This is a genomic window from Streptomyces sp. NPDC007863 (assembly GCF_040633895.1).
Classification (GTDB): Bacteria; Actinomycetota; Actinomycetes; order Streptomycetales; family Streptomycetaceae; genus Streptomyces.
Genome location: NZ_JBEYEI010000006.1, coordinates 115,344 through 172,140, shown reverse-complemented (window position 1 = coordinate 172,140; position 56,797 = coordinate 115,344). Strand labels below are relative to the sequence as shown.

The following is a 56,797-nucleotide window of genomic DNA, read 5'->3' as shown; positions in this document are numbered from 1 at the left end:
CGTCCTGGACTTCGAGCAGCCGATCGACCACAAGCGCCCCTGGGCCGGCACGTTCAAGCAGCGGATCTCGGTCCTCCACAAGGGCACCGACCGCCCCACCGTCTTCCGCACCAGCGGCTACGGCCTGAGCACCACCCCGGGCCGGGCCGAGCCGACCCGGATCGTCGACGGCAACCAGGTCTCCATGGAGTACCGCTTCTTCACGCCGTCCCGCCCGCAGCCCGCCGACTGGTCCAAGCTCGACATCTGGCAGGCCGCCTCCGACCAGCACCGCATCTTCACCGCGCTGAAGAAGGTCTACGGCGAGAAGTGGCTCTCCACCGGCGCCTCCAAGGGCGGCATGACCGCCACCTACTACGAGCGCTTCTACCCGCGCGACATGGACGGCGTCGTCGCCTACGTGGCCCCCAACGACGTGGTGAACAAGGAGGACTCGGCCTACGACCGGTTCTTCGCGAACGTCGGCACCGAGGAGTGCCGCGACCGGCTGAACTCCATGCAGCGCGAAGCCCTGCTCCGGCGCGGCCCGCTCCAGGAGAAGTTCAAGGCGTGGGCCGAGGCCGAGGGCGTCACCTTCAACACGCTCGGCTCGGTCGACAAGGCGTGGGAGGCGACCGTCCTCGACTTCGTCTGGGGCTTCTGGCAGTACTACGGCGAGGACGTCTGCGCCACGATCCCGGACGCGAAGACCGCGAGCGACGACACCGTCTACGAGACGATCGACGCCTACGCCGGCTGGTCCGCCTACACCGACCAGGGCCTGGAGTACTACACGCCGTACTACTACCAGGCGGCCACCGAGCTCGGCTCGCCGTCCATCCGGCAGCCGCACCTCGACGGGCTCAGCCGCTACGGCTACCAGCCCGCCTCGAACTTCGTGCCCCGCGAGATCCCCATGACGTTCAAGCCGTGGGTGATGCGCGACGTCGACGACTGGGTCCGCAAGAACGCGAACCGGATGCTCTTCGTCTACGGCGAGCACGACCCGTGGGGCGCCGAGCCCTTCCGCCTCGGCAAGGGCGCCCGCGACAGCTACGTCTACTACGCGCCCGGCGCCAACCACGGCGCCAACGTCGCCGGACTCGCCGACGCCGAGCGGGAGAAGGCCACCGCCCGTATCCTGGCCTGGGCCGGCGTCGACGCCCCGGCCGTCGAGGCGGCCCGTCCGCTCGCGGCCTTCGACGCCCGCCTGGACCGCCCGGTGGACGAGGACGCGATGCCGGGCCACGGCCTGCGGCCGTAGCCCGCGACGAGGGGTGCGCCCGGTGGGCGCACCCCTCGTGCCGTCAGGGGTGCCGTCAGGCATGCCGTCAGGCGTGCCGTCAGGCGTAGGAGAGCCCGAACCCCACCGGGTAGAGCGTCACCGCCGGGTCCTCGGCGCTCCGCACCGGCACCGGCAGCCGCCCGCGCGGCGTCGCCCGGCCTGCGAGGACCCGGACGGCGGCGCGGAGTTCGACGTCGGTCCAGGAGTACGCGGCGAGCGTGGCCCGCTGCCCGGAGAGCCGGGCGACGTCGTACGGATTGCGGATCGCGACCGTCACCACCGGCACCCCGGTCGCCACGAGGCGCTCCACCAGGGTGCGCTGCGGGCTGGCCGCGGTGACGTTGTACGTCCCCACCACGATCACGTCCTGCCCCGCCGCGGCGGCCACCGCCTCCTCGATCCGGGCCGCCGTCGGGGTGATCCCGGTGGAGAGCGCGGTCGCGGTGAAGCCCAGCTCGCGCAGGGCCCCGGCGAGCGTGGCCGTCGGCGGTCCCGTCGTACCGGAGGGGGAAGCGGGGTCGGCGCCGACGACCAGGACCCTGCCGTGCGAGGCGGGGGAGAGTGGCAGGAAGCCGTCCTCGTTGACGAGGAGCGTGGTGGTCCGTTCGGCGATCCGGTCGGCCTCGGCGAGGTGCCGGGCGGTGCCGACGGTCGCGTCGACCTCCGCCGGGGTGGTGGCGGGCTCGGTGAACAGGCCCCGCCGGGCCTTCAGCCGCAGGATCCGCAGAACCGATTCGTCCAGCCGCTCCTCCGTCAGCTCCCCGTTCCGCACGGCCCCGAGGACCGCGTTCCACGCGACGTCGAGCTTCGGCGGGTTGAGCAGCTGGTCCACCCCGGCCTTCAGGGCGAGCACCGGCACCCGGTCGTCGCCGTACTTGGTGCGCACGCCCTGCATGTCGAGGGCGTCGGTGACCACCACCCCGTCGTAGCCGAGCTGTTCGCGGAGCACCCCGGTGAGGATCGGGTACGAGAGCGTCGCCGGGTCCTCGGACGGGTCGAGCGCCGGGACGACCAGGTGCGCGGTCATGATCGCGTCGATGCCGGCGGCGATCGCGGCCCGGAACGGCGGGGCGTCCAGCTCGGACCACTGCGCGCGGCTGTGGGTGATGACCGGCAGGCCGTAGTGGCTGTCGACGGCGGTGTCGCCGTGGCCGGGGAAGTGCTTGGCGGTGGCCGCGACGCCGGCGCCCTGGTAGCCGCGGATCTGCGCGGTGACCAGGGCGGAGACCGCGCGCGGGTCGGAGCCGAGGGAGCGGACGCCGATGACCGGGTTGGCGGGGTTGACGTTGACGTCGGCGACCGGGGCGTAGTTCTGCCGGATGCCCAGGGCCGCCAGCTCGGCCCCGGCGATCCGGGCGGCCTTCCGGGTGTCCGCCGGGGAGCCGCCCGCGCCGAGCGCCATCGCGCCGGGCAGCAGGGTGGCGGGCTCGCCGACCCGGCAGACGATGCCGTGCTCCTGGTCGGTGGAGATCAGCACGGGGAGCCGGGAGGCGGCCTGGATGCCGTTGGACAGCTCGGCGATCTGGTGCGGGGAGCGGGTGTTGTGGGCCCAGGCGAAGTAGATGACGCCGCCGAGGTGGTAGCGCTCGATCAGTTCGGCGGCGGTGCGGACGCCGAGTTCGCGGAGGTTGGCGTCGACGTCGGCCTGGTCGGGGGCGGTGGCCGAGTGGCCGTACACCCGCGAGACGAAGAGCTGGCCGACCTTCTCCTCCAGCGACATCCGGCCGACGATCCGGCGCAGCCGCTCCTCGGTGCGGGCGTCGGTGGCGTGGGCGGGGGTGACGGCCCCCGTGGCGGCGGCCGCCGCGACCGCCGTGACGGCGAGCAGGGTGCGTCGGGTGGGGTGGGGCACTGGTGCTCCTTCCGGCCGTGCAAGGGTGAAAGAAACTTCCAAGGTGAACGGATAGTCTGAAAGTAACTGCCCGGTCAAGGATTCCCGCACGAATCGCCGAGAAGAGAGCTCCGTCCCGGTTCGGACCGCCGCGACCGGCTTCAGGCCGCCGCGACCGGCTTCAGGCCGCCGCGACCGGCTCCCGGTCCGCCGCGACCGGCTTCAGGCTGCCGCCGCGATCGACGGCCACAGCTCCTGGAGCGTGCGGACCGTCTCCCGGATCGCCGGCCGCCGCGCCGCCCCCGCCCGCCACAGCGCGTGCAGCCGCCGCGTCGGAGCCGGGTCGAGCCGCAGCGGCGCCACCTCCGGCGGCAGCCCCCCGCGCCCGAGCCGCGGCACGAGCGCGACGCCCAGACCGGCCGCGACCAGGGCGACCTGCGTGTGGTTCTCCTCCGCCTGATGGACGATCCGGGGCTCGGCCCCGGCCGCCCGCAGCGTCCGCATCAGCCAGTCGTGGCACACGGTCCCCGGCGGCTGCGAGATCCACCGCTCCTCCGCCAGCTCCTCCCGCCGCACCGAGGTCCGCGCCGCCAGCGGATGGTCCCGGTGGACCAGGACGTCACAGCCGTCGTCGCCGATCACCGCCTGCTCCACCCCGGGCGGCGCCGGCAGCGGCGCGATGTCCCAGTCGTGCGCCACCGCCAGATCGAGCACCCCGCGCGCCACCAGGTCCACCGACAGATGCGGGTCGACCTCCGTCAGCCGGGCGTCCAGACCGGGATGGCGCCGCGCCAGCTCCGCCAGCACCCGGGGCATCAGCCCGCGCGCCGCGCTGGGGAAGCAGCCGATCGACAGCCGCCCGGCGGGCAGCCCGCGCCGCTCCTCAAGCCGCACCTCCGCCTCCTCCACCAGCGACAGCAACTGCCGGGCGGTGTCGCAGAGCTGCCGGGCCTCGTCGGTGAGGCGGACGCCCCGCCCGCTCCGTTCGAGCAGGGTCGTCCGGGTCTCCCGCTCCAGCTTCGCGATCTGCTGGGAGACCGCCGACGGGGTGTAGCCGAGGGCCGCCGCCGCGGCGCCCACGCTGCCGTGGACGGAGACCGCGTGCAGGGCGCGCAGCCGGCCGAGATCGAGCACGGGAACCTCGTGGATTCGGTATCCGAATCCAGTATTTGGATCCAGAATTCGGATTCAAAGTACTGGATCCAATATTTGGATTCAGTGTTGCTTCATCCAACCATGAAGAAACCCGCGCTGGTGCTACACGGTCGGGGCCCGCCATGCTCGACCGCATGCGCCCCGCACACATCGCCCTCGCCGCGCTCGTCGCCGCGGTCTGGGGGGTCAACTTCGTCGTCATCGAGATCGGCCTCGACCACTTCCCGCCGCTGCTCTTCTCCGCCCTCCGCTTCCTCGTCGCCGCCCTCCCCGCCGTCTTCTTCGTCGGCCGGCCCAAGGTCGCCTGGAAGTGGATCGTCGCCGTCGGACTCGCCCTGGGCGTCGCGAAGTTCGGCCTCCTCTTCACCGGCATGGACCTCGGCGCGCCCGCCGGGCTCTCCTCCCTCGTCCTGCAGGTCCAGGCCGTCTTCACCGTCCTGTTCGCCTTCGCGGCCCTCAGCGAGCGCCCCGGACGGCCCGCCGTCCTCGGCATGGGCGTCGCCCTCGCCGGCATCGGCGTCGCCGCCGTCGACGAGGGCGCCTCCGGGCCCGTCACCGGCTTCGTCCTGGTCGTCGCGGCCGCCGCCTGCTGGGGCGTCTCCAACGTCCTCACCCGCAAGGCCGCCCCGCCCGACCCGCTCAACTGGATGGTCTGGGTCAGCGCCGTGCCCGTCCTGCCGCTGCTCGCCCTCTCCCTCCTCCTGGAAGGCCCCGAGCGCGACCTGGCCGCGCTGCGCGCCCTCGACTGGACGGGCGCCGGCGTCATCCTCTACGTCGCCTGGATCACCACCGTCTTCGGTTTCGGTGCCTGGGGCTGGCTGCTCCGCCGCCACCCCGCCTCCTCCGTGGCCCCCTTCTCCCTCCTCGTCCCCGTCTTCGGCATGTCCTCGGCCGCGCTCCTCCTGGGCGAGGCGGTCACCCCCCTGCGGTGGCTCGCGGCGGCCCTGCTGGTCGGCGGCGTGGCCCTGACGACCCTGGCCCCGAGGAAGGCGGACGCCCGGCATTCGGACCCCTCCCCGGCCCCCTCCGGGGGGCTGCCCGAACCCGCCGCCCCGGCCCCCGCGCCCGGCCGTCCTTCACTGACCCCATGAACACACGAGCGCTGTACGGGCCCTGGCCGGCGCCCTCCTGACGATCCCCCTCCTCGCCCACCCGGCCGCCGCGGCCCAGGAGGACTTCGCCCTGAACGAGATCGGCGCGGACGGCTCCGTGGTGTCCTGCGAGCCGAGCGCGCCCGCCGCCTGCCAGTGGGTCTTCACCGGCACCGCGACCGGCTCCGGACTCCCGTACGGGCAGGACGAACTCGACGTCGTGGTGGAGCTGCGGACCGCCGGCGACTGGGACGCGCAGGGCTGCCAGCCGCTGGCGGAGGGCAGCACCGTGACCTTCCACCGGCGCCTCGGCCACCCGGACATCGGCTGGCACAAGGCGATCGGCGGCACGTACTGCGCGATCGGCGACGACGGCCACGTCCTCGACGCGACCACCGTCGTCGAACCGGCCTCCCGCCCCGGCCGCTACCACCGGGCGACCGGCTCCGGGGCCATGACCTTCCAGGACGGGGTCGGCAACACCCCCGGCGACACGGGCCCGTGGCAGGCGAGCGAACAGGGCGCGCTCACGTTCTGACCACCCGGCTCCGCCCGTCCGCGCGATACGTCCGGCCGGGCGGACGATCGGATGATCTAGGGTGCGGGGATGGATCTCGTACCCGTCGACCGCGACCCGTCCGCCCCCGGGACCGTCCTGCTCAGCGGCATCCCCGGCAGCGGCAAGTCCACCGTCGCCGCGGCCCTCGCCGCCCGCTTCGCGATGTCCGCGCACATCGAGGTCGACGAGCTCCAGAACCTGATCGTGCGGGGCTGCCACTGGCCCACCCCCGACGGCGACCCGGAGGCCGACCGGCAGATCTTCCTCCGGGCCCGCAACGCCGCCCTCCTCGCCGGCAGCTTCGCCACGGCCGGCTTCCTGCCGGTCGTCGACGACGTCGTCGTCCGCCGCTCCCACCTGGGCTTCTACCGCGACCAGGTGACGGCGGGCCCGCTGCACGTGGTCTTCCTCGCCCCCGGCCCCGACAAGGCCTGGGAGCGCAACAACGCCCGCCACAAGCGCCTCACCACCAACTGGGCCTTCCTCGACGAGGCCATGCGCGAGGAGCTGTCCGGCGAGGGCGTCTGGATCGACAACGCCCGCCAGACGGTCGACGAGACGGTCGACGCGGTCCTCGCCGCCACCGGCCTGGCCGCCTACGCCGACGCGAAGGAGGACGGCTCCGCCGCCTCGTAGCGGTCCGTCACGTCCCCGACGAGTCCCTCCCGCGCCACGTCGAGCCGCGCCGCCCGGCCGAAGTCGACCCGGTCGAGGTGGGTCCGGACGATGCCGGGGGAGTGCGAGGACTCGAAGGCGTACACGCCGTTCCTCGGATCGGCGAGGGTGCGCCGGATCGTCGCCGGGATGTTCGGCCGGGCCGGATCGGGCGTCCCGAAGGGCTGCGCCGCGTTCCGCCTCACGCTCAGGAGCGCGGCATAGGCCCGCGCCGGGCTGCCGGCCGGCGGCAGCCGGTCCAGGTAGTAAGCGGCCCGGACGAACCGGTCGGCCGCCTCCGAGTCCATGGTCCGGCCGACGGCCGACGGCCACCGGTTGCCCGGCGGCCCGCCGCAAGACGCGCGTACACACGCGGCCAGGCCGTCGGGGCGAAAGCTGTGAAACGGTCACCACTGGCCGGGAGCGCCGGGGACAGGTGTCCGCCCCGCCCCGGCTACCCCCGAGGCGCGCCCGTCGAGTCCCGTACCACCAGCGCGCCCGGGACCGTCTCCGTGCCGGTCGGCGGGGCGTCCTCCGTGCCCATCGCCAGCCGGCCCGCCCGTACCCCGGACTCGTGGAGGGGGAGGTGGACGGTGGTCAGGGCGGGGACCGCGTCGACCGAGAAGGGGAGGTCGTCGAAGCCGGCGACGGAGACGTCGCCGGGGATCGACAGGCCCCGCTCCCGCAGGGCCGCGCAGACGCCGAGCGCCACGGTGTCGTTGGCGGCGACGACGGCGGTGAGCTCCGGGTCGCGGGCGAGCAGCTCCGCGACGGCCGCGTGACCGGCGGCGCGGTCGTAGGGGCCGTGCACCGTCGGCCCCTCGGCGACGCCCGCCGCCGCGAGGGCCTCCCGGTGGCCCTCCAGGCGGTGCCGGGTGGTGGTGCGGTCGGCGGGGCCCGCGACGTACCCGATCCGCGTGTGGCCGAGGCCGAGCAGGTGCTCGGCGAGCCGGCGGCCTCCGGCGCGGTTGTCGAAGACGAGCGCGGCGAGGTGCGCGTCCCCGGGCACGGGCGGGCGTCCGCACAGCACGACCCGGGTCCCGGCCTCCGCCATCCGGGCCAGCTTGGCCGCCGTCGCGGCCAGGTGTTCCGGGTCCTCCAGGGAGCCGCCCATGAGGATCACGGCGGCGGCCCGCTGCCGCTGGAGCAGCGTGAGGTAGGTCAGCTCGCGCTCGGGGGAGCCGCCGGTGTTGCAGACGACGGCCAGCTTCTCGCCGCCCGCCCGGCCCGAGCCGCCCTCGCCGATCGCGCTCTGCGCGGCGCTCGCCATGATCCCGAAGAAGGGGTCGGCGATGTCGTTGACCAGCACTCCGACCAGGTCGGAGGTGGCGGCGGCGAGGGAGCTGGCGGGCCCGTTCAGGACGTAGTCCAGCTCCTCGACGGCCCTGAGGACCCGCTCCCGCGTCGAGGCGGCGACCGGGTAGTTGCCGTTGAGGACGCGGGAGACGGTCGCGGGGGAGACCTGGGCGCGGGCGGCCACGTCCGCCAGGGTGACGGTCATCGCGTGCGTACCTCCGACATCGCGTGCGTACCTCCAAGGCCGTAGGCGCGGGGCCCTTGTCCGGCGTGATGTCGGCAGGCTAGCGTCATCCGCGACAGAAAGCGCTTTCTATCGTCGCGCCGGAAGCGCTTTCTGTCATGCCTCCACACAGTGATCGCAGCAGGGCGAGGGCGCGGGCCCGCAGGGGAGAGGAACATTCCATGACACGCAGGACAGTCCGCATCGCCATGAACGGCGTCACCGGGCGCATGGGCTACCGCCAGCACCTCGTCCGCTCGATCCTCGCGCTGCGCGAGCAGGGCGGCCTCGACCTCGGCAACGGCGAGGTCCTCTGGCCCGAACCCGTCCTCGTCGGCCGCCGCGAGCACGCCCTGCGCGCCCTCGCCGAGAAGCACGGCCTGACCGAGTGGTCCACCGACCTCGACGCCGTCCTCGCCGACGACTCGATCGACATCTACTTCGACGCCCAGGTCACCTCGGCCCGCGCCGACGCCCTCACCAAGGCCATCGAGGCCGGCAAGCACCTCTACACCGAGAAGCCCACCGCCGCCGACTTCGCCGGCGCCCTCGACCTCGCCCGCCTCGCCGCCGCCAAGGGGATCAAGCACGGCGTCGTCCAGGACAAGCTCTTCCTCCCCGGCCTGCTCAAGCTCAAGCGGCTCATCGACGGCGGCTTCTTCGGCGAGATCCTGTCCGTGCGCGGCGAGTTCGGCTACTGGGTCTTCGAGGGCGACTGGCAGGAGGCCCAGCGCCCCAGCTGGAACTACCGCTCCCAGGACGGCGGCGGCATCGTCGTCGACATGTTCCCGCACTGGGAGTACGTCCTCCACGAGCTCTTCGGCCGGGTCACCTCCGTCTCCGCCGAGATCGCCACCCACGTCCCGCGCCGCTGGGACGAGCAGGGCAAGCCGTACGAGGCGACCGCCGACGACGCCGCCTACGGCACCTTCCACCTGGAGGGCGGCGCCATCGCCCAGATCAACTCCTCCTGGGCCGTCCGCGTCCACCGCGACGAACTCGTCGAGTTCCAGGTCGACGGCACCGAGGGCTCGGCCGTCGCCGGCCTGCGCAGCTGCCGCGTCCAGCACCGCGGCCTGACCCCCAAGCCGGTCTGGAACCCCGACATCCCCGCCACCTACTCCTTCCGCGACCAGTGGCAGGAGGTCCCCGACAACGCCGACTTCGACAACGGCTTCAAGGCCCAGTGGGAGCTCTTCCTCCGCCACGTCGTCCTCGACGAGCCCTACCACTGGGACCTCCTCGCCGGCGCCCGCGGCGTCCAGCTCGCCGAGCTCGGCCTGAAGTCCGCCGCCGAGGGCCGCCGCCTCGACGTCCCGGAGGTCTCCCTGTGACCCTCCACCTCCCGGTCCCCGGCGGCGGCACGCGCGCGTACCACCCCCGTACCGAACCGTTCGCGCCCGGCGCGCCCGGCCCGCTCACCTCCCGTACGGTCTTCTCCGCCGCGCACGTCGTCGCCGACCCGTACGCCGACACCACCCCCGACGGCCCCGCCGCCGTCGACTGGGACGCCACCCTCGCCTTCCGCCGCCACCTGTGGTCCCACGGCCTCGGCGTCGCGGAGGCCATGGACACCGCCCAGCGCGGCATGGGCCTCGACTGGGCGGGCGCCGCCGAACTCGTCCGCCGCTCCGCCGCCGAGGCGAAGGCGGAGGGCGGCCGCATCGCCTGCGGCGTCGGCACCGACCAGCTCACGGGCCCGGCTTCGCTGCCGGAGATCCGGGCCGCGTACGAGGAACAGCTCGCCGTCGTCGAGGAGTCCGGCGCCCAGGCCATCCTCATGGCCTCCCGCGCGCTGGCCGCCGCGGCCGCAGGCCCGGAGGACTACCTCGACCTCTACGGCCACCTGCTGCGCCAGGCCGCCGAACCCGTGATCCTCCACTGGCTCGGCCCGATGTTCGACCCGGCCCTGGAGGGGTACTGGGGCTCCGCCGACCTCGACGCGGCCACCGAGACCTTCCTGGAGGTCATCGCCGCGCACCCCGACAAGGTCGACGGCGTCAAGATCTCCCTCCTCGACGCGGGCCGCGAGGTCGCCCTGCGCCGCCGCCTCCCCGAGGGCGTCCGCTGCTACACCGGCGACGACTTCCACTACCCGGAGCTGATCGAGGGCGAGGAGCCCGCGGCGGGCGGGCGCTTCAGCCACGCCCTCCTCGGCATCTTCGACCCGCTCGGCCCGCTGGCGGCGGAAGCGGTCCGGGTCCTCGACACCGGCGACAAGGCGGGCTTCCGCAAGCTCCTCGACCCGACGGTCGCGCTCTCCCGGCACCTCTTCGAGCCCCCGACCCGCTACTACAAGACGGGCGTGGTCCTCCTCTCCTGGCTGGCCGGCCACCAGGACCACTTCACCATGGTCGGCGGCCTCCACTCGGCCCGCTCCCTGCCGCACCTGGCCCGCGCCTACGAACTCGCCGACGGCCTCGGCCTCTTCCCGGACCCGTCCCGCGCGGAGTCCCGCATGCGGGCCCTCCTCACCGTCCACGGAGTCCCCCAGTGAACCTCGACCGCTTCAGCATCAACCAGATGACGGTGAAGCAGCTCCCGCTGCCCCGGCTCGTGGAGGAGTGCGTCCGGCTCGGCGTCCCCGGCATCGGCCTGTGGCGCGACCCGGTGAAGGAGTACGGGATCGAGGCGACGGCCGCGCTCGTGCGCGACGCGGGCCTGACCGTCACCACCCTGTGCCGGGGCGGCTTCTTCACCACCGACGGCTGGGAGGCCGACAACCGCGCGGCGATCGACGAGGCGGCGGCGCTCGGCACCGACACCCTGGTCCTGGTCTCCGGCGGCCTGCCCGCCGGCAGCCGCGACCTGCCCGGCGCCCGCGCCCGCATCGCCGACGCCATCGGCGCCCTCGCCCCCTACGCCGGCGAACGCGGTGTCCGGCTCGCCATCGAACCCCTCCACCCCATGTACGCCTCCGACCGCTGCGCGATCTCCACCCTCGACCAGGCCCTGGACATCGCGGAGCGCCACCCGGCCGACCAGGTCGGCGTCACCGTCGACACGTACCACCTGTGGTGGGACGACAACGCCCCCACGGCCGTCGAGCGCGCCGCCGCCGGCGACCGCGTCCACTCCTTCCAGCTCGCCGACTGGACGACCCCCCTCCCGGAAGGCGTCCTCAACGGCCGAGGCCAGCTCGGCACCGGCGCGATCGACCTCACCTGGTGGTCGGCCCTCCTGGAACGGGTCGGCTACACCGGCCCGGTGGAGGTCGAACTCTTCAACGACACGCTGTGGGCGAGGGACGGCGTGGAGGTCCTGGAGGAGACCCTGGAGGCCTTCCTCAAGGTCTGAAGCCCGGATCCAACCTCTCGGATCCAACCTCTCGGATCCAAACTCCCGGATCCAAGCATCGGGATCCAAGCATCGGGATCCAGGCATCGGGATCCAGGCATCGGGATCCAGGCATCGGGATCCAGGCATCGGGATCCAGGCATCGGGATCCAGGCATCGGGATCCAGGCTCTTGGATCCAACCTTCTGGATCCAACCTTCTGGATCCAGGAGATCGGATCCAGAATCCGGGAGCCTGGATCCCGGCCCCTACGGCCAGGCCCCCGCGTGCGCGGCGGGGGCCCTCCCGGCCCGGCCCCGTGTGCGGCGGGGCCGGGCCAGCCACTCCTACTTCCCTACTTCTTCCCGCCGCCCAGCAGGTCGCCGAGGCCACCGTTCTTCTTTCCGGTGGCGCGTTTGGTGAGGACCGCGAGGACCACGGGGACGAGGAGGTCGACGGCGCGGGCGACCGTGGCCGGCGGGAGGCCGGTGCGCTTGGCGACGGCGTCGGCGGCGGGTCTGGCGAGCTTGGCCAGGACGCCGGCCATCAGGCCGCCGGCCGCGAGGCCGCCGAAGGTGGCGACGCCCTGGAGCGGGGGTTCCTGGGCGGCGAACTCGTCGACGGCGGCCTTGACCTCGTCCGCGCTGCCGGGCTCCGCCGCCGCCTGACGCAGTTCGCCGGAGAGCTCCGCGACGGAGCCGCCCACGAGGGCCCGGGCCCCCGTCGTGTCGGTGCCGGCGAGCGCGGCGATCTCCGCCAGGCGGTCCTCGCCGAGTTCGGCCAGGACTTCGTCCTGGAAGGAATCACTGCTTTCGCTCATGTCCGGAACGCTACGGTTCCTCCACCGGTTCGGCACCCCGGCCCGGGAGTTGTCCACAGCCCCGCCCCCGCTGTCGGCGGCCTTCGCTACGGTCGGGGCATGTCCAACGAGGGTCAGCCGCACCGCCCCGCCGTCCTGGAGGGCGTGCTGGAGAGGATCACGTACGCCAACGAGGAGAGCGGCTACACGGTCGCCCGGGTCGACACCGGGCGTGGCGTGGGCGAGCTGCTCACGGTCGTGGGCGCGCTGCTCGGTGCCCAGCCGGGGGAGTCGCTGCGGATGGAGGGGCGCTGGGGGTCGCACCCGCAGTACGGCCGGCAGTTCCAGGTGGACAACTACACGACCGTGCTGCCCGCCACGATCCAGGGCATCCGGCGCTATCTCGGCTCCGGCCTGGTCAAGGGCATCGGCCCGGTCTTCGCCGACCGCATCACCACCCACTTCGGCCTGGCGACCCTCGACATCCTGGAGGAGGAGCCGGGCCGGCTGATCGAGGTGCCGGGGCTCGGACCGAAGCGGACGAAGAACATCACCGCCGCCTGGGAGGAGCAGAAGGCCATCAAGGAGGTGATGCTCTTCCTCCAGACCGTCGGCGTCTCCACCTCCATCGCCGTCCGCATCTACAAGCAGTACGGCGACGGCTCGATCTCCGTCGTCCGCGAGCAGCCCTACCGGCTCGCCGCCGACGTCTGGGGCATCGGCTTCCTCACCGCCGACCGGATCGCCCAGTCGGTCGGCATCCCGCACGACAGCCCCGAGCGGGTGAAGGCCGGCCTCCAGTACGCCCTGTCGCAGTCCGCCGACCAGGGGCACTGCTTCCTCCCCGAGGAGCGGCTGATCGCCGACTCGGTGAAGCTGCTCCAGGTGGACACCGGGCTGGTCATCGAGTGTCTCGCCGAGCTCGCCGACGACCCCGAAGGGGTCGTCCGGGAGCCGGTCCCCGGCCCGGAGGGGGAGCCGGTCACGGCCGTCTACCTGATCCCCTTCCACCGGGCGGAGCTCTCCCTCGCCGGGCAGCTCCGACGGCTGCTGCGCACCCCCGAGGACCGCATGCCGGCCTTCCGGGACGTGGCCTGGGACAAGGCGCTGGCCTGGCTCGCGGACCGGACGGGGGCCACTCTGGCGCCCGAGCAGGAGCAGGCCGTCCGGCTCGCGCTGACCGAGAAGGTCGCGGTCCTCACCGGCGGCCCCGGCTGCGGCAAGTCCTTCACGGTCCGTTCCGTGGTGGAGCTGGCCCGGGCGAAGAAGGCGAAGGTGGTCCTGGCGGCGCCCACCGGCCGCGCCGCGAAGCGGCTCGCGGAGCTGACCGGTGCCGAGGCCTCCACCGTCCACCGGCTGCTCGAACTGAAGCCGGGCGGGGACGCCGCGTACGACCGGGACCGTCCGCTCGACGCGGACCTCGTGGTGGTCGACGAGGCGTCCATGCTCGATCTGCTGCTGGCGAACAAACTGGTCAAGGCGGTGGCGCCGGGCGCTCATCTGCTGCTCGTGGGGGACGTGGACCAGCTGCCGTCGGTCGGCGCGGGCGAGGTGCTCGCCGATCTGCTGGCCCCGGGCAGCCCGGTCCCGGCCGTCCGGCTGACCAGGATCTTCCGTCAGGCCCAGCAGTCCGGTGTGGTCACCAACGCGCACCGGATCAACGAGGGGCTCCCGCCGGCAACAACGGGACTGCCGGACTTCTTCCTCTTCGCGGAGGAGGAGACGGAGGACGCGGCCCGCGTCGCCGTCGAGGTCGCCGCGCGGCGTATTCCGGCCAGATTCGGATTGGACCCGCGCCGGGATGTACAGGTTTTGGCGCCGATGCACCGAGGACCGGCGGGGGCGGGCGCGCTGAACGGACTGCTCCAGCAGATGATCACTCCGGCCCGCCCGGACGTCCCGGAGAAGCGGTTCGGCGGCCGGGTCTTCCGGGTCGGGGACAAGGTGACCCAGATCAGGAACAACTACGAGAAGGGGGCGAACGGCGTCTTCAACGGTACGGTCGGAGTGGTGACGGCGCTGGACCCCGTGGAACAGCGGCTCACCGTCCGGACGGACGAGGACGAGGAGGTCCCGTACGGCTTCGACGAGCTGGACGAGCTGTCCCACGCATACGCGGTCACCATCCACCGTTCGCAGGGCAGTGAGTATCCGGCCGTGGTGATCCCGGTCACCATGAGTGCATGGATGATGCTTCAGCGGAACCTGCTGTACACGGCCGTCACCCGGGCACGGAAGCTCGTCGTCCTGGTCGGTTCGCGCCGCGCGATCGCCCAGGCGGTGCGTACGGTCTCGGCCGGCCGGCGCTTTACCGCACTGGCTCATCGGCTCACAGGGGGTGCCCCCGTGTGAAAGATCACGGAGGACTTCCAGAACCGGGGCGAAGGGGGCAGGATGAGCAGGTTGGCGGCACTGAGTGCCGCCGATTGGCCCAATGGCGACCCCGAGTGCACTCTCCTGAGCCAAGTGGGGGATGGTAGAGACAGTCAGGGCACCTCGAAGAAGAGGCACTACGTCGGTGAGGGATGACGTGAGCGACAACTCTGTAGTACTGCGGTACGCGGACGGTGAATACACCTACCCGGTGGTCGAGAGCACCGTCGGCGACAAGGGCTTCGACATCGGGAAGCTGCGAGCCCAGACCGGTCTGGTCACCCTGGACAGCGGATACGGCAACACCGCCGCCTACAAATCCGCCATCACCTACCTCGATGGTGAGCAGGGCATCCTGCGGTACCGCGGCTACCCCATCGAGCAGCTGGCCGAGCAGTCCACCTTCCTGGAGGTGGCCTACCTGCTGATCAACGGCGAGCTGCCGAAGGGCGAGGAGCTCGCCACCTTCCAGAACGAGATCACCCAGCACACGCTGGTCCACGAGGACGTCAAGAACTTCTTCCGCGGCTTCCCGCGGGACGCCCACCCGATGGCGATGCTGTCGTCCGTGGTCTCCGCGCTGTCCACCTTCTACCAGGACAGCCACAACCCGTTCGACGAGACGCAGCGCCACCTGTCGACGATCCGGCTGCTCGCGAAGCTGCCGACGATCGCGGCGTACGCGTACAAGAAGTCGATCGGCCACCCGTTCGTCTACCCGCGCAACGACCTCGGCTACGTCGAGAACTTCCTGCGCATGACGTTCTCGGTGCCGGCGCAGGAGTACGACCTCGACCCGGTCGTCGTCTCCGCGCTCGACAAGCTGCTCATCCTGCACGCGGACCACGAGCAGAACTGTTCGACGTCCACCGTGCGTCTGGTCGGCTCCTCGCAGGCGAACATGTTCGCCTCGATCTCGGCCGGCATCTCCGCCCTCTGGGGCCCGCTGCACGGCGGCGCCAACCAGTCCGTCCTGGAGATGCTGGAGGGCATCCAGGCCAACGGCGGCGATGTCGACTCCTTCATCCGCAAGGTGAAGAACAAGGAGGACGGCGTCCGCCTGATGGGCTTCGGCCACCGGGTGTACAAGTCCTTCGACCCGCGCGCCAAGATCATCAAGGCGGCGGCGCACGACGTCCTCTCGGCCCTCGGCAAGTCCGACGAGCTGCTGGACATCGCGCTCAAGCTGGAGGAGCACGCGCTCTCCGACGACTACTTCGTCTCGCGCAACCTCTACCCGAACGTGGACTTCTACACGGGTCTCATCTACCGCGCGATGGGCTTCCCGACCGAGATGTTCACCGTGCTCTTCGCACTCGGCCGCCTTCCCGGCTGGATCGCCCAGTGGCACGAGATGATCAAGGAGCCGGGCTCCCGCATCGGCCGCCCGCGGCAGATCTACACCGGCGAGGTCCTCCGTGACTTCGTCCCGGTCGACGAGCGCTGAGCCGACCCCGCACAGGTCGTCTGAGGAGCCTCCAGGGCCGCCGGCAGGACGTACAGAAGCGCCCCGCTCTCCGATCCCCCCACGGGTCGGCGAGCGGGGCGCTTCTCATATTCCCGGAGCGGATTCCCCCCACGGGATCCGGGCCGGGCGTCATGCGCGCGGTCTGCCGGGGTACGTACGGGAGGGCCGCTCAAAGCTCCCCGGTGCACGTGCCCCGGCCGCGCTTGCCTGCCGGGACGTCCCCCAAGACCTCCCGGCGAACGTCCCCCAAGACGTTCTGGCATCGCCCACTTAGACTCGCGAACAGCCCAGATGGTTACCCCCCAATATCTGTGATCTAGGTCTCTTTGTGAAGGACTTGTGCGTCACGTGTAGGTGAAATCAACGGAACCGCCGCAGGCGCAGGCTGTTGGACACGACGAAGACGGACGAAAAGGCCATGGCCAGGCCCGCGATCATCGGGTTGAGCAGTCCGGCCGCGGCGAGCGGCAGCGCGGCCACGTTGTAGCCGAAGGCCCACGCCAGATTTCCCTTGATCGTCCCCAGGGTCCGCCGGGAGAGCCGGATCGCGTCGGCGGCGACCCGCAGGTCGCCCCGGACGAGGGTGAGGTCGCCCGCCTCGATGGCCGCGTCCGTCCCGGTGCCCATCGCGAGCCCCAGATCGGCCGTGGCGAGCGCCGCCGCGTCGTTCACGCCGTCACCGACCATCGCGACCGTACGGCCCTCCTCCTGGAGCCGGCGGATCACCCCGGCCTTCTCCTCCGGCAGCACCTCGGCGATCACCTCGTCGATGCCGACCTCGGCGGCCACGGCCTCCGCGACGGCCCGGTGGTCGCCGGTGAGCAGCACCGGCCGCAGCCCGAGGCCGCGGAGCCGGGCGACGGCCTCGGCGCTGGTGTCCTTGACCGCGTCGGTGACGGTGAGGGAGCCGAGGAAGACCCCGTCCCGGGCGACGAGCACGGCGCCGGCGGCCGTGCCGTCCGGCACCGTCACGTCCTCGGTGGCGAGCAGCGCGGCCCGCCCGGCGAGGACGAGGTGCCCGTCGACGGAGCCGCGGACGCCGAGCCCCGGCACGTTCTCGAAGCCCTTGGGGGCGGGCAGCTCGCCGACGGGGATCCCGAGGCGCCCGGCGGCGCCGGCGGCGACGGCCCGGGCCACGGGGTGCTCGGAGGAGTGCTCCAGGGCCCCGGCGAGCCGCAGCAGCTCCCGCTCGTCCGTCCCGGCGGCCGGGTGGACGCCGGCGAGGGTCATCCGGCCGGTGGTGACCGTGCCGGTCTTGTCGAGGACGACGGTGTCGACCCGGCGGGTGGACTCCAGGACCTCGGGTCCCTTGATGAGGATGCCGAGCTGGGCGCCCCGCCCGGTGCCGACGAGCAGCGCGGTCGGCGTGGCGAGGCCGAGGGCGCAGGGGCAGGCGATGATCAGGACGGCGACGGCGGCGGTGAAGGCGGCGGTCGCGCCGGCCCCGGAGCCGAGCCAGAAGCCGAGGGTGGCCAGGGCGATCAGCAGGACGGCGGGGACGAAGACGGCGGAGATCCGGTCGGCGAGCCGCTGCGCCTCGGCCTTGCCGCTCTGCGCCTCCTCGACGAGCTTCGCCATCCGGGCGAGCCGTGTCTCGGCGCCCACCCGGCCGGCCCGGACGACGAGCCGTCCGGAGACGTTGACGCAGCCGCCGGTGACGGCGGAGCCGATGGTGACGTCGACGGGCAGGGACTCGCCGGTGAGCAGGGCGGTGTCGACAGCGGAGGAGCCCTCGGCGACGGTGCCGTCGGTGGCGATCTTCTCCCCGGGGCGTACGACGAAGAGTTCGCCGGTCCGCAGGTCGGCCACCGGCACCCGTACCTCCCCGCCCTCCCTGAGGACGGCGACGTCCTTGGCGCCGAGCTCCATCAGGGCCCGCAGGGCGGCGCCGGCCTTGCGCTTGGCGCGGGCCTCCAGGTAGCGGCCGAGCAGGATGAAGGTGACGACCCCCGCGGCCACCTCCAGGTAGATCGCGAAGGAGCCGTCGGAGCGGTCGGCGGTGAGGTCGAAGCCGTGGCGCATTCCGGGCATGCCGGCGTCGCCGAGGAAGAGCGCCCACAGGGACCAGTCGTAGGCGGCGAGGGTGCCGACCGAGACGAGGGTGTCCATGGTGGCGGCGCCGTGCCGGAGGTTGGTCCAGGCGGCCCGGTGGAAGGGGAGGCCGCCCCAGACGACGACGGGGGAGGCGAGGGTGAGGGAGAGCCACTGCCAGTTGTCGAACTGGAGGGCGGGGACCATGGCGAGCAGGACGACGGGGGCGGCGAGGACGGCGGAGACGACGAGGCGCCGGCGGAGCGCGGCGAGCTCGGGGTCCGCGGCGCCGTCCTCCTCGGGGGTCTCGGGCTCGGGCGGCGCGGGTTCCTCGGCGGTGTAGCCGGTCTTCACCACGGTGGCGATGAGCGCGTCGACGCCGACCTCGGACACGTGCTCGACGTGGGCCTTCTCGGTGGCGTAGTTGACGGTCGCGGTGACGCCGTCCATGCGGTTGAGCTTCTTCTCGACGCGGGCCGCGCAGGAGGCGCAGGTCATCCCGCCGATGGTCAGCTCGGTGACGGTGAGGTCGGGGGCGGTGCTGGTCATGTGCGGTTCCAGAAACGGGGAGCAGGGCCGTACCCGTAACGGTACGACCCTGCTCGGACAGTGGTGCGGCGCGTGGTCAGACCAGCTCGTAGCCGGCCTCGTCGACGGCGGCGGCGACGGCCTCGCGGTCGAGCGGGGCGGCGGAGACCACGGTGACCTCGCCGGTCTTGGCGACGGCGGTGACGGAGGAGACGCCGGGGATCGCGGAGATCTCGCCGGAGACGGCGCCCTCGCAGTGGCCGCAGGTCATGCCCTTGACCTGGTAGACGGTGGTCAGTTCGGTCTGCGTCTCGGCGGCCATGACGTTCTCCTCTTCGGTTCGGGGCCTTACGTGCACGATGCTATACCCCTAGGGGGTATAAAATCCAGTCCGGTCCGGCTCGCGCCGCGCCAGTGAGCGCAGCCACGCCAGTCCCGCCAGTGTCACCAGCACCAGGCCGCCCACCGAGAAGAGGGTGAAGAGGTGCTCCTGCTCGGAGGTGGGATCCGGGAGGTAGCCCTGGGCGAAGAGCGAGCGGTCCAGGTCCGTGGTGGTCAGCCGGAGCACGAGCCAGAGCGCGATCCCGTGCATCGAGTCCCAGAGCGCGTGCAGCACCGCCACCCCCAGATAGGTGCCGACGACCGGACCGGTGAACCGGAAGCGGCCGTCGGGGCGGCGGAAGGAGAAGAGCACCGCGCCGGCGATGGCCGTCCACAGGCCGTGCCCGAAGGGGGCGAGCAGCCCGCGGAGGATCTCCGTCTCGAGCAGGGAGCGCAGGTCGATGCCGTCCATGGTGACGGCGGCGTTGAAGGCGTACCCCGCGCTCTCGAAGGCGGCGAAGCCGAAGCCGACCGTCCCGCCGAGGACCAGGCCGGCGCGCCGGCCGCGCAGCCACGGCCGGTGGCGGACCACGAACATCAGGGCGACGAGCTTCACCGCCTCCTCGATCAGCCCCACTCCGAGGAACATCCACAGGGACGGGTGGAGCAGGTAGTACTCCATGACCGACGCGCCGAGCACGCCGAGGATGCCGCCGGTGACGAAGCAGCCGAGGATCACCGGGAGCCCGAGGCCGCGGCCGTGCCGCTCGTACGCCCACAGCACGAAGACGCCCGGGACGAGGAAGCTGCCCAGCAGGATCAGGGTGGGCAGCAGGGTGGTGTTGGCGGTGGCGTACGTGACCACGGCCGTCAGCGCCCACAGGGCGAGGCCGCCCCCCAGGCACCGCTTCCACAGGCCGGGGCGCGGCCCGGCGGGCTCGGGCGGGGCGGGAGGCGGGGGAGGGGGCTGGTGGTGGGGCTGGGGTGTGGGCCGGTACTCGTACATCCGCGGGCCTCCAAGTCCCTCCACCGACGGGGCATCTGACCGGAGCTTATGGTAGATACCCGATATGTCGCATTCGGGGAGCACGCTCGTCCTGATCATGGTGATCGCCGTCCTGGCGCCGCTCCTGGCGTACTGGGTGGGGCGCCGCGCCCCCGTGCCGCTCGCCGTCTTCGAGATCCTGCTCGGCATCGTCATCGGCCCCGACGTCCTCGGCTGGGCCCACTCCGACGAGCTGATCGACGGCCTCTCGGAGCTCGGCCTCACCATGCTGATCTTCCTGGCCGGGTACGAGATCGAGTTCGGCAAGGTCCGCGGGGACACCCTCAGGCGCTCGGTGTGGGCGTGGCTCGCCGCGCTCGCCCTCGGCCTCACCGCCGGCATCCTGCTCGGCGGCGGCTACTCCACCGGCGTCTTCATCGGCGTCGCCCTCACCAGTACGGCGCTCGGCACCGTCCTGCCCGTGCTGCGGGACTCCGGCGGGCTGCGCGGCCGCTTCGGCTCGGTCGTCATGGCCTTCGGCGCGGTCGGCGAGTTCGGGCCGATCATCGCCATGGCGCTGCTGCTCAGCGGGCGGACGGCGGCCCAGTCCACCGTGCTCCTCGCGGTCTTCGCCGCGCTCACCGCGGCCGCCGTCTACTGGGCGCTGCGGCCCCGACCGCCGTGGTTCGCCACCGTCATCGCCAAGACCCTGCACACCAGCGGACAGTTCGCGGTCCGCTTCGTCTTCCTGCTGCTCGCGCTGATGCTCGGGGCGTCGACGGCGCTCGGCCTCGACGTCCTGCTCGGCGCCTTCGCGGCCGGGCTCATCACCCGGCTCGTGCTCACCGGGGCCGCCCCCGAGGCCGGGCCGGAGATCCTGGAGAAGGTCGAGGGGGTCGGCTTCGGCTTCCTCGTGCCCGTCTTCTTCGTCGTCACCGGCCTCGAGTTCGACCTCGACTCGCTGCTCTCCGGAGGCCGGGCGCTGCTCCTCCTGCCGGTCTTCCTGGTCCTCTTCCTGGTGGTGCGCGGCGGCCCGATGTGGTTCCTCGCCCCGCGCGACCTCGACCGGAAGGACCGGGGCGCGCTGGTCCTGTACGGCTCCACGGCGCTGCCGCTCGTCGTCGCCATCACCACCATCGGCCTGGACGACAAGGCGCTGTCTGCGGGCGAGGCGGCGGCGCTCGTGGGGGCCGGGATGGTCTCCGTCCTGGTCTTCCCGCTGCTCGCGCTGAAGGTGCGGGCCGGCCGGGACCGGGCACCGGAGGAGGGGGAGGGGGAGGGAGCGTCGGTCAGCGGATCGTCGGAGGCGTGGTGACCGCCGTGCCGGCAGGCGCCTCGCCGAAGACCGGGGCGAGGTAGCGGCGCATCACCTTCTTCAGCTCGCCGACGGCCGCGTCCCGCACCGGGCCCTCGGGGGCGGCGACGATCAGCGCGAGTCCGCCCTTGAAGACGGCGAAGGCCATGTCGGCGACCCGGTCGAGGTCGTCGGCGGCGAGCGGCGGGACGGCCCGCGCGCCGATCGTCTCGCGGACCTGGGAGAGCAGCGAGGCGTGCAGCTCGTCGTGCTCCTCGGCGATCCGGCCGGGAATGTCGGAGCCGTGCATCAGGGCGAGGAAGGCCGGGTTGAGGCAGTTGAACTCGATCATCGGGTCGAGCACCGCGTCGATCAGCTCCGGCAGCGGCAGCGCCATGTTGGCCGGGGTGAAGACCTGGCCGTGGGCCTCGCGCATCTGCTGGATGAGCCGGCCGCCCAGCTCGACGGCGATCGCTTCCTTGTTCGGGAAGTACTGGTAGAGCGTGCCGGGCGAGACCTTGGCCTCGCGGGCGATCGCGTTGGTGCTGGCGGCCGTGTAGCCGTTGGCGCAGAACACCTCGGCGGCGGCCTGGAGCAGCTGGGAGATGCGGCGTTCGCCGCGGGCCTGTCGGCGGCGCGGCTTCGGGTCCTCGGGCATGGCTGTCCCCAGTCCTCCTCGATACGCATTGACAAACACGAGAGGTCGCTCGCATTCTTGAATTACGCGAGCGATCACTCGTGTTTGCCAGTCTATGGCAATGGACGGCCCTCGTGACCTGCCGGGAAGCGAGCACGAGGGCCACGGTGAAGGGGACACCGCGTCATGCCCGAAGTCAAGAAAGCGCCTCGCGCGGGGGGTGCCGCCCCGGCCGGGGGCGGAAGCCCGGGCCGGGGCGGGGGATGGACGCGGTTCGTGACCGCCCGGCCCCGGCTCACCCTGCTCGTCGCCCTGGTCCTCACCGCCCTTGCGGTCCTCGCCGGCGGCGGCGTCGCCGACCGGATGGGCAGCGGCGGCTGGGAGGACCCGGCCGCCGAGTCCACCTACGCCACCGAGGCCCTGGAGCGCGAGTTCCCCGGCTCCCAGCCCAATCTGCTGCTCCTCGTCGACGCCGGGAAGGCCGGGGTCGACGATCCCGCCGCGGCCGCCGAGGCCCGCCGGCTCACCGCGCGGCTCGCCGCCGAGCCGGGCGTCGAGGGCGTCGGCTCCTACTGGACCACCGGCTCGCCCGCCCTCCGCTCCGAGGACGGCACACAGGCCGTCGTCGCCGCCCGGATCGCCGGCGGGGAGACGGCCGCGGGGAAGGTCCTCGACCGGATCGCCCCGGAGTACCGCGGGACCCACGGACCCGTCGAGGTCACCCTCGGCGGCGGCCTCGCCGTCCGCCACGAGATGCAGACGATCATCCAGGACGACCTGCTGCGGGCCGAGCTGATCGCCCTGCCGCTCACCCTGATCCTGCTCGTCATGGTCTTCGGCAGCGCCGTCGCCGCCCTGCTGCCCCTCGGCATCGGCATCGTCGCCATCCTCGGGACGAACGCCGTGCTGCGCGGCATCACCGAGTTCACCGACGTCTCCGTCTTCGCGCAGAACCTGACGACCGCGCTCGGCCTCGGCCTCGCCATCGACTACGCGCTCTTCGTCGTCCGCCGCTACCGCGAGGAGCTCGCCGCCGGAGCCGAGCCGTCCGCCGCCGTCCGCACCACCCTGCGCACCGCCGGCCGGACCGTGCTCTTCTCCGCCCTCACCGTCGCCGTCTCGCTCGCCGCGATGCTCGTCTTCCCGCAGTACTTCCTGCGCTCCTTCGCCTACGCGGGCATCGCCGTCGTCCTGCTCGCCGCCACCGCCGCCCTCACCCTGCTCCCGGCCGCCCTGGTGCTCCTCGGCCACCGGGTCGACGCCCTCGACCTGCGCCGGCTGTTCCGCCGCCGCCGCGCCGGCGCCGAGAAGGCCGCGGAGAGCACCGGCTGGTCCCGGGCGGCCGGCCTCGTGATGCGCCGGGCCCCCGTCTTCGCCGTCCTCACCACCGCCGGTCTGGTCCTCCTCGGACTGCCCTTCCTCGGCGTGAAGTTCGGCACCGCCGACGACCGCCAGCTGCCGACCACCGCCACCTCCCGGATCGTCCAGGAAGAGCTGCGCGCCGGCTTCCCCGGCGAGCCCGGCGCGGGCCTCACCGTCCTCGCCGAAGGCCCCGCCACCCCCGCCGAGCACACCGCCTACCGCGAGCGGATCGCCGGACTCGACGGCATCGTCCGCGTCGACGGACCCGTCGTCTCCGGCTCCGGCACCCACGCCTACTACAGCGTCGTCCCCGAGGGGACCGCCGTCGGCGAGGAGGCCCAGCGGGCGGTCGGCGCGCTGCGCGCCGAGGAAGCCCCCTTCACCGCCTCCGTCACCGGACAGGCCGCCGTCCTCGTCGACTCCAAGGACGCCATCGGCGAGCGGCTGCCCTGGGCCGCCGGCATCATCGTCCTCGTCACCCTGCTGCTGGTCTTCCTGCTCACCGGCAGCGTCCTGATCCCGGTCCAGGCCGTGGTCCTCAACGCCCTCAGCCTCACCGCGATGTTCGGCGCCGTCGTCTGGGTCTTCCAGGACGGGCACCTCTCCGGCCTCCTCGGCTTCACCGCGACCGGCGACATCGAGACCACCCTCCCGGTCCTCATGTTCTGCGTCGCCTTCGGCCTCTCCATGGACTACGGCGTCTTCCTGCTCTCCCGCATCAAGGAGGAGTACGACACCACCGGCGACCACGAGGGCGCCGTCCGCTTCGGCCTGGCCCGCACCGGCGGGCTCATCACCGCCGCCGCCGTCATCCTCGCCGTCGTCATGGTCGCCATCGGCACCTCACGGGTCACCAACACCAAGATGCTCGGCCTCGGCGTCGCCCTCGCCGTCGTCATGGACGCCATGGTGGTCCGCAGCCTCCTCGTCCCCTCGGTCATGAAGCTGACCGGCCGCCTCACCTGGTGGGCGCCCGGGCCGCTGCGCCGCTTCCACGACCGCTTCGGCATCAGCGAGTCCGAGGCGCCGGCCGAGCCCGGGAGCGCGGGCGGCGACCGGGAGGCGATACCCGAGCCCGTCGGCGCGCGGGGCTGAGACGGGCCGGGACACGGCGCGGCGCCGGCCCCCGGGCTCCACCGGAGGACGGCGCCGCGCAACGGGCCGGACGGACGGGATCAGTCGCGGCGCGCCCGGTTGCCGGGACGGCTCGCCACCCAGGCCCGGACGGTGTCCGCGTACCAGAAGGGCTTGCCGGACTCGACGTGGTCGGGCGGCGGCAGCAGCCCGTGCTTCCGGTAGGAGCGGACCGTGTCGGGCTGGACCCGGATGTGCGCGGCGATGTCCTTGTACGACCAGAGGCTTCTGTCCGTCATGCCTGTACCTCCCTCACGCCCCGTGCCGCGCAGCGGTGGCGGGGGGTGCCGTTCGGGGGCGCTGCGGGCGGTGGCGTCGGTGATCACCGATCCTGTGCCCGGTGTACGCCCCTTCCGGACGGGCCCGCCCCGGCTGTGGAGCGTCTGTGACACGGAGCCCGCGTAACGGAGACACCTGTGACACGGGAGCGAACCTCGTGACAGAAGTGACGCATGGTCACAGCGGCGCGTCCGCGTGCGGACGCCCCCGGTCACACCCCGCAGGAGCGGAGGTAGCCGCGGGTGCGCAGGGCGATCGGATAGGGCGCGTCCGGCTCGCACGGGTACATGTCCTGCTCCACGATGGCGAAGAGCTCCGTGCCCAGCGCCGCCGCGGCCGCCAGGACCGGCTCCAGGGCCGGCACCCCGGCCGGCGGCTCGCACATCACGCCCCGTGCCACCGCCGGGCCGAACGGCAGCTCCTCGGCCCGCACCTCCGCGAGCACCGCCGGATCCACCTGCTTCAGATGGAGGTAGCCGATGCGCTCCCCGTAGGTCTCGATCAGCTTGACGCTGTCCCCGCCCGCGTACGCGTAGTGCCCGGTGTCCAGACAGAGCGCCACCGCCTCCGGATCGGTGGCGTCGAGGAAGCGGGTCACGCTCTCCTCGTCGTCGAGATGGGTGTCGGCGTGCGGATGGACCACGATCCGCAGCCCGTACCGCTCCCGCACCTCCCGGCCGAGCCGCTCCGTCAGCGTGGTCAGCTGCCGCCACTGCTCCGGCGTCAGCACCCGGTCCTCCAGGACCTCGCCGCTCCTGTCGTCCCGCCAGAAGGAGGGGATCACCACCAGATGCCCGGCACCCATGGCCTGGGCCAGGGCCGCGTTCTCCGCGACGTGCGCCCAGGTCCGCTCCCACACCGCGGGCCCGTGGTGCAGCCCGGTGAAGACCGTGCCCGCCGACACCCGCAGCCCGCGCCGGGAGGTCTCCTCGGCGAGCAGCGCCGGATCGGTCGGCAGATAGCCGTACGGCCCCAGCTCGATCCACTCGTAACCGGACCCCGCCACCTCGTCGAGGAACCGCTGCCACGGGACCTGACGGGGATCGTCGGGGAACCACACCCCCCAGGAGTCCGGGGCGGATCCGATCCGGATGCGGGAGGGCGACGGCGACGGCGACGGCTTCGTCATGCCAGCCACCTTGACCGCGCCCCGGAGCAGCGTCAAGACAGCCGCCCGACCTGCCAAAGGACGACCGAATGTCCGGACATGTCGTTGACACGCCTCCGGGCGGACGGTTAGACCTGGAAACGGACGCCGGAGTCGAGAGGTGGCACGGGTGGAGTCGGAGCCTTACGACCTGATCACCATGGGGCGGCTCGGCGTCGACCTGTATCCGCTCCAGAGCGGCGTCGGACTCGACCGGGTCGAGACCTTCCGCCGCTTCCTCGGCGGCTCCCCGGCCAACGTGGCCGTCGCCGCCGCCCGCCTCGGCCGCCGCACCGCCCTCGTCAGCCGCACCGGCGCCGACGCCTTCGGCGGCTACCTCCGGCGCGAGCTGAAGGAGTTCGGGGTGGACGGCCACTGGGTCACCGAGGTCCCCGAGCACCCCACCCCCGTCACCTTCTGCGCCCTCTTCCCGCCCGACGACTTCCCGCTCACCTTCTACCGCCGCCCCAAGGCCCCCGACCTGGAGATCCACCCCCACGAGCTGGACCTCGACGCGATCCGCGCCGCGCGCGTCCTGTGGACCACCGGCACCGGACTCAGCGAGGAACCCAGCCGCTCCGCCACCCTCACCGCCCTGCGGGCCCGCTCCGGCCGCGCCCACACCGTCCTCGACCTCGACTGGCGCCCCGCCTTCTGGCCCGACCCGGCCACCGCCCGACCCCACTACACCGAGGCCCTGCGGCACGCCACCGTCGCCGTCGGCAACGCCGAGGAGTGCGAGGTCGCCACCGGGGAGCGCGACCCGGAGGCCGCCGCCCGCGCCCTCCTCCGCCTCCTCGCCCCCGCCCGGGCCGACGGCCCCGCCGCCGTCCGGCTCGCCGTCGTCAAGCGGGGCCCCGAGGGCGTCCTCGCCCTCGCCGCCGACGGGCGGCGCGCCGCCGTCCCGCCCCTGCCGGTCGAGGTCGTCAACGGCCTCGGCGCCGGCGACGCCTTCGGCGGCGCCCTCGTCGACGGCCTTCTCGCCGGCCTCCCGCTGGAGGAGACCCTGCGCCGGGCCGCCGCCGCGGGCTCCGTCGTCGCCGGCCGCCTCGGCTGCGCCCCCGCGATGCCGGACGCCACCGAGATCGACCGCGCCCTCGCCGCGGGCTCGGGCACCCTCCCGCCGGAAGGCCCCCACCGGTGACCACCCCGCACGACGCCCGCACCCGTCCCCTCCGCACCCCTCCTTTCCGCACCCCTCTCCTCCGCTCCCGTCTCCTCCGCACCGAGCACCCCCGCACCGAGGACCCCCGCACATGACCACCCCCGACACCCCGCCCGCCACGTCCCGCCCGCGCCGCCTCCACCTCCCCGCAGGGGCCGCCGCCCGGGGGCCGTACGGCCTCGACATCGACCCGGGGACCGCCGGATGGAGCCGTTCCGCGCTCCGGATCCTCGACCTGCGGCCCGGGGCGGAACACACCTTCGACAGCGCGGATGCCGAATGGGTGGTGCTTCCCCTCGCCGGGGCCTGTACCGTGCGCGTCGACGGGGAGATTTTCGAACTCGGGGGCCGCGAAAGCGTGTTCGCCTCCGTTTCCGACTTCGTCTATGTACCGCGCGACGCCCACGCCCAGATCTCCTCCGGCGCGGGAGGCCGCTTCGCTTTGGCAGGAGCGAACTGCGAGCGACGACTCCCCGCCCGCTACGGCCCCGCGCCGGAGGTCCCCGTCGAGGACCGGGGAACCGGCGACCGCGCCCGCCGGGTGCGGAACTTCGCCGCGGCCGACGCCTTCCCCTGCGACCGGCTGATCGCCGTCGAGGTCGTCACCCCCGGCGGCCACTGGTCCTCCTACCCGCCGCACAAGCACGACGAGCACCGCCCCGGGACGGAATCCGTCCTGGAGGAGATCTACTACTACGAGATCGAGGACCCGCGCGGCTACGCCTACCAGCGGATCTCGCCCTCCCGGCCCGGCGGCGCCGACCTCCTCGCCGAGGTCCGGCACGGCGACGCCGTCCTCGTCCCCGACGGCTGGCACGGCCCCTCGATCGCCCAGCCCGGCCACGACCTCTACTACCTCAACGTCATGGCCGGCCCCGGAACCGAACGGGAGTGGCGGATCAGCTTCCACCCCGACCACACGGAGGGATACCAGTGAGGCGCCTCACCGTGGCCCAGGCCCTCGTCCGCTTCCTCGCCGCCCAGTACACCGAACGCGACGGCGAACGGCACCGGCTGATCGCCGCCACCTGGGGCATCTTCGGCCACGGCAACGTCGCCGGGATCGGCCAGGCCCTGATCGAGGAAGACGGCATGCCCTTCCACCAGGGCCGCAACGAACAGGCCATGGTGCACGCCGCCGTCGGCTACGCCCGCCAGCGGAACCGGCTCTCCGCGCACGCCGTCACCACCTCCATCGGCCCCGGCGCCACCAACCTCGTCACCGGCGCCGCCCTCGCCACGATCAACCACCTCCCGGTCCTGCTCCTGCCCGGCGACACCTTCGCCACCCGCCCCGCCGACCCCGTCCTCCAGCAGCTCCAGGTCCCGGGCGCCGGCGACGTCTCCGTCAACGACTGCCTGCGGCCCGTCTCCCGCTCCTTCGACCGGATCGTCCGCCCCGAGGCCCTGATCCCGGCCGCCCTCGAAGCGATGCGGGTCCTCACCGATCCGGCCGCCACCGGCGCCGTCACCCTCGCCCTCCCGCAGGACGTGCAGGCGGAGGCGTACGACTGGCCCGAGGCGTTCTTCGCCGAGCGGATCTGGCGGATCCGCCGGCCCGCGCCCGACGAGGCCGAGCTGGACGCGGCCGTGGCGGCGCTCGGCCGGGCCGAACGGCCGCTGATCGTCGCCGGCGGCGGCGTCCGGCACAGCGGAGCCGAGGAGGCGCTCACCGAACTCGCCTCGCTCACCGGCATCCCCGTCGCCTCCACCCAGGCGGGCAAGGGCGCCCTGCCCCACGACCACCCCCAGGACGTCGGGGCCGTCGGCCACACCGGCACCGCCGTCGCGAACCACCTGGCCCGCACCGCCGACGTCGTCCTCGGCGTCGGCACCCGCTGGACCGACTTCACCACCGCCTCCGGGACCCTCTTCGGTCACCCCGCCCTGCGCTTCGTCAACCTCAACATCACCGCCTTCGACGCGCACAAACAGGCCGCGCTGCCCCTGGTCGCCGACGCCCGGGAGGGGATCGAACAGCTCCACGCCCTCCTCGACCCCCACCACGTGCCCGCCCACTACGTCCACGAGTACGCCGAGGAGAAGCTCCGCTGGTCGGCCCGCGTCTCCGCCGCCTACGCCACCCCCGACGACACCGCCCGCCCCACCCAGACCCAGGTCCTCGGCGTCCTCGACACCCTGGTGGACGCCACCGACATCCTGATCAACGCCGCCGGCTCGCTCCCCGGCGACCTCCACAAGCTCTGGCGGACCCGCTCCCGCGACCAATACCACGTCGAGTACGGCTACTCCTGCATGGGCTACGAGATCCCCGCCGCGATCGGCGTCCTGCTCGCCGCCCCCGGCCGGCCCGTCTGGGCGCTCGTCGGGGACGGTACGTATCTGATGAATCCCACCGAGATCGTCACCGCCGTCCAGGAACGGCTCCCGCTGAAGCTGATCCTGCTCCAGAACCACGGGTACGCCTCCATCGGCGGCCTCTCCGAGGCGGTGGGCGCCGAGCGGTACGGCACCGACTACCGCCTCCGCGCCGAGGACGGAAGCTTCACCGGCCCCCCGCTCCCCGTCGACCTCGGGGCCAACGCGGCCTCCCTCGGGATGCGCGTCCTACGCCCCCGCACCATCCGTGACCTGCGGGAAGCCCTCGCGGACGCCCGAGCCGCCACGGATCCCACATGTGTCTACATCGAGACCGAAACGGCAGACAGTGTGTCGGGCCCGCCCCCGGCCCAGGCGTGGTGGGATGTGCCCGTGGCCGAGATCTCGACCCGCCCGTCGGCGGTCAAGGCCCGTGAGGAGTACGACCGGCACGTCACCGCCCGACGCCGCCATCTCTGAAGCTCTGAAGGAGTAACACGTCATGACGAAGAGCGTCCACCACTGGATCGGTGGCAAGACCGTCGAGGGCACGTCGGGCAACTGGGGCCCGGTCACCGACCCGGCCACCGGCGCCGTGACCACCCAGGTCGCCCTCGCCTCGGTGGAGGAGGTCGACGCGGCCGTCGCCGCCGCGAAGGACGCCTTCGCCACCTGGGGCACCTCCTCGCTGGCCCAGCGCACCACCATCCTCTTCAAGTTCCGCGCGCTGCTCGACGCCAACCGCGACGCCATCGCCGAGCTGATCGTCGCCGAGCACGGCAAGGTCCACTCCGACGCCCTCGGCGAGGTCGCCCGCGGCCTGGAGATCGTCGACCTGGCCTGCGGCATCACCACCCAGCTCAAGGGCGAGCTGTCCACCCAGGTCTCCAACCGGGTCGACGTCGCCTCCATCCGCCAGCCGGTCGGCGTCGTCGCCGGCATCACGCCCTTCAACTTCCCGGCCATGGTGCCGATGTGGATGTTCCCGATCGCCATCGCGACCGGCAACACCTTCGTCCTCAAGCCGAGCGAGAAGGACCCGTCGCCGTCCCTGAAGATCGCCGAGCTGCTCGCCGAGGCCGGTCTCCCCGACGGCGTCTTCAACGTCCTGCACGGCGACAAGGTGGCCGTCGACCGCCTCCTGGAGCACCCGGACGTGGCCGCGATCTCCTTCGTCGGCTCCACCCCGATCGCCCGGTACATCCACACCACCGCCTCCGCCAACGGCAAGCGCGTCCAGGCGCTCGGCGGCGCCAAGAACCACATGCTGGTCCTCCCGGACGCCGACCTCGACGCCGCCGCCGACGCCGCCGTCTCCGCCGCGTACGGCTCCGCCGGCGAGCGCTGCATGGCGATCTCCGCGGTCGTCGCCGTCGGCGCCGTCGGCGACGAGCTCGTCGAGAAGATCCGCGAGCGCGCCGAGAAGATCAAGATCGGCCCCGGCACCGACCCCACCTCCGAGATGGGCCCGCTCATCACGGCCGTCCACCGCGACAAGGTCGCCTCCTACGTGCACGGCGCCGAGGCCGAGGGCTGCACGGTCGTCCTCGACGGCACCGGCTACACCGTCGAGGGCCACGAGAACGGCCACTGGATCGGCCTCTCCCTCCTCGACCACGTGCCCACCACCGCCAAGGCCTACCAGGACGAGATCTTCGGCCCGGTCCTCTGCGTGCTGCGCGCCGAGACGTACGAGGAGGGCCTGGCCCTCATCAACGCCTCGCCGTTCGGCAACGGCACCGCGATCTTCACCCGCGACGGCGGCGCCGCCCGCCGCTTCCAGCTGGAGGTCGAGGCCGGCATGGTCGGCGTCAACGTGCCGATCCCGGTGCCGGTCGGCTACCACTCCTTCGGCGGCTGGAAGGACTCGCTCTTCGGCGACCACCACATCTACGGCAACGACGGCGTGCACTTCTACACCCGCGGCAAGGTCGTCACCACCCGCTGGCCCGACCCGGCCGACGCCCCCGCCGGCGTCGACCTGGGCTTCCCGCGCAACCACTGACCCCCGAGCCCGGGGTCGTACGACGGCCCCCGGGGTGCGCACCACGCACCCCGGGGGCCGTCGGGCCGTCTAGGGCTCGTCGCCGAAGGTCCAGGCGCGGATCGCGCACACCCCCTCGTCCGCCGCGCCCGCCGAACGGTACGTGGCCAGCGCCGGACCGTTGTCCGTGTCCACCGGCACCCACGCCCCCGCGCAGTCCCGCTCACGGGCCGCCGCGAGCAGCGCCTCGGTCAGCGCCCGGCCGAGCCCCCGCCGCCGGTACGCCTCGTCGACGCCCAGCTCGTACAGGCACAGCTCGGCGCCCTTGTCCGGGTGGAGCATCTCGATCCCCGTCACGAACCCGGCGGGCACCCCGTCCTCGGCGTATCCGATCAGCATCAGATGGCCGGGGGAGGCGAGGAAGCGCTCCGCCCACTCCGGCCGCGCCGGACCGTCGTACAGGTGCTCCGCCGCCAGCAGCTCGGCCACCGTCCCGGCCCGCCGGATCTCGAACCCCTCCGCCACCACGCCGTCTCGCCTCCACACGCCGAGCCGCCGGCCGCGGGCATACCGCGACCGCTGTACGCGGACCGTACTGCGTACGCCTCCAGGAGGCCGCCGATCTCCGCCCCGGGGGCGCCGCCCGCGCACAGCCGGCCCGCTTACGCTCGGGGCCATGCGACTCCGACTTCCCCGGTGGGCCGCGGTCACCGCCGTCCTCGCCGTCCTCGCGGGCGCCGGCACCTGGACCGCCGCCGCCCTGGACGAACCCCCGCCCGTGCAGCGCGAGGACCGGGCCCTCACCCTCGACGGGGTGCGGATCGACACCTCGTACTTCACCGGCGGGGCGACCGGCCGCCGCCCCGCCGTGCTGCTCGCGCACGGTTTCGGCGGCTCCAAGGACGACGTGCGGGCCCAGGCCGAACGCCTCGCCCGCGACGGGTACGCCGTCCTCACCTGGTCCGCGCGCGGCTTCGGCGCCTCCGGCGGGAAGATCGGCCTCAACGACCCCGCGCACGAGGTCGCGGACGTGCGGGGGCTCGTCGACTGGCTCGCCGCCCGCCCCGAGGTCCTGCTCGACAAGGCGGGCGACCCGCGCGTCGGCGTCACCGGAGCCTCCTACGGCGGCGCGATCTCCCTCCTCGCCGCCGGGCACGACCCGCGCGTCGACGCCATCGCCCCCCAGATCACCTACTGGAACCTCGCCGACGCCCTCTTCCCCGGCGGCGTCTACAAGAAGCTCTGGTCCGGGATCCTCTTCTCGATGGGCGCCGACGCCCGGGGCGACGCCTGCGGCCGCTTCGCCCCCGAGATCTGCGCCCTGAAGGAACGCGTCGCCGTCTCCGGCCGGCCCGACGCCGAGGCCCGCGCCCTCCTGGAGGCCCGCAGCCCCTCCGCCGTCGGCGACCGCATCAAGGTCCCCACCCTGATCGTCCAGGGCCAGACCGACTCCCTCTTCACCCTCGACCAGTCCGACGCCATGGCCCGCGCCCTCGCCGCCAACGGCGCCCCCGTCGCGGTCGACTGGACCGCCGGCGGCCACGACGGCGGCGACCGCGAGACCGGACGCGTCGAGGACCGGATCGGCGCCTGGTTCGACCGCTGGCTCAAGCAGGACGACTCCGCCGGCACCGGCCCCGCCTTCCGGGTGAGCCGCACCGGCGGCGTCGACTCCACCGACGGCCGCGCCACCCTCCGCGCCGCCACCGCCGACCGCTACCCGGGCCTGACCGACGGCACCCGCGCCCTCGCCCTCACCGGCCCGGCCCAGCGCTTCGCCAACCCGGCCGGCGGCGCCCCGCCCGCCGTCTCCGCCGTGCCCGGCCTCGGCGGCGGCCTCGGCGGACTCTCCTCCTCCCTCGGCGTCGGCCTCGCCCTCGACTTCCCCGGCCAGCACGCCCGCTTCGACACGGCCCCGATGACCGGGCCGCTGCGGATCACCGGCACCCCGACCGCCCGGGTCCGCGTCGCCTCCACGGCCCCCGACGGCTCCGCCGTCCTCTTCGCCAAGGTGTACGACGTCGGGCCCGACGGGCGTCAGCAGGTGCTGCCCGCCCAGCTCGTCGCCCCGGTCCGAGTCGAGGACGCCGGAAAGGGCCGCTCCGTCTCCCTCACCCTGCCCGCGATCGACCACGAGGTGGAGGCCGGCCACCGGCTCCGCCTGGTCGTCTCGGCCACCGACCTCGGCTACGCCTCCCCGGTCACCACCGCCGGCTACACCGTCGCCGCCGAGGGCCCGCTCACCGTGCCCACCGCACCGGCCGTCACCACCCAGGCCGCCGGTCTGCCCTGGTGGGTCTGGGGCCTGCCGCTCGCCGGCCTGGTCGTCGCCGCCGTCCTCCTCCTGACCGCCCGCCGCCGCACCGCCGGCCCGGCGCCGGACCCCGCGCTCGCCGCCGTACCCCTCCGGATCACCGGCCTGTCGAAGAAGTACAAGGGCGGCGACCGGTACTCCGTCCGGGACCTCTCCTTCCAGGTCGAACAGGGCCAGGTCCTCGGCCTGCTCGGCCCCAACGGCGCGGGCAAGACCACCACCCTGCGCATGCTCATGGGTCTGATCACCCCCGACGAGGGCGAGATCCGCGTCTTCGGCCAGGCCATCCGGCCCGGCGCCCCGGTCCTCTCCCGGGTCGGCTCCTTCGTCGAGGGCGCCGGCTTCCTGCCGCACCTCACCGGCCGGGAGAACCTGGAGCTGTACTGGAAGGCCACCGGCCGTCCCGCCGAGGACGCCCACCTCGACGAGGCCCTCCGCATCGCCAACCTCGGCGGCGCCCTCGAACGGGCCGTCCGCACCTACTCGCAGGGCATGCGGCAGCGCCTCGCCATCGCCCAGGCCATGCTCGGCCTGCCCGACCTCCTCATCCTCGACGAACCCACCAACGGCCTCGACCCGCCGCAGATCCGCGAGATGCGGGAGGTCATGATCCGGTACGCCGCGGGCGGCCGCACCGTCATCGTCTCCAGCCACCTCCTCGCGGAGGTCGAACAGTCCTGCACCCACCTCGTCGTCATGGACCGAGGACAGCTCGTCCAGGCCGGCCCGGTCGCCGAGATCACCGGGGCGGGCGACACCCTCCTCGTCACCCTCGGCGAGCCGGTCGCCGACGCGCTCGTCGAGAAGGTCGCCGCCCTGCCCGGCGTCGGCACCGCGGTCCGCACCGAAGGCGGCCTCCTCGTCGGCCTGTCCACGGCCGACGGCCCCGCCGACCCGACCGCGCTCATCGGCGAACTCGTCCGCCTGGACGTCCCGCTGACCGGCGTCGGCCCGCATCGACGCCTGGAGGACGCCTTCCTCACCCTCATCGGAGGATCCGCATGACCGCGACGGCCCCCGGCCCCGAAGCCCTCGCCCCCGGCTACCGCCCCGGGCGCACCCTGCCGCTGCGCGTCGAGGCCCTGCGCCAGTGGAAGCGCCGCCGCACCCTGGTGATGGCGGGGGTGCTCGCCGCCCTGCCGCTCGTCCTGATCGTGGCCTTCGCCATCGGAGGCCCCGACGCCGACGACCGGGGCGGCCGGATCACCCTCATCGACACGGCCACCGCCTCGGGCGCCAACTTCGCGGCGACCTGCCTCTTCGTCTCGGCCGGTTTCCTCCTCGTCATCCCCGTGGCGCTCTTCTGCGGCGACACCGTCGCCTCCGAGGCCGGCTGGTCCTCCCTCCGCTATCTGCTCGCCGCGCCCGTGCCGCGGTCCCGGCTGCTCGCCGCCAAGCTGGCGGTGGCGCTCGGCTACAGCACCGCCGCGCTCTTCCTGCTGCCGCTGCTCGCCCTCGCCGTCGGCACGGCCGCCTACGGCTGGGGCCCGCTCCAGCTCCCCACGGGCGGCTCGCTCCCGGCGGGGGAGTCCGTGCTGCGGCTTCTGATCGCCACCTCCTTCGTCCTCGTCTCCCAACTGGTCACCGCAGGACTGGCCTTCTGGCTCTCCACCCGCACCGACGCCCCGCTCGGCGCGGTCGGCGGAGCCGTCGGCCTGACCATCGTCGGCAACGTCCTGGACGCGGTCACGGCGCTCGGCGACTGGCGCGACTTCCTGCCCGCGCACTGGCAGTTCGCGTGGATCGACGCCCTCCAGCCCCGCCTGGAGTGGGGCGGCATGGTCCAGGGTGCGGCGATCTCCGTCACCTACGCCCTGGTCCTCTTCGCGCTCGCCTTCCGGGGCTTCGCCCGCAAGGACATCGTGTCCTAGGGCCCGCCGGGCCTTCTCACGACGGGTCTCACAACCACCCCCTCCGAGCCGCTTCCGCGCCCGCGCGGAAGCGGCTCGTCGTTCCCAGGGCGGCCATCAGCTCGCCCACCCGCCGGCTGTACGTCCGCGCCGACATGCCGAGCCGCGCCGCGGCCGCCTCGTCCGTCAGCCCCGAGACCAGCGCCTCCAGGACCGGCCGCAGCAGCTCCGGCGGCCCGCCCGCCGGCCGGGGCGGCGGCAGTCGGACCAGCTCCTCCGCCGCCGTCCAGCAGGCGTGGTGGGCCCGCACCAGGGCCTGCACCACCACCGGGTCCCGGATCAGCAACAGGCCGTTGTACAGCAGCTCCAGATCGAGCGGGACCGCCGCCACCGTCCGGTCCACCACGATCAGCTTGAACGGGATCGCGTCGGCGAACCGCGCCCGCCCCGGTATCCGCGGTCCGTCCTCCAGCCGGGGCAGTGCGTGCCGGGGCACGATCCGCCGCACCTCCCCGGCCCGCTCCGCCGCCGCGCGCATGCACGCTCCCGCGAGCTCCAGGAACGGCTCGGGGATCGCGCGCGACGCCGAGGCCACCGGGTCGTCGAAGGTCAGCAGCTCGTGCCGGGTCGAGGCGGCCAGCCCGGCGAGCGCCGCGCTGATGCGCCGCGCGCCCCGGACCGGGCGCCCCGCCGGCCGCTGTCCCTCGGTCGCGGCCCGGTTCATCGCCGAACGGGCGAGCATCACGGAGCCCGCGCTCTCTGCCACCGCTGACCACCCCCGCCCGATCGATGTCCACTCCATGTACTCATGTGACTGCGCACGGTGACAACCCCTGTGGACAAACCTGGCGTCTCCATGCCACTGGCCCCGTTCCGCCTTCCGTTGCCACATCGAGATCCATCCGCAACTCCTTCGCGGGGTCCGCGCGCGCCTCCCGTTCGTCACAGTCGCAGAGGCCGGACGCGGCCCCGCCCCGCCCGGCGATGCCGGGCGCCCGGCACAACGTCCGTACAGAAACGGGGAGTCGACCGTGAAACGTCCGCACCGGAGAAGTACCGCCCGAAGCGCCGCCCGAAGTGCCGCCGGAAGCACCGTCAGGGGCACCGCCCGAAGCACCGTCAGAAGCGCCGCCCTCGCCGGGGCGCTCGCCGCCGCGCTCCTCGCCGGCGGCTGCGCCGGCGCGGCGAACGACTCGGCGAAGGAGTCGGCCGACCACCGGCAGACCGCGCCGCGGCTCCCCAACGGCGGCGGCACCGCCGCGCCGTCCGCCCCCGCCGACGGGCAGGCCGACGGGCGCGACGCGCCCTCAGGCGCGCCCGAGGGCGAGGAGCGCGCCCCGAGCCCCGCCCCCGACTACCTCTCCACCTTCGCCCTCGACGTCGACACCGCCTCGTACGGCTACGCCCGCCGCTCGCTCGCCGAGGGCCGGCTGCCCGACCCCGCCACCGTCCGGCCCGAGGAGTTCGTCAACAGCTTCCGCCCCGACTATCCGCGCCCCGACGACGACGGCTTCAGCGTCACCGTCGACGGCGCCGCCACCGGCGAGGCGGGCTGGTCCCTCGTCCGGGTCGGTCTCGCCACCCGGGGCGCCGACCGGGCCGGCGAACGCCCGCCCGCCGCCCTCACCTTCGTCGTCGACGTCTCCGGCTCGATGAACGAGCCGGGCCGGCTCGACCTCGCCCAGCATGCCCTGCGGCTCGCCGCCGACGAGCTGCGGGACGACGACTCCGTCGCCCTGGTCGCCTTCAGCGACGAGGCGGAGACGCTGCTGCCGATGACCCGCCTCGGCGACGCCCGCGGCCGTGTCCGCGAGGCCGTCGACTCCCTCGCCGTCCGCTCCTCCACCAACCTGGAGGCCGGGCTGCGCACCGGCTACGACGTGGCCTCCGAGGGGCACCGGAAGGGTGCCACCAACCGCGTGGTGCTGCTCTCCGACGCCCTCGCCAACACCGGGGAGACGGCGGCCGACGCCCTCCTCGGGCGCATCGACGAGCAGCGCCGGGAGAAGGGCATCACCCTCTTCGGGGTCGGTGTCGGCAGCGACTACGGCGACGAGCTGATGGAGCGGCTCGCCGACAAGGGCGACGGCCAGACCACGTACGTCTCCACCCGCGAGCAGGCCCGCAAGGTCTTCGTCGACCAGCTGCCCGCCCAGGTCGAGTTGCGCGCCCGGGACGCCAAGGCGCAGGTCGCCTTCGACCGGGAGACCGTGGAGCGCTTCCGGTTGATCGGCTACGAGAACCGCGAGGTCGCCGACGAGGACTTCCGGAACGACCGGGTCGACGGCGGCGAGGTCGGCGCCGGGCACACGGTCACCGCGCTGTACGCGGTGAAGACCCGGCCCGGCGCGAGCGGCCGGATCGCCACCGCCACCGTCCGCTGGCTCGACCCCGACTCCCGTTCCCCGCAGGAGCGTTCGGGCACGGTCGAGGCGGGCGCGCTGCGCGCCGGGCTCTGGGGAGGGGGCCACGACAGTCTGCAACTCTCGGCGATCGCCGCCTATTTCGCGGAGGAGCTGCGCGGCGGCGGCGGGCTGCCGGGCGCCCCGCGCCTCGGCGAGCTGGCCGGGTACGCCGACGCCCTCAGGGGACGCTCCGGTTCCGCGGTGGTCGGGGAGCTGGCCGAGGCGGTGCGCCAGGCCGACCGGCTGATCGGAGAACGCCCCTCGCAGGAAGGTGAGTTCCGCTCCGGCGACCCGTCCGGCGACCCGTACGCCTGATCCGCCCGGCCGGTCTCCCCGACCCGTCCGGCGATCCGTACGTCCGAGCCCTCAGGCCCTTGCCCGCGCGTGCGTGGCGGGGGCCTGAGGCGTGTCCGCGGCGGGGCCGAAGGCGCATCCGAGGCGGGGCCGGAGGGGAACGGGCGGCTCCGCCGTGGGCGCGGCATCATGACCCCATGGCCACCCTGCTGCTCGCCCTCGCCGTCGGAAGCACCGGCCTCTACGCCGGTTTCCTCCTCGTCTTCCTCACCGGGATCATGCCGGCCCTGGGCCGCCTCACGGACGCCGCGTTCGTCACCGCGATGCGCCGCGTGAACGAGGCGGTGCCCAGGGCCGTCTTCCTGACCGTCTTCGTCGCCGCGGCGCTCCTCCCGCTCGCCGCGTACCTGGTGCCGGTGGAGGGGCGGACCGGGACGCAGCGCTGGCTGGTGCTGGCGGGTTTCGTCTGCGCGGTCCTCAACCACCTGGTCACCGTCGTCGGCAACGTCCCGCTCAACAACGCGCTCGCCGCGGCCGAGGGGCCCGACGAGGACCCGTCGGCGACCCGTGCCGCCTTCGAGGCGCGCTGGAACGGCTACCACCGGATCCGTACGGTCCTGATCCTCGCCTCCTTCGGCCTGCTGACCGCCGCGGCGGTCAGCTGAAACAGACCGTCGGGTCGGGATGCCCTCCCGAATGGCGCGATCTCATCGAAGATCACGCTCGTGGCATCCACAGGGTCCCTGCGAAACCAAACCCCCTAGTCCGAAACATGCTGCTGGCACGCATCGACTTTCGGCCCATGGCGTGAACACGACGTCCTTATTTCGCACCAAACCGGGCGAAGGTGTCTCATTTCAGGGACCTGGATTTCATACCTTCCGGTTTCTTATTGACATGACCGGGGGGGTCTTTTTTTAATCAACCCGAGGATCCGCTTGCGCAGACATGAGGGGGCATGGTGGACATCCACATCCTGGGGGGACTGTCGGTCCGCGAGGGCGGGGTACCGATCACTCCGACGGCGGCCGCGCCACGCCAGGTCCTCGCCCTGCTGACGGCCTTCGCCGGCCAGGTCGTGCCCGTCACGGTCCTCACCGAGGAGCTGTGGCCGTCCGGCGCCCCGCGCGGCGCCCGCACCGAGATCGCCGCCCACATCGCGGAGCTCCGCGCGCTCATCGCCCGCGCCCTCCACGAGTCCGAGGAGGACACCGGCGCGGCCGGCTGGACCGAACGGCGCACCGCCGACGCCGTCCTCGTCTCGCTCCCCGGCGGCTACCGCCTCGACACCGGCGTCGGCGTCCACGACATCGGCCAGTTCGAGCGCGCGGCCGGCGCCGGCTACCGCGCCATGGACGCCGGCGACCTGACCCGTGCCTCGCTGCGGCTCGGCGAGGCCCTCGCCCTCTGGCGCGGCGAGCCCTACGCGGGCGTGGCCGCCGGCCCCTGCCTCCGCCGCGAGATAGAACGCCTGGAGTCCGCCCGCCTCAGCGTCCTCGACCAGTGGGTCGAGGCCCAGCTCGGCCTCGGCCGGCACGAGGCGATCCTCTCCGAACTCCCCGGGCTCGCCGCCCGCTACGCCACCAACGAACCCCTCCAGGCCCACCTCATGGTCGCCCTGCTCCGCTGCGGCCGCCACGAGGAGGCCCTCGCCGTCTACGAGCGGCTGCGGACGATCCTCCACCGGGAGACCGGCATGGAGCCCTCCGCCCGCCTCCGCCGGCTGCAGCACTCCGTCCTCGCCGTCCGCCACACGGGCGCGGGCGCCGCGGCCGGCGGCCGGGCCTCGCTCGGCGGCACCTCCGAGGGCCTCTTCGGGTACGCCGTCCTGCCCGCGCCCGCGCGCACCGCCGCCGCCGAGGAGACGCCCGCCGTCACCTGGTACGGGCCCGCCGCGCCGCGCGTCCCCGCCCAGCCCAAGGCCGTCCGCACCGGCACCGTCACGACGGGCGTCGCCATGGCCGTCTGACGCGACGTCGGCTCCGCGCGCCGGGGGACGGCGGAGCCCGGGGAATGAAGTGCCGCACGTCACCGTTGACCCGCTTCCGGGACCGAATTAGTTTCGGCCGTGAGGACGGGTTTTCTCCGAGGTGCCCGATTTAGGCTCGACGACGGGGGTGGGGGAGATGGACCAGCGGGGCGTGGACAAGACCGCGGGAGTGGACGACACCGCGGGCGCCGACGCGCTGCTCGCCGTCCTGGAACTGCTCGCCGGGCAGGGCGCGCCCGACCGGTTCGAGGCCCTCGTCGACGAGGCCCGCCTCGCCGGACTCGACGGCGCCGGACTCGGCCGCCTGGAGCGGGCCGTCGCCCTCGCCCGCTCCCTCCACGACGAGCGCGCCACCGACCGGGCCCGCGCCGCCCGCAGCGGCGCCTCCCTCGCCGTCCTCACCGACACCGCCCGCGATCTGACGCTCAGCTATGACCTGGACGGCCTGCTGCGGATCGTCACCCGCCGCGCCCGCCGGCTCCTCGGCCTCGACATGGCGTACGTGACCCTCCGCGGCCCCCAGGGCGCCTGCTACATCCGCGTCACCGAAGGCTCCCGCACCGGCGGCGACACCGGCGAGACCACCGGTCCGGGCCTCAGCGTCGGAATGCGCATCGGCGCGGGGAACTGTCTCGGCGGCGTCGTCCAGCGCACCGGCGAACCCATCTGGACCCCCGACTACCCCGCCGACGAGCGGTTCACCAGCGGCGAGGCCCCCGACCCGGCCGCCGCCCTCGACGACGCCGAGGTCGTCGACCCCGGCGACGAGGCCGTCCGCGCCGAAGGCCTCCGCGCCATCGTCGCCGTGCCGCTGCGCAGCGGGGACTCCGTCATCGGCGCCCTCTTCGGCGCCGACCGCCGGGTCCGCGAGCACACCCCGCAGGAGATCGCCCTGCTCGGAGCCCTCGCCGACCTCGCCGCCCTCGCCGTCGAGAAGGCCGGGCTCCTCGACCGCACCCGCGCCGAACTCCTCGAACTGGAACGGGACAGCACCCGCGTGCGCTCCAGCCTCGCCCGGATGCGGCACGTCTCCGAGGCCCACGGCCGGATCATGAACCTGGTCCTCGCCGGGGGTGACCTCCCGCACGTCGCCAAGGCCGCGGGCGACGCCCTCGACGCCACCGTGATGGTCCGCGACCCCGGCGGCCGGCGCCTCGCCGCCTGCGGCGACTTCCCCGGACTCGACGAGGAGGCCGTCGCCAAGGCCTCCCTCGACGCCCACGCGCTGCGCCGGCCCGTCCTCGCCGCCGACTCCGTCTGGGTCGCCCCCGTCATCGCCGGCTCCGAGGACCTCGGCGGACTGGTCGTCCGCGTCGAGGGCGGCCTCACCGACGAGGACGAACGACTCCTCGAACTCGTCGCCCAGTCCGTCGCCCTGCTCCTGCTGATGCAGCGCTCCACCGCCGTCGCCGAGGGCCCCGTCCGCGACGAACTCCTCGACGACCTCATCGCCGACCCGCCGCACGCCCCGCAGCAGAGCGCCCGGCGCGCCCGGCGACTCGGCGTGGACCTGCGCAAACCGCACGTCCTCGTGGTCGCGCGCCCCGAGGGCGGCGAGCAGGGCCGGGCCGTGGTCTGGGCGTCCTCGTACGCGTACCGGCTCTCCGGGCTCAAGACCGTGCAGGGCGGCTGTGTCGTCCTGCTGCTCCCCGGAGTGGACGCCTCCGCCGCGGCCTCGGCCGTCTCCGAGGAACTCACCCCGCTCCTCGGCCACCCCGTCTCCGTCGCCGCCGCGGGACCCGGCGGCAGCCCCGACGCGGTCGGCCCGCTGTACGCGGAGGCGCTGCGCTGCCTGGACGCGATGAGCGCCCTCGGCGGTACGGGCTCCGCCGCGGCCGCCGCCGACCTCGGCTTCCTCGGGATGCTGCTCTCCGACGACCACGACGTCGACGGCTTCGTGGAGAACGCGATCGGGCCCGTCCTCGACTACGACGCCGAGCGGCTCACCGACCTCACCCGCACCCTGGAGGCGTACTTCGCCTCCGGCGGCAGTCCCACCAACGCGGCCGAGGCCCTGCACGTCCACCCCAACACCGTCTCCCGCCGGCTGGAGCGCATCGGCGAACTCCTCGGCCCCGCGTGGCAGAAGCCCGGCCAGGTCCTGGAAGTCCAGCTCGCCCTGCGCCTGCAGCGCACCCGCGAGGTGCTGGGCCGCCGCAGAGCCGCCACGGCACCGGCCCGCCCCCCGGCGGGCCCCGTCGACTGACCGCGGACCGCGCACCACGCCCTCCACGCGCGCGCGGGCGCCCGTCCGCGCCGTGCGGACGGGCACCCTTCGGCCCCGGTGGCCCGTTGGGGCGGGCTCGGGCGGACGGCCGGACGGGACCGTCCGGCCGCAGGACTTCCGGAGGCGGGTCAGCCGGCGCGGCGCGGGGCGTCGCACGCCGTGTCCCACGTCGAGCCGAGGACCGTCGCCGTGTGCGCGGCCGAGGCCAGCGTGATGTGCCGGTGCCAGCCGCGGTACGAACGGCCCACGAAGTCCCGCAGTCCCGCCGCCTCGCCGACCGCGGCGAAGTCCCGCTCCACCCGCTGCGCCAGCTTCGTCAGCCGCAGCAGGGAGCCGACCGTCGCCTGCGTCAGGTCGCTGATCCACACCCGGGCCGGGCCCCGGCGCGGGTCGTCCCACTCGCCGAGCAGCATCAGCGGCCGCATCCGCTCCCCGCCGGGGGAGGGCAGCGCGACCCGGACGGCCGTCGCGAGAGAGGTCCGCGAGGTCCGCGCCCCGCCCACGGTGTCCACCCAGCTCACCGGCCGTCGCAGTCCCTTCAGGGACTCCAGTATCTGGGCCGCCGGCAGCGGGCCCGCGCCGAAACCGGGCAGCGAGCGGTCCGCGATCGCGAGCCGCGAACCGGCCCCGATCCGCGCCACCACGGGCACGCCGGCCGCGGCGAGCCGCGTCAGCGCCGCCCGTCCCGCGCCGCCCCGGATGTCGAGGAGCACCGGCTTGCGGGTGATGTCGGTCCAGCGCGCCGTCTCCAGGGCGGCGGAGACCGCGCACTCCTCCAGCGTCTCCTCGCCGGCCTCCTCGGGGACCTCCGCGCGGTCGCGCCGCGTCCGGTCCTTCACCCACGGATCCGGCAGGAACAGCCGCCAGTTGACCGGAGCGCTCAGCTCCTCCCCGGCGAACCACACGCCGAAGGCCTGCTGGCCCTGGAAGACCTGCCCGCGCTCCGGGTCGAAGCGCCGGTCCACGCCCACCGAGTGCTCGCCGGCCTTCGGGATCGGCATCGGCCGCACCACCCACGCCTGCGGGTGGCCGCCGCGCTCCAGGAACCGCCCGAGCGAGGCGCGCATCGGCTGCCAGTCCCAGGTGGAGCTGGAGATGAAGTGGTGCAGGCTCTGCTCGGCGGCCGGCCCGCCGATCTGCGCGGCGATGTTCCGGATCGACTTGCGGCCCTGTGCGGTGAGCAGCCCGTGCAGGTACTGCTCGGCCTTCAGCCGCTGGTCGCGGCGGGCGAAGCCGGAGAACAGCGCGGAGGTCAGTTCGGTGTAGACGTCCGCGCCGGGGCGCGGTGCGGCGGCCCGGGGAACGGCGCGGACCCGGGGACGCGGAACGGTCGGCGTGACGGCCACGGCGGCCGTCCCGCGCTTGATTGCGACGGATGTACTCACGACACTCCTGCCCGTCCTGCCCGAGGGTTGCGCAGCTGCCTCCCGCTGCCCCTCCACCGTCTCTCCTCCACCCCCGCCCCGACGAGGTGGACCCGGCACCCGAATCGGCCTCCTGATGGTGGCCGGACCACCTCCCCACCCCTGACCTGCGCTTCGACCGCTTCCACGGGGGCCGCGAACCGCCCTCGAACCGCCCCCGGAACGCCCCTTGAGTGCCCCGGCACCCACCTCGGACACCGGGGGTGGTGGCCGGACCACACCCCCCTGGAACCGGACCGCGCGCACCCCACCGCGCCGGTCCGCGGGCCTCCCCGGAGGAGCTGACAGACTCTCCGGACCGGCTTTGACCCGTCGCGCTCCGTCGCCGGACCATCGCAGAGCGAGGCGGCACGGGCAGGACCCGGTTAATGCCCCAGGCCGGTACCGTGGCCCGTGCGCCTCGCACCACCCTTAACCTGGGGTGATGGGTATCCGGGAGCAGGCGCCGGCCGTCGCGGCGGTCGCCGCCGGCGGTGTGCTCGGCGCGTCCGCCCGCTATGGCGCGACCCTCGCCTGGCCGACCGCGCCCGGCACCTTCCCCTGGACGGTCTTCCTGGTCAACGCGCTCGGCTGCGCCGCGATCGGCCTCCTGATGGTCTTCGCCACCGAGGCCCCGAGGACGCCGCACCCGCTCCTGAGGCCCTTCCTCGGCACCGGGTTCTGCGGCGGGTTCACCACCTTCTCGACGTACGCGCTCGACACCCGGGGCCTGTTCGGCGCGGGCAGCCCCGTCGAGGGCGTCCTCTATCTGGGCGGGACCCTCGTCACCGCGCTCGCCGCCGTCGTCGCGGGCGTCGCCGCGGGCCGGGCCCTGTGGGTGCGGAGGGAGCCGGCGTGAACTGGCTGCTCGTCGCCCTCGGCGCCGCCGTCGGCGCGCCGCTGCGGTACCTCACCGACCGGGCCGTGCGGGCCCGCCACGACTCGGCCTTCCCCTGGGGGACCTTCGCCGTCAACGTCGTGGGCTCGTTCGCCCTCGGCCTGCTCACCGGCGTCGCCTCGGCCCGGGCCCAACTGCTGCTCGGCACCGGCCTGTGCGGCGCCCTCACCACGTACTCGACCTTCTCGTACGAGACGCTGAAGCTGTACGAGGGCGGCGCGAAGGGGTACGCGGTGCTGAACGTGGCGGGCAGCCTGACCGCCGGGCTCGGAGCCGTATGGCTCGGAACCGAGGCGGCCGGGCTGCTCTAGGGCCGGTCCGTCAGGCGGTGATCCAGTCGGAGGTGGCGATCACCGGCTGCACGCCGTCGCGGTGGACGGTGCCCTCGATGAGGCCGTACATGCGGTCCGCCGCGAAGTACACCTCGTTGTCGTTCTTCAGGCCGAAGGGCTCCAGGTCCACCAGGAAGTGGTGCTTGTTCGGCAGGTTCAGCCGCACCTCGTTGACGGTGGGCACGTTGTCCAGGACCCGGCAGGCCATCGCGTGCAGGGTCTGCTGGAGCGAGTAGCTGTACGTCTCCGCGAACGCCTCCAGCATGTGCCGGCGGGCCCTGGCGTACGAGCGGTCCCAGTCGTGTTCCGGATCCGCCGCGGCCGTGGCCGAGTTCGCCCAGCGGGCGGTGACCTTGGTGGCCAGGATCCGGTCGTACGCCTCCTGGAGCGTCGTGTACTCGTCCTTGATGAAGCCGTGGAACTCGGAGTTGGTCGAGTTCATCACGGTCAGGTCCTTCAGGCCGGACAGCACCTGGAGACCGGTGGTCTCGCTGTACGTGACCTGCGCGGTGCGCACCTCCTGGCCCTTGCGGACGAAGGAGTGCTGCTCCTTTCGGGTCGGGACCGGGATCCGCTCCCAGGCGAACTCCTCGACGCGGATCTGCGCCTCGCGGATCACCGGCTGGGAGGTCACGAAGTGCTTGGCGAGGAGGATCGCGAACGCCTCGGGGGAGGCGATGCCGTGCTCCTTGGCGAAGGCGTAGACCGTGTTCTTGGTGGTGTCGGTCGGCAGGCAGTTGCCGTTGTCGCCGGTCAGGTGGACGTCGCGGTACTCGCCGCGCAGCGCCACCGACACGTTCAGGTCGCGGATCTCGTGCCAGGCGCCGTCCTCGCCGCCCTTGCGGGCGATCCTGACGATGCGGTTCTCGGCCTTGCCGTACTGGTTCTGGGCCAGGACGTGCTTGCTCATGCGGTTCAGCTCCTGCGGGTACGCGGATACGGATATCCCGTACGCCCGGCGTCCGGCGCGCCCGCGTCCCGCGGTCGTGCGCCCCCCGCCGTCCGGCCCGTGAACGGCGGACCGCCCCGGGACTGACGAGCATCCCGGTCCGTAGGTGTGGCTCGAAGATAAGCGGCCCGAAGGTCACTGGCAATGGGGTGACCGGAGGTCAGAAGGGCAGCAGGCGGGTCTCGACCGCCGGAAGCCCCTTCGTCCACCAGTGGTCGTACCGCCCGTAGACCCGCGGATCGCGGTCGGCGAGCAGCGCCCCCAGGGACGTCGCCTCGGCCGCGAGCCCGTCCCAGTCGGCCGCCGTGAGCGGGTGGAAGGCCGCCGCCTCGATCCCGCCCTCGACCGGCCGCCAGGCGCCCGCCACGTACCCGTCGACCAGGAGGGTCGGCAGCACGTCGCCGTTGATCCGTATGACGTGCTTCCGGTACGCGGCGGGGACGATCCGGCTCCGGTCCGCGTACGCGAGCAGCGTGCTGTCCCACATCGCCATCAGGCGCGGCGGGGCGGGCGCGGCACCGTCCGGGCGGGCCGCCCCCGGCAGGTCGTACAGGACCGCCCCGTCCGGGCCCGCCAGGACCTCCGCCGCGCCCTCCGCGACGAGCGCGTCGAGCGCCGCGCGGGCCCAGCCGCGCTGCACCAGGCCGAACTGGCCCAGGTCCGCCGCCGACGCCGGGCCGAAGCCCGCGAGATAGCGGCGGGCCAGCGTCCTCAGCCCCTCGGCGGCGGCCTCCGGGCCGGGCGTCGGCGGTTCGGGCGTCGCCGCGACGAAGCCGGGGGAGGTGGCGTACTGCCACGGCGGGCCGCTCGGCACGTGCCAGAGCGGCGCGTACTGCCGCAGCATCCGGCCCGCCGCCGGCGTGAGGCTCCCGCCGCCCCACAACTCCTCGGCGCGCCCCCGCAGTTCGTCCCCGGTGCGGGAGCGGTCGGCGTACCCGAGGAGCTCCGGCAGCAGCGTGTCGGCGCCCTCCGGGGTGAGCCCGGTGTCGGTGAACCGCCGGTCGCGCAGCCGGCTGCCGCGCAGCGTCGGCTCCACCGCCGCCCGGAAGGGGCGGTAGTCGTCGGCGTGCACGAGGTGCAGGGTGATCCGCATCAGCGTCGAGCGCACCAGCCGGAAGCCCTCGATCGCCGCGTCCAGCGCGGCCGGGTCGAAGCCCGCCACCCTGTTCCACAGCGCCACGTACGGCGAGCCCGGCTGCTGCGCCTGGAGCGCCACCACCCGCCGGGCCGCCTCCTCCACGGCCATCGGCTCCCGCGCCAGCAGCAACTGGCGGGCGAGTGTGGCCCGGTTGAGGTCCTGGGAGGTGAGGGCGGGCTGCCGGCCGGTCGCGGTCATGGCTCCGATTGTGCCGGGCGGCACCGACAATCCCCGTACGTCACTGCTCGCGCAGCCCCCAGGGCGAGCCGTACTCCGTGAGCAGGTCCAGGAAGGGGCGCGGGTCGAGGGCCTCGGCGCCGAGGACGCCGGAGCCGGTCCAGACGCCGGTGGCGAGCAGTTCGAGCGCGACGACCGGGTTGACGGCGGTCTGCCAGACGACGGCCTGGGAGCCGTACTCGCGCATCGACCACTCGTTGTCGACCACGTGGTAGAGGTACACCTCGCGCGGCGCCCCGTCCTTCACGCCCTTCACCCAGGTGCCCGCGCAGGTCTTGCCGCGCATGCGGTCGCCGAGCGTCGCCGGGTCCGGCAGGCAGGCGGCGACGACGTCCCGCGGCGAGACCCGCGTCCCGTCCGGGAGCGTCACCGGCTCCGTACGGTCGAGCCCGACCCGGTGCAGTTCCTTCAGGGTGCGGATGAACTCCTCGCCGAGGCCGTACTTGAAGGTGACCCGGCGGGCGTCCACCCAGCGGGGGATCAGCAGCACCTCCTCGTGCTCCACGTTGACGCACTCCACCGGCCCGATGCCCTCGGGGAAGTCGAAGACCTCCGGCTCGCTGAACGGCGGCGTGGTGAACCAGCCCCGGTCCGCCTCCCACACCACCGGCGGGTTCAGGCACTCCTCGATGGTCGTCCAGATGGAGAAGGAGGGCGCGAAGTCGTAGCCGTCGACGGTGAGGTTCGCACCGTCGCGGACCCCGATCTCCTCGATCGAGTCGAAGAGCTCCTCGGCGGCGTACCGGGCGAAGACGTCCGACAGGCCGGGCTCCACGCCGATCCCGACGAGCGCGAGGCGCCCCGCCTTCTCCCACTCGGCCGCCCGCTCGAACTGGCCGTCGCCGAGCTTGACCCCGCACTCCTCGTAAGGGCGTTCCGGGTGCGGCCGGGACAGCGACATCGCCATGTCGAGGTAGTGCGTCCCGGCGGCGAGCGCCGCCTCGAAGAGGGGGAGGACGAAGCGGGGGTCGGTCGCGTTGAGCAGGACGTCGCACCGCTCGCGCTCCAGGAGGGCGGCGACCGCCCCCTGGTCCGAGGCGTCGATCCGGGCGGCGCTGAACCGCCCCTCGGCCGCGTCGCCGAGCGCGGCGACGGCCGCCTCCGCGCGGGACAGGTCGTAGTCGGCCACCACCATGTGGCGGAGGAAGGGACGGCGGGCGGCGATCCGGGTGACGGCGGTCCCCACACCACCGGCACCGACCAGCAGGACACGCATCTCGACAAACCACCTCTCATCGTGACGAACAGGCCAGATCCCGGGAGTGCGCCCATGAAAGCCGTCCGCCGGGGGACGGGTCAACGGCGTTGGCATAACCTGGGAAGAGAGTGCTGAAGGGGCTTCCATGGCTAAGAAAGTGGTACCGGAAGGCGAGCGGCGCCGTAGAAAGCCCGCCAAGGCGGGAGGTGTCGTCCTCTCGGAGCGGCTCTACATCGAGACCGCCCTGCGCATGCTCCAGGAGCACGGCAGGGACGGGCTGACCGTGCGCCGGCTCGGCGCGGCCATCGGCGCCGATCCCAGCAGCCTCTACCGCTACTTCCGGGGCACCGACGACCTCCTCCTCGCCGTCGGCGACGAACTCGCCGGCCGCGCCCTGCGCGGCTGGGCGGCCACCGGCGACTGGCGGGTCGACCTGCGCGAACTCGGCCTGCGCATCCACTCCGCCTACCTCGCCCACCCGCAGGCGGCGATCCTCACCGCCAGCCGGGTCAGCGGCCGTTCCCACGAGATCGCCGCCGACGAGGCGGTCCTCGGCGTCCTGCGCGGCGCGGGACTCCCCGACGCGGAGGCGGTCCGCGTCTACCACGCCTTCATCGACCAGGCCCTCGCCTTCGCCGCCCTCGACGCGGCGGCCCTCGCCCTCCCGCACTCCGCCCGCGCCGCCGACGAGGCCGTCTGGCAGGCCACCTACGCCCGCCTCCCCGCCGCCACCCACCCCCACATCGCCGCCACCGCGCCCCGCCTGGTGGCCCGCATGAACACCAGCGCGTATCCGACGGCCCTGGAGATGCTCCTGGAGAGCGCGGCGGCGGCACGGCGGTCGTCCGGGAATTCGGGCCCGCGCGAACGGCCCGGCGCGAACAATGAGGAGGGAACCGCACGCGCCCTATGCGCCGACCCGCCGACCGGTCGGCGCACCGACCCCCAGGAGCCCCGCCCATGAGCACCCCACCCGCCCTCCGGATCGGTGTCCTCGCCCCGCTGAGCCGCCCCGGCTGGACGGAGGCGGGCCGGCACCTGCTGGCCGGTCTCGAACTGGCCGCGGACGAGGTCGCCGCCGCCGGAGGGATCGGCGGACGGCCCCTGGAGCTCCTGGTCAGGGACACCGCGGCCGACCCGCGCCGGGCCGAGGCGGCCGTGGACGAGCTGGCGGCCCTCGGGGCGGTCGCCCTGGCGGGGGAGTACCACAGCGTGGTGGCCCGGGCCGTCGCCGCCCGCGCCGAGACCCTCGGCCTGCCGTACCTCTGCTCGTCCGCGGTGATCGACGCGCTGACCGACGCGCCGGCGGAGCGGGTGGCGCGCCTGGCCCCCGCGCAGTCCCACGGCTGGCGCCTCTACGCGGAGTTCCTCCTCGCCGAGGGCCACACCCGCCTCGCGGTCGCGACCGAGCCGAGCGCCTACTGGGCGGCGGGCACCCGCATCCTGCGCGAGCACCTGGCCCCGCGCGGCGGCACCGTCACGGAGTTCGACGCGCGCGCCCTGGAGCCGGCGGCGCTCGCCGACGCGCTGGCCGCCGACGGCGCGACGGCGCTGCTCCTCCTCACCGGCTTCCCGGACCCGGCGGTCGGGCTGGTCGGGGCGGTCCGCCGGGCCGCCCGCCGCGACCAGCGCCTCGCGGGCGTCCTGATCGGCGCGCCGGCCGGCCAGCCGGAGTTCGCCGAATGGGCGGCGCTGCTCGGCGACGAGGGCGCCGGGGTCCCCTTCCTCCGCTACCTCCCCGCCCGGCCGAGCCCCCTCGGCGCCCGCGTGGAGGCGGCCCTCCGCGAGCGCCTCGGCGCCGCGCCCTCGTTCGTGGCCTTCGAGGGGTACGACACGGTCACCGTCCTCGCCGAGGCCCTGCGCGCGAACGGCACGGACCGCGCGGCCGTGGCCGGGGCCTGGCCGCGGGTGGCCGTGGAGGGCACCCGGGGCGAGATCCGCTTCACCCGTCCGTCCGCCTCCGCCCCCGTCTGGCAGTGGGCCGGCCCCCCGCTCCAGGTGGCCGACCGCGACCCCGCGGACCCCGCCCGCTTCCGCATCCTCCTTGTGCGGTAAGCGAGTTGGAGCCCGCGATGATCTTGGTGTTGAGTGAGCCATGACATGCCGCGCGTGACGCCTCACGCGCGGCATGTGCCGGATGGTCACCAACACGAGGAGTGTCGAATGACACGGGGGATCCGCGGACTCGCCATGGGAGTCACCCTGATGCTGGGCCTGGCGGCCTGCTCGGACGGACCGGGAGGCTCCGACGACCCGTTCAGCGGCCCCGTCGCCGCGCCGTTCAACCCCTCCCAGGTCGCCCAGGCGCTGCCCAGCAGACTCTCCGCGCCGCAGGGCTGGGAAGGCGACGAGCAGAACGTCATCGACGGCGGCGAGGCCATGGAGGCCTGCCAGGACGCGGCCTCCGTCAGCTGCGTCGGGCTCACGGCGATGGGTGAGACCGAATACGACTCCGAGGCCGTCTCGGACCGGGAGATCTCCTTCGGCCTCGTGGCCTACGACTCCGTCGACAACGCCAAGGTCGGCATGAAGTCCCTCCTCGCCGAGAACCGCGAGGAGTCCGGCGACAAGGCCAAGCCGCTCGCGCTCGACGCCGGCGCCGAGGAGAGCGAGGCCTACACGGAGGAGCGCGACGCCACGGTCGTCCTCCGCGTCGGCACCCTCGTCGGGTACGTCTCGGGCAGCGAACTCGCCGCCCCCGGCGACCTCCAGCCCTTCGCCAGGCTCCTGACGGACCGCATCAAGGTCGCGGCCACGGGCAGGAACCCGGACGCCTGACACCTGAGGGGGACGGGGCCGACCTCGGGCGGGGCCTCCTGGCGGAAGCCCGGTACCCCGTTCGAGGGCGGTACACGTTTCCGTCCCGGGCCCGGAGCGGCACAGGCGAAATGATCAAGGCGACCGCCCGCCCCCCACCCTCCCCGGAGGTGGCCGCCCATGATCCTCGTCATCGTCGTCGCCGCAATCGCTCTCCTCGCCGGACTCGCCGCGAACCGGTGGCTGCGGCCCCGGCTGCTCACCGAGGACGACGGCACGGGCATGGCCGTCAAGGACCTCGTCGGCCCGCTGCTGACCATGACCGTCCTGCTGCTCTCCTTCGTCCTGGTCACCGCCAACGGCTCGTACGGAAAGGCCGAGGTCGCCTCGCGCGGCGAGGCCCGCGCCCTCGACCAGATCGTGGAGACCGCCGAGTACGCCCCCGAGGCCGAACGCGACCGCGTCCAGGCCGCCGCCGTCTGCTACGCCCGCGCCGTCCGCGTCCAGGAGTGGCCGGCCATGGCCGACGGCAAGGGCTCCCCGGCCCCCAGCGTCTGGTCCACCGACTTCCGCCGCACCTTCGAGGACCTGGCCGGCCAGCCGGTCTTCGGCATGCTCGTCGCCGCCGACAACAAACGCTCCGACGAGCGCGAGGAACGCCTCACCCAGGCGACCGCCAGCATCCCCAGCGCCATCCTCTGGTTCCTCCTCGGCACCCTGATCATCACCGTGATGGCCCTGGGGGTCTGCCTGCCCCGCACGAACAACCGGGGCCAGATCATCACCCTCGTGGTGATCACCGCGCTCCTCACCACGGCGCTGTGCATCATCCGCGACGTCGACCGCCCCTTCGGCGGCATCATCGACGTCGAACCCACCGCCATCACCGAAGCCGAACGCCAGGCCACCCGCGACTTCACCGCCAACCACCCGGCCTCCGCCCTCCCCTGCGACGCCGACGGCAACCGCCGCCGCCCCGCCTGACCCCACCCGCCCGCCCTACCTGACACAAAAAGACCCCTCCCGAAGGAGGGGTCTTCGCTCGTGCGCCCCCGGCAGGACTCGAACCTGCGGCCAAGTGCTTAGAAGGCACCTGCTCTATCCGCTGAGCTACGGGGGCCGGTGATGGCCCTGGGCCTGGTGGCCCGGGTGGGTGGGGTGGGGCTGCCGGGACAAGGATAGGGGTCCTGGCGGCTCGGCCCGGGTGCTTCGCCTGCGTGGCACTATGTGGAGGTTCGGTGAAGCGAACCGATAATCGCAGGCAGGTGCGATTTGCGCAGCGCTTTTCGCGCCGTGTGCGGCGGGTGTTGTGCACTCGTTATGCCCGGGGTTCCGGCCGGGCTTCTCTTCTTCGGCGCGCAGGGTAGCCATACGCTTCAAAAACGCTCACAAATTGGGCATTCTTCGCATGTGGTGACCTTGGACGAACGGCCTCAGCTGATCGACGCACTCTCCGCCCTGCGCGACCGAGTCGCGGCCGTGCGTCTTCCCCTCCCTCTGCCCGATGTGCCGCGCGCCCGGCAGACGCGGGCCGAGCTCCTCGCGCAGCTCGACGACTACCTGGTGCCGCGGCTGAAGGATCCCGACGCGCCGCTGCTCGCCGTCGTAGGCGGGTCGACGGGGGCCGGGAAGTCGACGCTCGTGAACTCGCTCGTCGGGCGGCGGGTCAGCGAGGCGGGGGTGCTGCGGCCGACGACGCGGACGCCGGTGCTCGTCTGCCACCCCGAGGACCAGCACTGGTTCGCGGGGCTGCGGGTGCTGCCGCAGCTCACGCGCGTGTGGCTGCCGCAGGCCGACGAGGACCACTTGGGCGCGGACGGCGACGCCGAGGACAACGCGCTGCGGGTCGAGACCGCCGCCGGGCTGCCGCGCGGCCTCGCCCTCCTCGACGCGCCCGACATCGACTCCCTCGTCGTCGAGAACCGGCTGCTCGCCGCCGAGTTGATGTGCGCCGCCGACATCTGGGTGATGGTCACCACCGCGTCCCGGTACGCCGACGCCGTGCCCTGGCATCTGCTCCGTACCGCCAAGGAGTACGACGCCATGCTCGTCACCGTCCTCGACCGGGTGCCCCACCAGGTCATCGGCGAGGTCTCCCGGCAGTACGAGGCGCTGCTGGACAAGGCCGGGCTCGGGGACGTACCCCGCTTCACCATCCCCGAGCTGCCCGAGTCCACCGGCGGCGGCAGCGGGCTGCTGCCCGAGAGCGCCGTCGCCGCGCTCCGCGGCTGGCTTGCGCACCGGGCCGAGGACCCGGCCGCGCGCCAGCAGGCCGTCTCCCGTACCGCCACCGGCGTCATCGACTCGCTCGACCGGCGGCTCCCCGAGCTCGCGGGAGCCGTCGCCGCGCAGTACGCCGCCGCCGTACGGCTCCGGGGCGCGGTCGAGAGCGCCTACCGGCGGCAGGGGGCCCGGGTCAGGAAGGAGCTGGGGAAGGGGGCCGTGCTCGCCGGGGACGCGCGGGCCCGGTGGCGCGCCTACCCGCGCGACAGCACCGCGGACGAACTCCTCGACGCCCTCACCGAGTCCCTCGCCGCCCTCCTCCACTGCGCCGTCTCCGCCGCCGAGGAATCGATTCGGGACGCCCATCGGCGGGAGCCCGCCGGGGGCGCCCTCGGGGCCGTCTCCGGCGGCGGTGGCGACCGGGCCGTCGCCGAACGGATCGGCCTGGAGGTACGGCGCTGGCGGCGGGTCCTGGAGGAGCTGGCCGAGGAGGAGGTGCGGGGCGTGGAGAAGCCCGCGGGGCGGGGCGCCGCCCGCGCCGCCGTCCCCGACGCCGGGACCGTCGCCGCCCTGCTCGCCGCCTCCCTCCTCGGCGGCCGCCGCGCCCGGCCCGCCGGCGAGCGGCTCGCCGAACTCCTCGGCGCCCAGGCCGCCCTGCGCCTGCGCGACAAGGGCGGCGACCTCGTCCTCACCCACGTCGACCGCGTCCTGCACGCCGAGCGCGACCGGCGCCTCGCGCCGCTCGACGCCCTCGACGTCACCCCCGAGCCGCAGGCGGAGCTGATCGCCGCGCTCTCCGTACTGCAGAAGGAGAAGTGACGTGGCCCGGAAGGCGACGGAGAAGGCGACGGAGAAGGTGTCGGAAAGGGTGTCGGAGGGGGTGTCCGGGGGGGTGTCGGAGAAGCCGGCGGAGAACGACGGCCGCGAGCGGTGGGACGACGGGCTGATCGCCCGGCGGGCCGCCGAGCGGCTCGCCCCCGGGGGCGCGGCCCCCGAGGCCGACGCCGAGGCGGAGGCCGACGCCGAGGACGCGCGGGGGTTCGGCGGGACGTACGGCGGCGGGCTGCGGACACGGCTGGACGCCCTCCACGAACTCGTCGGGCTCTCCCGCACCCGGGTCGACGGCGACGCGCTCGCCGAGGCCGGGCGGGTCCTGGACGAGGCCGCCGCCCGCCAGCGGCTCTCCTCCCGGCACACCGTCGTCGCCCTCGCCGGCGCCACCGGCAGCGGCAAGTCCACCCTCTTCAACGCCCTCGCCGGAGTCTCCGTCTCCGAGACCGGGCTGCGCCGGCCCACCACCTCCGCGCCGCTCGCGCTCACCTGGTCGGAGGGGGCGGCCGGACTTCTCGACCGGCTGGGCGTGCCCGGGCGGCTGCGCCGGCGCCCCCTCGCGGGCGGCGCCGCCGACGCCGAACTCCAGTCGCTCGTCCTCATCGACCTGCCCGACCACGACTCGGCCGTCACCGCCCACCGCGACCAGGTCGACCGGGCGCTCGGCCTCGTCGACGCCGTCATCTGGGTCGTCGACCCGGAGAAGTACGCCGACGCCGCCCTCCACGAGCGGTACCTGCGGCCGCTCGCCGGGCACGCCGAGGTCACCTTCGTCGTGCTCAACCAGATCGACCGGCTCGGCGCCGAGGCCACCGAACTCGTCCTCGACGATCTGCGCCGCCTCCTCGACGAGGACGGCATGGCCCTCGGCGAGCACGGCGAACCCGGCGCCACCGTGCTGCCCGTCTCCGCCCTCACCGGCGAGGGCGTGTCCGAACTCCGCGAACTCCTCGCCCGGTTCGTCCAGGAACGCACCGCCCCCGAGCGGCGCATCGCCGCCGACATCGACACCGCCGCGGCCAGGCTGCGGCCCGCGTACGTCGCCGCCGACGCGCGGGCGGGCCTCGGGGAGCGCAGCCGCGAGGAGTTCGCCGGCCGGCTCGCCGTCGCCGTCGGCGCGCAGGCGGCCGGCGAGGCCGCCGAGCGGGTCTGGCGGCGCGGCGCCATCCGCGCCTGCGGCTCTCCGTGGCTGCGGCTGCACCGCTGGTACGAGCGCAAGCGCGCGCACGGCTCCACCGACCCGCGGCTCGCCGCGCCCGTCGAGGACGAACTGACCGCCCGGCAGCGCGTCGAGCAGGCGGTGCGGATCGTCGCCGACGAGGCCTCGCGGGGGCTGCCGGCGCCGTGGGCCCACGCCGTACGGGAGGCCGCCTCGCGCGGCGCCGAGGGGCTGCCCGAGGCGCTCGACGAGCTGACCGTCACCCTCGGCGACCCCGCCGCCCGGCCGCCGCGCCCCGCCTGGTGGCCGGCCGCCGTCCTCGCGCAGGCCCTGATGACGCTCCTTCAGCTCTTCGGCGCGCTGTGGCTGGTCGGCCAGATCGTGGGCGTCGTGCAGCCGGGGCTGCTGCCGCCGGTCCTGGTGATGCTGGGCGGGATCGCCGGCGGCCCGCTGATCGAATGGGCCTGCGAGAGCGCGGTGCGGGGACCGGCCCGGCGGTACGGGCAGGAGGCCGAACGCAAGCTCGCGGAGGCGGCCGCCGCCTGCGGCCGGGCCCGGGTCCTCGACCCCGTCTCCGCCGAACTCCTGCGCTATCGCGAGGTGCGTGAGCAGTACGCGAAGGTGTCCGGCCCCCGGCCCTCGCCGAGGATCGTCGGCGCGGGCGGCCGCGCGGCCGGCCGGGGCGGCGGCCGGGGCGGCGCGCTGCGGCTGGGGGCGACCCGGACGGGCGCCCGGATCCGGTAGCGGCCCCGTCGGTACCCCTCTCCGCACCCTTTTCCCTACCCCTCTCGGTATCCCTCTTCTATCCCTCTTCGTACCCCTTTCCGGACCCCTCCCCGCGTGTCGCGCGCCGTTCGTCGATCCCCCGTTCGGGTGGGTGAGTTGTCCACAGCCCGTCGGTCGTCCACAGGCGCCGACGGGCTTTCCGCCGCCCCGCCAGCATGGTCCTCACAGCGGCCGACCGGGCGCGGGAAGAGGGACGGACATGAACGACACGACGGTGACGCTGGTGGGCAACGTGGCGACGGCGCTGGACTTCCGGGACACGCCGGCCGGGCCCGTGACCCGCTTCCGCTTCGCGGTGACCGCCCGGCGGTGGGACCGCGAGCGGGCGGTCTGGACGGACGGCGCCACCAGCTTCTACACGGTCTCGGCGTGGCGGGCGCTCGGCGCCAATCTGATGGCCTCCGTCTCGGTGGGGGAACCGCTCGTGGTGCACGGGCGGCTGAAGGTCCGTGAGGACGAGCGGGACGGGCAGCGCAAGACCTTCGTCGACGTGGACGCGCTCGCCGTCGGGCACGACCTGACGCGGGGGACCTCGGCGTTCAGGAGGACCTCGCGGGCGGAGCCCCGGGCCCCGGGAGAGGGCGACCTGACGGAGAACGAGGAGGTGCCGGGGCCCGTGCCGAGGCTCGCT

Annotated in this window: 47 protein-coding genes and 1 tRNA gene (2 of these 48 only partly in view); 30 read left to right on the top strand and 18 right to left on the bottom strand. The window is 73.9% G+C overall.

Features of this window, described 5'->3' with window-relative positions:
- Window positions 1–1,243, top strand: partial view of an aminopeptidase gene (locus tag ABZ621_RS11840; protein WP_360603259.1) — the 3' portion only. It extends 206 nt beyond the left edge of the window; only the last 1,243 of its 1,449 coding nucleotides appear in the window; the start codon falls outside the window, past its left edge; its stop codon occupies window positions 1,241–1,243.
- Between the two features lie 79 nt (window positions 1,244–1,322).
- Here ABZ621_RS11840 and ABZ621_RS11835 read toward each other — a convergent pair whose 3' ends face one another.
- Together ABZ621_RS11835 and ABZ621_RS11830 are read right to left on the bottom strand one after the other, a co-directional pair.
- Window positions 1,323–3,116, bottom strand: a complete 1,794-nt coding sequence (locus tag ABZ621_RS11835) for a glycoside hydrolase family 3 protein (RefSeq protein ID WP_360603257.1) — start codon at window positions 3,114–3,116, stop codon at window positions 1,323–1,325.
- Between the two features lie 201 nt (window positions 3,117–3,317).
- On the bottom strand, window positions 3,318–4,229 hold the full coding sequence (locus ABZ621_RS11830) for a LysR family transcriptional regulator (protein WP_360603255.1): 912 nt from the start codon (window positions 4,227–4,229) through the stop codon (window positions 3,318–3,320).
- A 155-nt stretch (window positions 4,230–4,384) separates the two neighbouring features.
- On the opposite strand from ABZ621_RS11830, the gene ABZ621_RS11825 reads away from it, so the two are divergent.
- From ABZ621_RS11825 to ABZ621_RS11815, 3 genes are all read left to right on the top strand, one after another.
- Window positions 4,385–5,341: an EamA family transporter gene (locus ABZ621_RS11825; protein ID WP_360603253.1), complete on the top strand. Its 957-nt coding sequence runs from the start codon at window positions 4,385–4,387 to the stop codon at window positions 5,339–5,341.
- Between the two features lie 118 nt (window positions 5,342–5,459).
- Window positions 5,460–5,879: a hypothetical protein gene (locus ABZ621_RS11820; protein ID WP_360603251.1), complete on the top strand. Its 420-nt coding sequence runs from the start codon at window positions 5,460–5,462 to the stop codon at window positions 5,877–5,879.
- Between the two features lie 69 nt (window positions 5,880–5,948).
- The gene (locus tag ABZ621_RS11815) at window positions 5,949–6,536 is read left to right on the top strand and encodes an AAA family ATPase (RefSeq protein ID WP_360603249.1); all 588 of its coding nucleotides are present in this window, start codon (window positions 5,949–5,951) and stop codon (window positions 6,534–6,536) included.
- Here ABZ621_RS11815 and ABZ621_RS11810 read toward each other — a convergent pair.
- Window positions 6,497–6,862, bottom strand: a complete 366-nt coding sequence (locus tag ABZ621_RS11810) for a linear amide C-N hydrolase (protein ID WP_360603247.1) — start codon at window positions 6,860–6,862, stop codon at window positions 6,497–6,499. The two genes, ABZ621_RS11815 and ABZ621_RS11810, sit on opposite strands and share 40 nt — an antisense overlap.
- Window positions 6,863–7,008: 146 nt before the next feature.
- Entirely contained in the window at window positions 7,009–8,055 is a 1,047-nt protein-coding gene (locus ABZ621_RS11805; protein ID WP_360603245.1) for a LacI family DNA-binding transcriptional regulator, read from the bottom strand.
- 200 nt (window positions 8,056–8,255) lie between these two features.
- Here ABZ621_RS11805 and ABZ621_RS11800 point away from each other — a divergent pair, with 200 nt between their 5' ends.
- Genes ABZ621_RS11800 through ABZ621_RS11790 form a run of 3 tightly spaced genes read left to right on the top strand, consistent with a single transcriptional unit; the run spans window position 8,256 to window position 11,370 of the window.
- Complete coding sequence (locus ABZ621_RS11800; protein WP_360603243.1) at window positions 8,256–9,407, top strand: Gfo/Idh/MocA family oxidoreductase; 1,152 nt, start codon at window positions 8,256–8,258, stop codon at window positions 9,405–9,407.
- Window positions 9,404–10,570 (top strand): dihydrodipicolinate synthase family protein, encoded by a 1,167-nt coding sequence (locus ABZ621_RS11795; protein WP_360603241.1) that lies wholly within the window; start codon window positions 9,404–9,406, stop codon window positions 10,568–10,570. Before ABZ621_RS11800 ends, ABZ621_RS11795 begins: the two co-directional genes overlap by 4 nt.
- Complete coding sequence (locus ABZ621_RS11790; protein WP_360603239.1) at window positions 10,567–11,370, top strand: sugar phosphate isomerase/epimerase family protein; 804 nt, start codon at window positions 10,567–10,569, stop codon at window positions 11,368–11,370. The genes ABZ621_RS11795 and ABZ621_RS11790 overlap by 4 nt, the downstream gene beginning before the upstream one ends.
- Before the next feature lie 334 nt (window positions 11,371–11,704).
- On the opposite strand, the gene ABZ621_RS11785 is transcribed toward ABZ621_RS11790, so the two are convergent.
- Complete coding sequence (locus tag ABZ621_RS11785; protein ID WP_360603237.1) at window positions 11,705–12,169, bottom strand: DUF937 domain-containing protein; 465 nt, start codon at window positions 12,167–12,169, stop codon at window positions 11,705–11,707.
- A 99-nt stretch (window positions 12,170–12,268) separates the two neighbouring features.
- Between ABZ621_RS11785 and ABZ621_RS11780 the strand changes: the two genes are divergently transcribed.
- Together ABZ621_RS11780 and ABZ621_RS11775 are read left to right on the top strand one after the other, a co-directional pair.
- A complete protein-coding gene (locus tag ABZ621_RS11780; protein ID WP_360603235.1) occupies window positions 12,269–14,500 on the top strand; it encodes an ATP-dependent RecD-like DNA helicase in 2,232 nt (743 codons plus the stop codon).
- Between the two features lie 178 nt (window positions 14,501–14,678).
- Entirely contained in the window at window positions 14,679–15,968 is a 1,290-nt protein-coding gene (locus ABZ621_RS11775) for a citrate synthase (RefSeq protein ID WP_169084579.1), read from the top strand.
- A gap of 381 nt (window positions 15,969–16,349) precedes the next feature.
- Here ABZ621_RS11775 and ABZ621_RS11770 read toward each other — a convergent pair whose 3' ends face one another.
- From ABZ621_RS11770 to ABZ621_RS11760, 3 genes are all read right to left on the bottom strand, one after another.
- On the bottom strand, window positions 16,350–18,569 hold the full coding sequence (locus tag ABZ621_RS11770; protein ID WP_360603232.1) for a heavy metal translocating P-type ATPase: 2,220 nt from the start codon (window positions 18,567–18,569) through the stop codon (window positions 16,350–16,352).
- A 76-nt stretch (window positions 18,570–18,645) separates the two neighbouring features.
- Window positions 18,646–18,870: a cation transporter gene (locus ABZ621_RS11765; RefSeq protein WP_169084583.1), complete on the bottom strand. Its 225-nt coding sequence runs from the start codon at window positions 18,868–18,870 to the stop codon at window positions 18,646–18,648.
- 48 nt (window positions 18,871–18,918) lie between these two features.
- Window positions 18,919–19,875 (bottom strand): PrsW family intramembrane metalloprotease, encoded by a 957-nt coding sequence (locus tag ABZ621_RS11760; RefSeq protein ID WP_360603229.1) that lies wholly within the window; start codon window positions 19,873–19,875, stop codon window positions 18,919–18,921.
- 64 nt (window positions 19,876–19,939) lie between these two features.
- Between ABZ621_RS11760 and ABZ621_RS11755 the strand changes: the two genes are divergently transcribed.
- The gene (locus ABZ621_RS11755; protein ID WP_360603227.1) at window positions 19,940–21,169 is read left to right on the top strand and encodes a cation:proton antiporter; all 1,230 of its coding nucleotides are present in this window, start codon (window positions 19,940–19,942) and stop codon (window positions 21,167–21,169) included.
- Here ABZ621_RS11755 and ABZ621_RS11750 read toward each other — a convergent pair.
- Window positions 21,144–21,806: a TetR/AcrR family transcriptional regulator gene (locus ABZ621_RS11750; RefSeq protein ID WP_360603225.1), complete on the bottom strand. Its 663-nt coding sequence runs from the start codon at window positions 21,804–21,806 to the stop codon at window positions 21,144–21,146. The genes ABZ621_RS11755 and ABZ621_RS11750 overlap by 26 nt on opposite strands.
- 165 nt (window positions 21,807–21,971) lie before the next feature.
- Between ABZ621_RS11750 and ABZ621_RS11745 the strand changes: the two genes are divergently transcribed.
- Window positions 21,972–24,242, top strand: a complete 2,271-nt coding sequence (locus tag ABZ621_RS11745; protein ID WP_360603223.1) for an MMPL family transporter — start codon at window positions 21,972–21,974, stop codon at window positions 24,240–24,242.
- 80 nt (window positions 24,243–24,322) lie between these two features.
- Here ABZ621_RS11745 and ABZ621_RS11740 read toward each other — a convergent pair whose 3' ends face one another.
- Window positions 24,323–24,520: a MerR family transcriptional regulator gene (locus ABZ621_RS11740; RefSeq protein WP_031005915.1), complete on the bottom strand. Its 198-nt coding sequence runs from the start codon at window positions 24,518–24,520 to the stop codon at window positions 24,323–24,325.
- A 251-nt stretch (window positions 24,521–24,771) separates the two neighbouring features.
- A complete protein-coding gene (locus ABZ621_RS11735; protein ID WP_360603221.1) occupies window positions 24,772–25,689 on the bottom strand; it encodes a sugar phosphate isomerase/epimerase in 918 nt (305 codons plus the stop codon).
- 178 nt (window positions 25,690–25,867) lie between these two features.
- On the opposite strand from ABZ621_RS11735, the gene iolC reads away from it, so the two are divergent.
- The 4 genes from iolC (at window position 25,868) to mmsA (ending at window position 31,196) form a co-directional block, all read left to right on the top strand.
- Window positions 25,868–26,851: a 5-dehydro-2-deoxygluconokinase gene (gene iolC, locus ABZ621_RS11730; RefSeq protein ID WP_360603547.1), complete on the top strand. Its 984-nt coding sequence runs from the start codon at window positions 25,868–25,870 to the stop codon at window positions 26,849–26,851.
- 112 nt (window positions 26,852–26,963) lie between these two features.
- The gene (gene iolB / locus ABZ621_RS11725; RefSeq protein WP_360603219.1) at window positions 26,964–27,809 is read left to right on the top strand and encodes a 5-deoxy-glucuronate isomerase; all 846 of its coding nucleotides are present in this window, start codon (window positions 26,964–26,966) and stop codon (window positions 27,807–27,809) included.
- On the top strand, window positions 27,800–29,671 hold the full coding sequence (gene iolD / locus ABZ621_RS11720) for a 3D-(3,5/4)-trihydroxycyclohexane-1,2-dione acylhydrolase (decyclizing) (RefSeq protein WP_360603545.1): 1,872 nt from the start codon (window positions 27,800–27,802) through the stop codon (window positions 29,669–29,671). The genes iolB and iolD overlap by 10 nt, the downstream gene beginning before the upstream one ends.
- A 22-nt stretch (window positions 29,672–29,693) precedes the next feature.
- On the top strand, window positions 29,694–31,196 hold the full coding sequence (gene mmsA, locus ABZ621_RS11715) for a CoA-acylating methylmalonate-semialdehyde dehydrogenase (RefSeq protein WP_360603216.1): 1,503 nt from the start codon (window positions 29,694–29,696) through the stop codon (window positions 31,194–31,196).
- A 69-nt stretch (window positions 31,197–31,265) separates the two neighbouring features.
- On the opposite strand, the gene ABZ621_RS11710 is transcribed toward mmsA, so the two are convergent.
- The gene (locus tag ABZ621_RS11710) at window positions 31,266–31,703 is read right to left on the bottom strand and encodes a GNAT family N-acetyltransferase (RefSeq protein ID WP_360603214.1); all 438 of its coding nucleotides are present in this window, start codon (window positions 31,701–31,703) and stop codon (window positions 31,266–31,268) included.
- A gap of 148 nt (window positions 31,704–31,851) precedes the next feature.
- On the opposite strand from ABZ621_RS11710, the gene ABZ621_RS11705 reads away from it, so the two are divergent.
- Both ABZ621_RS11705 and ABZ621_RS11700 read left to right on the top strand, forming a co-directional pair.
- Window positions 31,852–34,494 carry an alpha/beta fold hydrolase gene (locus tag ABZ621_RS11705; protein ID WP_360603212.1) on the top strand — a complete coding sequence of 881 codons (2,643 nt, stop codon included), beginning with the start codon at window positions 31,852–31,854 and terminating at the stop codon, window positions 34,492–34,494.
- On the top strand, window positions 34,491–35,360 hold the full coding sequence (locus ABZ621_RS11700; RefSeq protein ID WP_360603210.1) for an ABC transporter permease: 870 nt from the start codon (window positions 34,491–34,493) through the stop codon (window positions 35,358–35,360). Before ABZ621_RS11705 ends, ABZ621_RS11700 begins: the two co-directional genes overlap by 4 nt.
- A gap of 28 nt (window positions 35,361–35,388) precedes the next feature.
- On the opposite strand, the gene ABZ621_RS11695 is transcribed toward ABZ621_RS11700, so the two are convergent.
- Window positions 35,389–36,105, bottom strand: coding sequence for a DNA-binding response regulator (locus tag ABZ621_RS11695; protein WP_360603208.1), 717 nt, complete (start codon window positions 36,103–36,105; stop codon window positions 35,389–35,391).
- 265 nt (window positions 36,106–36,370) lie between these two features.
- Between ABZ621_RS11695 and ABZ621_RS11690 the strand changes: the two genes are divergently transcribed.
- The 4 genes from ABZ621_RS11690 (at window position 36,371) to ABZ621_RS11675 (ending at window position 42,234) form a co-directional block, all read left to right on the top strand.
- Complete coding sequence (locus ABZ621_RS11690; RefSeq protein WP_360603206.1) at window positions 36,371–38,059, top strand: von Willebrand factor type A domain-containing protein; 1,689 nt, start codon at window positions 36,371–36,373, stop codon at window positions 38,057–38,059.
- Between the two features lie 176 nt (window positions 38,060–38,235).
- Window positions 38,236–38,703, top strand: coding sequence for an anthrone oxygenase family protein (locus ABZ621_RS11685; RefSeq protein WP_360603204.1), 468 nt, complete (start codon window positions 38,236–38,238; stop codon window positions 38,701–38,703).
- Window positions 38,704–38,996: 293 nt separating this feature from the next.
- Window positions 38,997–40,007: an AfsR/SARP family transcriptional regulator gene (locus ABZ621_RS11680; RefSeq protein WP_360603202.1), complete on the top strand. Its 1,011-nt coding sequence runs from the start codon at window positions 38,997–38,999 to the stop codon at window positions 40,005–40,007.
- Window positions 40,008–40,164: 157 nt separating this feature from the next.
- On the top strand, window positions 40,165–42,234 hold the full coding sequence (locus tag ABZ621_RS11675; RefSeq protein ID WP_360603200.1) for a helix-turn-helix domain-containing protein: 2,070 nt from the start codon (window positions 40,165–40,167) through the stop codon (window positions 42,232–42,234).
- 149 nt (window positions 42,235–42,383) lie between these two features.
- Here ABZ621_RS11675 and ABZ621_RS11670 read toward each other — a convergent pair whose 3' ends face one another.
- Window positions 42,384–43,640, bottom strand: coding sequence for a transposase (locus ABZ621_RS11670; RefSeq protein WP_360603198.1), 1,257 nt, complete (start codon window positions 43,638–43,640; stop codon window positions 42,384–42,386).
- Window positions 43,641–44,103: 463 nt separating this feature from the next.
- Between ABZ621_RS11670 and ABZ621_RS11665 the strand changes: the two genes are divergently transcribed.
- Both ABZ621_RS11665 and crcB read left to right on the top strand, forming a co-directional pair.
- Window positions 44,104–44,517, top strand: a complete 414-nt coding sequence (locus ABZ621_RS11665; RefSeq protein ID WP_360603196.1) for a CrcB family protein — start codon at window positions 44,104–44,106, stop codon at window positions 44,515–44,517.
- Window positions 44,514–44,867 carry a fluoride efflux transporter CrcB gene (gene crcB, locus ABZ621_RS11660; protein ID WP_360603194.1) on the top strand — a complete coding sequence of 118 codons (354 nt, stop codon included), beginning with the start codon at window positions 44,514–44,516 and terminating at the stop codon, window positions 44,865–44,867. The genes ABZ621_RS11665 and crcB overlap by 4 nt, the downstream gene beginning before the upstream one ends.
- Before the next feature lie 10 nt (window positions 44,868–44,877).
- On the opposite strand, the gene pucL is transcribed toward crcB, so the two are convergent.
- The 3 genes from pucL to ABZ621_RS11645 all read right to left on the bottom strand — a co-directional run bounded on the left by pucL (window position 44,878) and on the right by ABZ621_RS11645 (window position 48,428).
- A complete protein-coding gene (gene pucL / locus ABZ621_RS11655; protein ID WP_360603192.1) occupies window positions 44,878–45,798 on the bottom strand; it encodes a factor-independent urate hydroxylase in 921 nt (306 codons plus the stop codon).
- Window positions 45,799–45,997: 199 nt separating this feature from the next.
- Window positions 45,998–47,173, bottom strand: coding sequence for a winged helix DNA-binding domain-containing protein (locus tag ABZ621_RS11650; RefSeq protein WP_360603190.1), 1,176 nt, complete (start codon window positions 47,171–47,173; stop codon window positions 45,998–46,000).
- Between the two features lie 40 nt (window positions 47,174–47,213).
- Window positions 47,214–48,428: a saccharopine dehydrogenase C-terminal domain-containing protein gene (locus ABZ621_RS11645; RefSeq protein WP_360603188.1), complete on the bottom strand. Its 1,215-nt coding sequence runs from the start codon at window positions 48,426–48,428 to the stop codon at window positions 47,214–47,216.
- A 127-nt stretch (window positions 48,429–48,555) separates the two neighbouring features.
- Between ABZ621_RS11645 and ABZ621_RS11640 the strand changes: the two genes are divergently transcribed.
- The 4 genes from ABZ621_RS11640 (at window position 48,556) to ABZ621_RS11625 (ending at window position 52,151) form a co-directional block, all read left to right on the top strand.
- Window positions 48,556–49,374, top strand: coding sequence for a TetR/AcrR family transcriptional regulator (locus ABZ621_RS11640; protein ID WP_360603186.1), 819 nt, complete (start codon window positions 48,556–48,558; stop codon window positions 49,372–49,374).
- On the top strand, window positions 49,371–50,465 hold the full coding sequence (locus ABZ621_RS11635) for an ABC transporter substrate-binding protein (RefSeq protein ID WP_360603184.1): 1,095 nt from the start codon (window positions 49,371–49,373) through the stop codon (window positions 50,463–50,465). Before ABZ621_RS11640 ends, ABZ621_RS11635 begins: the two co-directional genes overlap by 4 nt.
- Before the next feature lie 108 nt (window positions 50,466–50,573).
- On the top strand, window positions 50,574–51,188 hold the full coding sequence (locus ABZ621_RS11630; protein WP_360603182.1) for a hypothetical protein: 615 nt from the start codon (window positions 50,574–50,576) through the stop codon (window positions 51,186–51,188).
- 159 nt (window positions 51,189–51,347) lie between these two features.
- Window positions 51,348–52,151, top strand: a complete 804-nt coding sequence (locus ABZ621_RS11625; RefSeq protein ID WP_360603180.1) for a hypothetical protein — start codon at window positions 51,348–51,350, stop codon at window positions 52,149–52,151.
- Window positions 52,152–52,214: 63 nt separating this feature from the next.
- On the opposite strand, the gene ABZ621_RS11620 is transcribed toward ABZ621_RS11625, so the two are convergent.
- Window positions 52,215–52,287 (bottom strand) — tRNA-Arg (locus ABZ621_RS11620).
- A gap of 299 nt (window positions 52,288–52,586) precedes the next feature.
- On the opposite strand from ABZ621_RS11620, the gene ABZ621_RS11615 reads away from it, so the two are divergent.
- The 3 genes from ABZ621_RS11615 to ABZ621_RS11605 form a co-directional block, all read left to right on the top strand.
- On the top strand, window positions 52,587–54,209 hold the full coding sequence (locus ABZ621_RS11615) for a dynamin family protein (protein WP_360603543.1): 1,623 nt from the start codon (window positions 52,587–52,589) through the stop codon (window positions 54,207–54,209).
- A 73-nt stretch (window positions 54,210–54,282) separates the two neighbouring features.
- Window positions 54,283–56,124 carry a GTP-binding protein gene (locus ABZ621_RS11610; protein WP_360603541.1) on the top strand — a complete coding sequence of 614 codons (1,842 nt, stop codon included), beginning with the start codon at window positions 54,283–54,285 and terminating at the stop codon, window positions 56,122–56,124.
- A 241-nt stretch (window positions 56,125–56,365) separates the two neighbouring features.
- A protein-coding gene (locus tag ABZ621_RS11605; protein WP_360603178.1) for a single-stranded DNA-binding protein crosses the window boundary here: on the top strand, window positions 56,366–56,797 show its 5' portion. It continues 60 nt past the right edge of the window; the window shows 432 of its 492 coding nt (coding positions 1–432); its start codon is at window positions 56,366–56,368; its stop codon lies beyond the right edge, outside the window.

What these genes read in the sequence shown, in the direction of transcription:
- ABZ621_RS11680 (WP_360603202.1), top strand. Translation starts at nt 38,997, where the DNA reads ATGGTGGACATCCACATCCTGGGGGGACTGTCGGTCCGCGAGGGCGGG.
- ABZ621_RS11650 (WP_360603190.1), bottom strand. Translation starts at nt 47,173, where the DNA reads ATGACCGCGACCGGCCGGCAGCCCGCCCTCACCTCCCAGGACCTCAAC.
- mmsA (WP_360603216.1), top strand. Translation starts at nt 29,694, where the DNA reads ATGACGAAGAGCGTCCACCACTGGATCGGTGGCAAGACCGTCGAGGGC.
- ABZ621_RS11760 (WP_360603229.1), bottom strand. Translation starts at nt 19,875, where the DNA reads ATGTACGAGTACCGGCCCACACCCCAGCCCCACCACCAGCCCCCTCCC.
- ABZ621_RS11745 (WP_360603223.1), top strand. Translation starts at nt 21,972, where the DNA reads ATGCCCGAAGTCAAGAAAGCGCCTCGCGCGGGGGGTGCCGCCCCGGCC.
- ABZ621_RS11630 (WP_360603182.1), top strand. Translation starts at nt 50,574, where the DNA reads ATGACACGGGGGATCCGCGGACTCGCCATGGGAGTCACCCTGATGCTG.
- ABZ621_RS11635 (WP_360603184.1), top strand. Translation starts at nt 49,371, where the DNA reads ATGAGCACCCCACCCGCCCTCCGGATCGGTGTCCTCGCCCCGCTGAGC.
- ABZ621_RS11785 (WP_360603237.1), bottom strand. Translation starts at nt 12,169, where the DNA reads ATGAGCGAAAGCAGTGATTCCTTCCAGGACGAAGTCCTGGCCGAACTC.
- ABZ621_RS11800 (WP_360603243.1), top strand. Translation starts at nt 8,256, where the DNA reads ATGACACGCAGGACAGTCCGCATCGCCATGAACGGCGTCACCGGGCGC.
- ABZ621_RS11700 (WP_360603210.1), top strand. Translation starts at nt 34,491, where the DNA reads ATGACCGCGACGGCCCCCGGCCCCGAAGCCCTCGCCCCCGGCTACCGC.
- ABZ621_RS11625 (WP_360603180.1), top strand. Translation starts at nt 51,348, where the DNA reads ATGATCCTCGTCATCGTCGTCGCCGCAATCGCTCTCCTCGCCGGACTC.
- ABZ621_RS11770 (WP_360603232.1), bottom strand. Translation starts at nt 18,569, where the DNA reads ATGACCAGCACCGCCCCCGACCTCACCGTCACCGAGCTGACCATCGGC.
- ABZ621_RS11755 (WP_360603227.1), top strand. Translation starts at nt 19,940, where the DNA reads ATGTCGCATTCGGGGAGCACGCTCGTCCTGATCATGGTGATCGCCGTC.
- ABZ621_RS11645 (WP_360603188.1), bottom strand. Translation starts at nt 48,428, where the DNA reads ATGCGTGTCCTGCTGGTCGGTGCCGGTGGTGTGGGGACCGCCGTCACC.
- ABZ621_RS11675 (WP_360603200.1), top strand. Translation starts at nt 40,165, where the DNA reads ATGGACCAGCGGGGCGTGGACAAGACCGCGGGAGTGGACGACACCGCG.
- ABZ621_RS11780 (WP_360603235.1), top strand. Translation starts at nt 12,269, where the DNA reads ATGTCCAACGAGGGTCAGCCGCACCGCCCCGCCGTCCTGGAGGGCGTG.
- ABZ621_RS11705 (WP_360603212.1), top strand. Translation starts at nt 31,852, where the DNA reads ATGCGACTCCGACTTCCCCGGTGGGCCGCGGTCACCGCCGTCCTCGCC.
- ABZ621_RS11665 (WP_360603196.1), top strand. Translation starts at nt 44,104, where the DNA reads ATGGGTATCCGGGAGCAGGCGCCGGCCGTCGCGGCGGTCGCCGCCGGC.
- ABZ621_RS11765 (WP_169084583.1), bottom strand. Translation starts at nt 18,870, where the DNA reads ATGGCCGCCGAGACGCAGACCGAACTGACCACCGTCTACCAGGTCAAG.
- ABZ621_RS11640 (WP_360603186.1), top strand. Translation starts at nt 48,556, where the DNA reads ATGGCTAAGAAAGTGGTACCGGAAGGCGAGCGGCGCCGTAGAAAGCCC.
- ABZ621_RS11825 (WP_360603253.1), top strand. Translation starts at nt 4,385, where the DNA reads ATGCGCCCCGCACACATCGCCCTCGCCGCGCTCGTCGCCGCGGTCTGG.
- ABZ621_RS11685 (WP_360603204.1), top strand. Translation starts at nt 38,236, where the DNA reads ATGGCCACCCTGCTGCTCGCCCTCGCCGTCGGAAGCACCGGCCTCTAC.
- ABZ621_RS11750 (WP_360603225.1), bottom strand. Translation starts at nt 21,806, where the DNA reads ATGCCCGAGGACCCGAAGCCGCGCCGCCGACAGGCCCGCGGCGAACGC.
- pucL (WP_360603192.1), bottom strand. Translation starts at nt 45,798, where the DNA reads ATGAGCAAGCACGTCCTGGCCCAGAACCAGTACGGCAAGGCCGAGAAC.
- ABZ621_RS11815 (WP_360603249.1), top strand. Translation starts at nt 5,949, where the DNA reads ATGGATCTCGTACCCGTCGACCGCGACCCGTCCGCCCCCGGGACCGTC.
- ABZ621_RS11735 (WP_360603221.1), bottom strand. Translation starts at nt 25,689, where the DNA reads ATGACGAAGCCGTCGCCGTCGCCGTCGCCCTCCCGCATCCGGATCGGA.
- ABZ621_RS11805 (WP_360603245.1), bottom strand. Translation starts at nt 8,055, where the DNA reads ATGACCGTCACCCTGGCGGACGTGGCCGCCCGCGCCCAGGTCTCCCCC.
- iolB (WP_360603219.1), top strand. Translation starts at nt 26,964, where the DNA reads ATGACCACCCCCGACACCCCGCCCGCCACGTCCCGCCCGCGCCGCCTC.
- ABZ621_RS11740 (WP_031005915.1), bottom strand. Translation starts at nt 24,520, where the DNA reads ATGACGGACAGAAGCCTCTGGTCGTACAAGGACATCGCCGCGCACATC.
- iolC (WP_360603547.1), top strand. Translation starts at nt 25,868, where the DNA reads ATGGGGCGGCTCGGCGTCGACCTGTATCCGCTCCAGAGCGGCGTCGGA.
- ABZ621_RS11810 (WP_360603247.1), bottom strand. Translation starts at nt 6,862, where the DNA reads ATGGACTCGGAGGCGGCCGACCGGTTCGTCCGGGCCGCTTACTACCTG.